At 68.6% G+C, this 56,709-nt stretch carries 54 protein-coding genes and 2 tRNA genes (1 of these 56 cut by a window edge); 22 read left to right on the forward strand and 34 right to left on the reverse strand.

Annotation, left to right across the window (positions count from 1 at the left end):
- The first annotated feature begins 104 nt into the window (after positions 1-104).
- Positions 105-1,439 carry a hypothetical protein gene (locus IEX69_RS18195; protein ID WP_085018893.1) on the forward strand — a complete coding sequence of 445 codons (1,335 nt, stop codon included), beginning with the start codon at positions 105-107 and terminating at the stop codon, positions 1,437-1,439.
- A 78-nt stretch (positions 1,440-1,517) separates the two neighbouring features.
- Here the strand turns inward: IEX69_RS18195 and IEX69_RS18200 are convergent, their stop codons facing one another.
- Positions 1,518-1,940 (reverse strand): VOC family protein, encoded by a 423-nt coding sequence (locus IEX69_RS18200; protein ID WP_085018892.1) that lies wholly within the window; start codon positions 1,938-1,940, stop codon positions 1,518-1,520.
- 106 nt (positions 1,941-2,046) lie between these two features.
- Between IEX69_RS18200 and IEX69_RS18205 the strand changes: the two genes are divergently transcribed.
- Both IEX69_RS18205 and IEX69_RS18210 read left to right on the forward strand, forming a co-directional pair.
- Complete coding sequence (locus tag IEX69_RS18205; protein WP_085018891.1) at positions 2,047-2,328, forward strand: hypothetical protein; 282 nt, start codon at positions 2,047-2,049, stop codon at positions 2,326-2,328.
- 14 nt (positions 2,329-2,342) lie between these two features.
- Entirely contained in the window at positions 2,343-2,546 is a 204-nt protein-coding gene (locus IEX69_RS18210; protein WP_085018890.1) for a hypothetical protein, read from the forward strand.
- Between the two features lie 18 nt (positions 2,547-2,564).
- Here the strand turns inward: IEX69_RS18210 and IEX69_RS18215 are convergent, their stop codons facing one another.
- A complete protein-coding gene (locus tag IEX69_RS18215; protein ID WP_085018889.1) occupies positions 2,565-3,245 on the reverse strand; it encodes an SDR family NAD(P)-dependent oxidoreductase in 681 nt (226 codons plus the stop codon).
- A gap of 101 nt (positions 3,246-3,346) precedes the next feature.
- On the opposite strand from IEX69_RS18215, the gene IEX69_RS18220 reads away from it, so the two are divergent.
- A complete protein-coding gene (locus tag IEX69_RS18220; protein ID WP_085018888.1) occupies positions 3,347-4,201 on the forward strand; it encodes a helix-turn-helix transcriptional regulator in 855 nt (284 codons plus the stop codon).
- A gap of 22 nt (positions 4,202-4,223) precedes the next feature.
- On the opposite strand, the gene IEX69_RS18225 is transcribed toward IEX69_RS18220, so the two are convergent.
- Positions 4,224-5,891, reverse strand: a complete 1,668-nt coding sequence (locus tag IEX69_RS18225) for a cation:proton antiporter (protein ID WP_085018887.1) — start codon at positions 5,889-5,891, stop codon at positions 4,224-4,226.
- Between the two features lie 62 nt (positions 5,892-5,953).
- Here IEX69_RS18225 and IEX69_RS18230 point away from each other — a divergent pair, with 62 nt between their 5' ends.
- Entirely contained in the window at positions 5,954-6,388 is a 435-nt protein-coding gene (locus IEX69_RS18230) for a MarR family winged helix-turn-helix transcriptional regulator (protein WP_217348673.1), read from the forward strand.
- Between the two features lie 211 nt (positions 6,389-6,599).
- On the forward strand, positions 6,600-8,069 hold the full coding sequence (locus IEX69_RS18235) for an MATE family efflux transporter (RefSeq protein ID WP_157127108.1): 1,470 nt from the start codon (positions 6,600-6,602) through the stop codon (positions 8,067-8,069).
- Between the two features lie 84 nt (positions 8,070-8,153).
- Here IEX69_RS18235 and IEX69_RS18240 read toward each other — a convergent pair whose 3' ends face one another.
- The 8 genes from IEX69_RS18240 to IEX69_RS18275 all read right to left on the reverse strand — a co-directional run bounded on the left by IEX69_RS18240 (position 8,154) and on the right by IEX69_RS18275 (position 18,962).
- Entirely contained in the window at positions 8,154-8,990 is an 837-nt protein-coding gene (locus IEX69_RS18240; protein ID WP_085021363.1) for an alpha/beta fold hydrolase, read from the reverse strand.
- Positions 8,991-9,192: 202 nt separating this feature from the next.
- A complete protein-coding gene (locus IEX69_RS18245) occupies positions 9,193-10,896 on the reverse strand; it encodes an amylo-alpha-1,6-glucosidase (protein WP_174604410.1) in 1,704 nt (567 codons plus the stop codon).
- Positions 10,897-10,972: 76 nt separating this feature from the next.
- On the reverse strand, positions 10,973-12,907 hold the full coding sequence (locus IEX69_RS18250) for a glycoside hydrolase family 127 protein (protein ID WP_229756454.1): 1,935 nt from the start codon (positions 12,905-12,907) through the stop codon (positions 10,973-10,975).
- 4 nt (positions 12,908-12,911) lie between these two features.
- Complete coding sequence (locus IEX69_RS18255) at positions 12,912-13,730, reverse strand: carbohydrate ABC transporter permease (protein WP_085018886.1); 819 nt, start codon at positions 13,728-13,730, stop codon at positions 12,912-12,914.
- Entirely contained in the window at positions 13,727-14,698 is a 972-nt protein-coding gene (locus IEX69_RS18260) for a carbohydrate ABC transporter permease (RefSeq protein ID WP_217348672.1), read from the reverse strand. The genes IEX69_RS18255 and IEX69_RS18260 overlap by 4 nt, the downstream gene beginning before the upstream one ends.
- Positions 14,699-14,793: 95 nt before the next feature.
- A complete protein-coding gene (locus IEX69_RS18265) occupies positions 14,794-16,059 on the reverse strand; it encodes a sugar ABC transporter substrate-binding protein (RefSeq protein ID WP_085018885.1) in 1,266 nt (421 codons plus the stop codon).
- A gap of 44 nt (positions 16,060-16,103) precedes the next feature.
- Positions 16,104-17,126 (reverse strand): LacI family DNA-binding transcriptional regulator, encoded by a 1,023-nt coding sequence (locus IEX69_RS18270; protein ID WP_085018884.1) that lies wholly within the window; start codon positions 17,124-17,126, stop codon positions 16,104-16,106.
- 264 nt (positions 17,127-17,390) lie between these two features.
- On the reverse strand, positions 17,391-18,962 hold the full coding sequence (locus IEX69_RS18275) for a fibronectin type III domain-containing protein (RefSeq protein ID WP_174604409.1): 1,572 nt from the start codon (positions 18,960-18,962) through the stop codon (positions 17,391-17,393).
- Between the two features lie 113 nt (positions 18,963-19,075).
- On the opposite strand from IEX69_RS18275, the gene IEX69_RS18280 reads away from it, so the two are divergent.
- Both IEX69_RS18280 and IEX69_RS18285 read left to right on the forward strand, forming a co-directional pair.
- Complete coding sequence (locus tag IEX69_RS18280; protein WP_085018882.1) at positions 19,076-19,771, forward strand: helix-turn-helix transcriptional regulator; 696 nt, start codon at positions 19,076-19,078, stop codon at positions 19,769-19,771.
- Between the two features lie 94 nt (positions 19,772-19,865).
- The gene (locus tag IEX69_RS18285) at positions 19,866-20,273 is read left to right on the forward strand and encodes a VOC family protein (protein WP_085018881.1); all 408 of its coding nucleotides are present in this window, start codon (positions 19,866-19,868) and stop codon (positions 20,271-20,273) included.
- 18 nt (positions 20,274-20,291) lie between these two features.
- On the opposite strand, the gene IEX69_RS18290 is transcribed toward IEX69_RS18285, so the two are convergent.
- The 7 genes from IEX69_RS18290 to IEX69_RS18320 all read right to left on the reverse strand — a co-directional run bounded on the left by IEX69_RS18290 (position 20,292) and on the right by IEX69_RS18320 (position 28,546).
- Positions 20,292-20,873: a hypothetical protein gene (locus IEX69_RS18290; RefSeq protein ID WP_085018880.1), complete on the reverse strand. Its 582-nt coding sequence runs from the start codon at positions 20,871-20,873 to the stop codon at positions 20,292-20,294.
- A 2-nt stretch (positions 20,874-20,875) separates the two neighbouring features.
- Entirely contained in the window at positions 20,876-21,451 is a 576-nt protein-coding gene (locus tag IEX69_RS18295) for a helix-turn-helix domain-containing protein (RefSeq protein WP_085018879.1), read from the reverse strand.
- Positions 21,452-21,826: 375 nt separating this feature from the next.
- Entirely contained in the window at positions 21,827-22,099 is a 273-nt protein-coding gene (locus tag IEX69_RS18300) for a hypothetical protein (protein ID WP_085018878.1), read from the reverse strand.
- 506 nt (positions 22,100-22,605) lie between these two features.
- Positions 22,606-23,070, reverse strand: coding sequence for a hypothetical protein (locus IEX69_RS18305; RefSeq protein ID WP_085018877.1), 465 nt, complete (start codon positions 23,068-23,070; stop codon positions 22,606-22,608).
- 145 nt (positions 23,071-23,215) lie between these two features.
- Positions 23,216-25,327, reverse strand: a complete 2,112-nt coding sequence (locus IEX69_RS18310) for an NB-ARC domain-containing protein (RefSeq protein WP_174604408.1) — start codon at positions 25,325-25,327, stop codon at positions 23,216-23,218.
- 833 nt (positions 25,328-26,160) lie between these two features.
- Positions 26,161-27,102, reverse strand: coding sequence for a hypothetical protein (locus IEX69_RS18315; protein WP_157127106.1), 942 nt, complete (start codon positions 27,100-27,102; stop codon positions 26,161-26,163).
- 28 nt (positions 27,103-27,130) lie between these two features.
- Positions 27,131-28,546: a DUF8370 family protein gene (locus tag IEX69_RS18320; protein ID WP_085018874.1), complete on the reverse strand. Its 1,416-nt coding sequence runs from the start codon at positions 28,544-28,546 to the stop codon at positions 27,131-27,133.
- Positions 28,547-29,057: 511 nt separating this feature from the next.
- Here IEX69_RS18320 and IEX69_RS18325 point away from each other — a divergent pair.
- Positions 29,058-29,513: an Arm DNA-binding domain-containing protein gene (locus IEX69_RS18325; RefSeq protein ID WP_157127105.1), complete on the forward strand. Its 456-nt coding sequence runs from the start codon at positions 29,058-29,060 to the stop codon at positions 29,511-29,513.
- Between the two features lie 58 nt (positions 29,514-29,571).
- Here the strand turns inward: IEX69_RS18325 and IEX69_RS18330 are convergent.
- The 4 genes from IEX69_RS18330 to IEX69_RS18345 form a co-directional block, all read right to left on the reverse strand.
- Positions 29,572-29,643: transfer RNA gene (locus IEX69_RS18330), tRNA-Arg, on the reverse strand.
- A gap of 33 nt (positions 29,644-29,676) precedes the next feature.
- Positions 29,677-30,180: an HNH endonuclease gene (locus tag IEX69_RS18335; RefSeq protein ID WP_085018873.1), complete on the reverse strand. Its 504-nt coding sequence runs from the start codon at positions 30,178-30,180 to the stop codon at positions 29,677-29,679.
- Between the two features lie 369 nt (positions 30,181-30,549).
- A complete protein-coding gene (locus IEX69_RS18340; RefSeq protein WP_174604407.1) occupies positions 30,550-31,587 on the reverse strand; it encodes a C40 family peptidase in 1,038 nt (345 codons plus the stop codon).
- A 212-nt stretch (positions 31,588-31,799) separates the two neighbouring features.
- Positions 31,800-32,492 (reverse strand): iron-dependent transcriptional repressor DtxR, encoded by a 693-nt coding sequence (locus tag IEX69_RS18345; RefSeq protein WP_085018871.1) that lies wholly within the window; start codon positions 32,490-32,492, stop codon positions 31,800-31,802.
- Between the two features lie 90 nt (positions 32,493-32,582).
- Here IEX69_RS18345 and serC point away from each other — a divergent pair, with 90 nt between their 5' ends.
- The gene (gene serC / locus IEX69_RS18350) at positions 32,583-33,698 is read left to right on the forward strand and encodes a phosphoserine transaminase (RefSeq protein ID WP_085018870.1); all 1,116 of its coding nucleotides are present in this window, start codon (positions 32,583-32,585) and stop codon (positions 33,696-33,698) included.
- An 87-nt stretch (positions 33,699-33,785) separates the two neighbouring features.
- Here serC and IEX69_RS18355 read toward each other — a convergent pair whose 3' ends face one another.
- Entirely contained in the window at positions 33,786-34,685 is a 900-nt protein-coding gene (locus tag IEX69_RS18355; protein ID WP_085018869.1) for a DUF3027 domain-containing protein, read from the reverse strand.
- Positions 34,686-34,906: 221 nt separating this feature from the next.
- Complete coding sequence (locus tag IEX69_RS18360) at positions 34,907-35,287, reverse strand: cold-shock protein (protein WP_085018868.1); 381 nt, start codon at positions 35,285-35,287, stop codon at positions 34,907-34,909.
- 76 nt (positions 35,288-35,363) lie between these two features.
- Here IEX69_RS18360 and IEX69_RS18365 point away from each other — a divergent pair, with 76 nt between their 5' ends.
- The 5 genes from IEX69_RS18365 to IEX69_RS18385 all read left to right on the forward strand — a co-directional run bounded on the left by IEX69_RS18365 (position 35,364) and on the right by IEX69_RS18385 (position 41,974).
- A complete protein-coding gene (locus tag IEX69_RS18365) occupies positions 35,364-35,630 on the forward strand; it encodes a hypothetical protein (protein ID WP_085018867.1) in 267 nt (88 codons plus the stop codon).
- Entirely contained in the window at positions 35,627-37,519 is a 1,893-nt protein-coding gene (locus IEX69_RS18370; RefSeq protein ID WP_085018866.1) for a helicase-associated domain-containing protein, read from the forward strand. Before IEX69_RS18365 ends, IEX69_RS18370 begins: the two co-directional genes overlap by 4 nt.
- Before the next feature lie 129 nt (positions 37,520-37,648).
- Complete coding sequence (locus IEX69_RS18375; protein ID WP_085018865.1) at positions 37,649-39,289, forward strand: DNA repair helicase XPB; 1,641 nt, start codon at positions 37,649-37,651, stop codon at positions 39,287-39,289.
- Positions 39,290-39,372: 83 nt separating this feature from the next.
- Positions 39,373-40,065, forward strand: a complete 693-nt coding sequence (locus IEX69_RS18380) for a response regulator transcription factor (RefSeq protein WP_085018864.1) — start codon at positions 39,373-39,375, stop codon at positions 40,063-40,065.
- A 10-nt stretch (positions 40,066-40,075) separates the two neighbouring features.
- Positions 40,076-41,974 (forward strand): sensor histidine kinase, encoded by a 1,899-nt coding sequence (locus tag IEX69_RS18385; protein ID WP_085018863.1) that lies wholly within the window; start codon positions 40,076-40,078, stop codon positions 41,972-41,974.
- 572 nt (positions 41,975-42,546) lie between these two features.
- Here IEX69_RS18385 and groL read toward each other — a convergent pair.
- The 5 genes from groL to IEX69_RS18410 all read right to left on the reverse strand — a co-directional run bounded on the left by groL (position 42,547) and on the right by IEX69_RS18410 (position 46,265).
- Complete coding sequence (gene groL, locus IEX69_RS18390; RefSeq protein WP_085018862.1) at positions 42,547-44,166, reverse strand: chaperonin GroEL; 1,620 nt, start codon at positions 44,164-44,166, stop codon at positions 42,547-42,549.
- A gap of 189 nt (positions 44,167-44,355) precedes the next feature.
- Positions 44,356-44,559, reverse strand: a complete 204-nt coding sequence (locus IEX69_RS18395; protein ID WP_085018861.1) for a cold-shock protein — start codon at positions 44,557-44,559, stop codon at positions 44,356-44,358.
- A 181-nt stretch (positions 44,560-44,740) separates the two neighbouring features.
- Positions 44,741-45,340, reverse strand: a complete 600-nt coding sequence (locus tag IEX69_RS18400) for a LytR C-terminal domain-containing protein (protein WP_085018860.1) — start codon at positions 45,338-45,340, stop codon at positions 44,741-44,743.
- A gap of 7 nt (positions 45,341-45,347) precedes the next feature.
- Positions 45,348-45,632, reverse strand: a complete 285-nt coding sequence (locus IEX69_RS18405; protein ID WP_085021359.1) for a DUF3263 domain-containing protein — start codon at positions 45,630-45,632, stop codon at positions 45,348-45,350.
- Positions 45,633-45,803: 171 nt separating this feature from the next.
- A complete protein-coding gene (locus IEX69_RS18410; protein WP_229756455.1) occupies positions 45,804-46,265 on the reverse strand; it encodes a GNAT family N-acetyltransferase in 462 nt (153 codons plus the stop codon).
- A 76-nt stretch (positions 46,266-46,341) separates the two neighbouring features.
- Here IEX69_RS18410 and msrB point away from each other — a divergent pair, with 76 nt between their 5' ends.
- From msrB to IEX69_RS18435, 5 genes are all read left to right on the forward strand, one after another.
- On the forward strand, positions 46,342-46,743 hold the full coding sequence (gene msrB, locus IEX69_RS18415; protein WP_115364510.1) for a peptide-methionine (R)-S-oxide reductase MsrB: 402 nt from the start codon (positions 46,342-46,344) through the stop codon (positions 46,741-46,743).
- A 21-nt stretch (positions 46,744-46,764) separates the two neighbouring features.
- Entirely contained in the window at positions 46,765-47,292 is a 528-nt protein-coding gene (locus IEX69_RS18420; protein WP_174604406.1) for a nitroreductase family protein, read from the forward strand.
- A gap of 47 nt (positions 47,293-47,339) precedes the next feature.
- Entirely contained in the window at positions 47,340-48,617 is a 1,278-nt protein-coding gene (locus tag IEX69_RS18425) for an MFS transporter (protein WP_308420516.1), read from the forward strand.
- A 69-nt stretch (positions 48,618-48,686) separates the two neighbouring features.
- On the forward strand, positions 48,687-49,199 hold the full coding sequence (msrA, locus tag IEX69_RS18430; RefSeq protein WP_085018858.1) for a peptide-methionine (S)-S-oxide reductase MsrA: 513 nt from the start codon (positions 48,687-48,689) through the stop codon (positions 49,197-49,199).
- A 53-nt stretch (positions 49,200-49,252) separates the two neighbouring features.
- Positions 49,253-49,328 (forward strand) — tRNA-Thr (locus tag IEX69_RS18435).
- 95 nt (positions 49,329-49,423) lie between these two features.
- Here the strand turns inward: IEX69_RS18435 and IEX69_RS18440 are convergent.
- On the reverse strand, positions 49,424-50,296 hold the full coding sequence (locus tag IEX69_RS18440; RefSeq protein ID WP_229756456.1) for a DsbA family protein: 873 nt from the start codon (positions 50,294-50,296) through the stop codon (positions 49,424-49,426).
- A gap of 271 nt (positions 50,297-50,567) precedes the next feature.
- Between IEX69_RS18440 and IEX69_RS18445 the strand changes: the two genes are divergently transcribed.
- Complete coding sequence (locus IEX69_RS18445) at positions 50,568-51,668, forward strand: ABC transporter ATP-binding protein (protein WP_085018856.1); 1,101 nt, start codon at positions 50,568-50,570, stop codon at positions 51,666-51,668.
- Positions 51,665-52,954, forward strand: coding sequence for a DUF4032 domain-containing protein (locus IEX69_RS18450; RefSeq protein ID WP_085018855.1), 1,290 nt, complete (start codon positions 51,665-51,667; stop codon positions 52,952-52,954). The genes IEX69_RS18445 and IEX69_RS18450 overlap by 4 nt, the downstream gene beginning before the upstream one ends.
- A gap of 24 nt (positions 52,955-52,978) precedes the next feature.
- Here IEX69_RS18450 and rlmB read toward each other — a convergent pair whose 3' ends face one another.
- The 4 genes in view from rlmB to IEX69_RS18470 are tightly spaced (at most 9 nt apart) and all read right to left on the reverse strand, a layout consistent with a single transcriptional unit that may run on beyond the window.
- Complete coding sequence (rlmB, locus tag IEX69_RS18455; protein ID WP_085018854.1) at positions 52,979-54,010, reverse strand: 23S rRNA (guanosine(2251)-2'-O)-methyltransferase RlmB; 1,032 nt, start codon at positions 54,008-54,010, stop codon at positions 52,979-52,981.
- Complete coding sequence (gene cysS, locus IEX69_RS18460) at positions 54,003-55,421, reverse strand: cysteine--tRNA ligase (RefSeq protein WP_085018853.1); 1,419 nt, start codon at positions 55,419-55,421, stop codon at positions 54,003-54,005. Before cysS ends, rlmB begins: the two co-directional genes overlap by 8 nt.
- 9 nt (positions 55,422-55,430) lie before the next feature.
- Positions 55,431-56,639 carry a 2-C-methyl-D-erythritol 4-phosphate cytidylyltransferase gene (ispD, locus tag IEX69_RS18465; protein ID WP_373284505.1) on the reverse strand — a complete coding sequence of 403 codons (1,209 nt, stop codon included), beginning with the start codon at positions 56,637-56,639 and terminating at the stop codon, positions 55,431-55,433.
- Positions 56,636-56,709, reverse strand: the end of a protein-coding gene (locus tag IEX69_RS18470; RefSeq protein WP_085018851.1) for a CarD family transcriptional regulator. Its footprint extends 409 nt past the window's final position; only the last 74 of its 483 coding nucleotides appear in the window; the start codon falls outside the window, past its right edge — the gene reads right to left on this strand; it ends in the stop codon at positions 56,636-56,638. Before IEX69_RS18470 ends, ispD begins: the two co-directional genes overlap by 4 nt.

Below are 56,709 nucleotides of genomic sequence, written 5' to 3' on the forward strand. Positions count from 1 at the left end.
AGTACCGCGGATGGCGCGCGTCGCGGGCGCGAAGACCGGCGGCCGGATGTTAGACAGGGTCGGTGCCAGGCGCGAGCGCGCCCCCTCCCGACAGGACAGGTCCCATGCCCCCATCCCGACGTCGTGCGCGTGCGCGCGGAGGTGCCGGCCGATTCGCGGCCGCGATCCTCGCCACGCTCACGCTGACCATCGGCGCCACCGTCGTCGGCGCTCCCGCCTATGCCGCCGACTACCCGACGTGGGACGACGTGCAGAACGCCAAGGCCAGCGAGAGCGCCAAGCAGGCGGAGATCGACCAGATCACCGCCCTGATCGCCGACCTGCAGGCCAAGGCGACCGCCGCGCAGGCCCTCGTCGAGCAGCGCACGGCCGAGGCCGATGCCGCTCAGACGGCGCTCACGGCTGGGCAGGCCAAGGCCGATGCGCTCTCGGCGTCGGCGGCGCAGTGGCAGGCGAAGTCGGATGCGGCCAGCAGGCAGGCGGCCCTCTTCGCCGCCGACTTCGCGAAGACGGGCGGTCCGAGCGTGACCTCGGTGCTCATCGGCAGCGACGCCGCACAGGCCGACCAGGTGCTCGCCAAGCTCAGCTCGATGGGCAAGCTGACCGAGACCATCAACGGCATCTACGCCGAGGCCAAGCAGGACAGCAACACGGCTCAGTCGCTCTCGGCTCAGGCCGACGTGGCCAAGCAGGAGCTGACGCAGCTCCAGCAGGCCGCACAGGACGCCCTCGAGCAGGCCGCCGAGGCGCAGCAGGCGATGGTCGCCGCCCTCACCGAGCAGAACGCGCACGAGGCGGAGCTGCAGGCCCAGCTCACCACCCTCCAGCAGAACCTGGCCACCACCGAGCAGCAGTACCAGGCGGGTGTGGCCGCCGCCGCGGCCGCCGCCGCCGCTGCTGCCGCAGCCGCCGCCGCAGCGGCGCACGGAGGGGGTCAGTCCGTCGGGCCGGTCTCCTCCGACGACCAGGCGCTGGCGCAGGAGCTCATGGGCTACGTCGCCGCCGGCCAGTTCCACGGCTCCTACCCCGACCACATCTTCGAGATCGAGTGGATCGCCGAGGGCAAGACCGTGCCGAACTGCACGATCGACACCTCGATCCTCCAGGCGATGGTGGCGGCCGTCCGGGCCTTCGGCAGCGCCGGCGTCAGCGACATCAGCCGACGCTGCACGGGGCAGATCGAGGGCGCAGGGACCGCATCCGCCCACTACCGCGACGGCGGCGGCCACGCCGTCGACTTCACCTCGGTGGGCGGGATGGCGACGACCGGCGCCAACTCCGCCTCGCTGCAGCTCATCGACGTGCTGAACGGCGTGATGCCGAGCGGATCGCGCGTGGGCCAGGCGAACTGCCGCCGCAGCGCCGGGACGAGCGACAGCTGGAGCAACTTCACCCAGTTCGACGACACCTGCAACCACCTCCACGTCGACGACTTCTAGCGTCGCCGCCGCCGTGGCCCGACTCGGAGTGGCCCGAGTCGGAGTGGCCCGCGCCGGAACCCGTCGACGCGGCGGGGCTCAGTCGCGCGACGCCGGGGAGATGTTCACGAGCCAGTCGACGCCGAACCGGTCGGTGAACGACCCGAAGCTGTCGCCCCACGGGGCCTTGGCGAGCGGCTCGCCGATCGTGCCGCCCTCGGAGAGCCCTTCGTAGAGCCGCGTCAGCTCCTCCTCGTCGTCGCCGAACAGCGCGACCGAGGCGTCGTTGACCCCGCGCGCGTGCTCCATGCGGTTCGGGACGTCGGCCGCCATGAGGATCAGGCCGGACGGGAGGATCAGCTGGGCGTGCATGATCTTGTCGCCCTCGGCGGGATCATCGCTCACGCCGAACTCGGAGTAGCGGGACATCGTGAGGTCGCCGCCCGTCACCGAGTGGTAGAAGGTCACGGCCGCCTCGGCCTGGTCGCGGAAGTTGAGGTACGGGCTCAGCGTGATGGCCATGTCGGTCTCCTCGTCGTCGATGGTGCAGCCAGAGTAGCGAGGCCGTCCGACACAGGGGAAGGTGAGCACCTGGCGGGGATGCCGGTTCGGTGCCAGCCTGGGCAGCATGACCCAGACCCCGACGACGGACCCCGACCGCGACGACGGCAAGGGCCCCGGCGGCCGCATCACTCTGCTCGTGGTCGTGGCGGGCGCAGTGGGCCTGTTCGTGCTGCGGCGCCGATCCGCCGCGAAGCGCAAGCGGAAGGAACGCGACCGCGAGGCTCGGCTGCGTGCCCGCGGCTTCGACGTCGAGCGCGGCAAGAGGCTCCGCAAGGGCCTGGGTCGCGCATCCACCCAGGCCGCGCTCGCCCAGCGTCGCCTCAAGCACTCCCTCACCGGCGACTGAGCCGGTCGGAACGCATGGCCTCTCATCCGTCCCGCCCGCTGCGCCCGGTGGAGCTGCTCGCCCTGGCCGGCGCGATGGCGGTGTTCACCGGTCTCGCGGTCGGCCTCGTCACCCGCGAGCCCCTTCTCGCCCTGCTGTTCGCCCTCGGGGTGGCGGTGGTGGGGGTGCTCGTGCTCGGCGTGCTCGCCCTCGTCATCGGCGAGCACCGCCGGAGCTGACCCGCCACCGCCGTCCCCTCAGTACGCGATCCGCCCGGTGCGGTCGTGGAACTCGCCCGTCGGACCATCCGGCGCGACCATCGCGAGCGCGACCGTCGCATCCGTGCCCTCCGTGACCGTCTGATGACCGCTGTGCCCGTTGAAATCGGTGGCGGTGTAGCCGGGATCGCTCGCGTTCACGCGGAAGGTCGGCAGGTTCTTCGCGTACTGCACGGTGAGCGCGACCACCGCCGCCTTGGACGCGGCGTAGGGCACCGAGAGCACCGGGCGCTCGTCGCGGCCCTCGCCCAGGAGGAAGCGGGGCCAGCCGACACCCGAGGCGACGTTGACGACCACCGGATGCGTCGACTCCCGCAGCAGAGAAAGCGCGGCCTGGGTGACCCTGACGATCCCGACCACGTTCGTGTCGAGGACGGTCTGCATGGCCGTCGCGTCCAGGTCGTCGACGGTGAAGGAGTGGCCGAGGACGCCCGCGTTGTTGATCAGCACGTCCAGTGCGGGGATGTCCCTCATCGCCGCGTCGACGCTGTCCTGATCGGTCACGTCGAGCTGCAGCACGCGAGCGCCGAGCTCTCGGACGGCCTCTCCCGCGGCCGGATCGCGCATCCCGGCATAGACGGTGTGGCCGGCCTCGATGAGGCGGCGGGCGGTCTCGAGCCCCAGGCTCCGGTTGGCTCCGGTGATGAGTGTGTTCGTCATGCTCCGATGCTGCGCCGCGGCGGCTCCCGCACCCAGGCCCCGGTCGACGGTGGGACCACCGGTACCAGGATGATGACGGAGGCGCGGGGCAGGATGGGGGCATGGAGGAGTTCGCGAGCGTGCTGCGGGCCTGGCGCGACCGCGTCGACCCGGTCGAGGTGGGGCTTCCCGCGGGCGGCGTCCGACGCGCGCCGGGACTGCGGCGGGAGGAGCTGGCCGCGCTGGCCGGCGTGAGCGTCGACTACGTGGTGCGGCTCGAGCAGGGGCGATCCACGCATCCGTCACCGCAGCTGCTCGGCGCGCTCGCGAACGCCCTGCGGTTGAGCGACGAGGAACGCGACCATCTCCATCGGGTCGCCGGCGTCGCCCCTCCCCCGGCCACGGTCGTCCCGCGGCACGTCGCGCCGGGCGTCCAGCGCCTGATCGACCGGCTCGGCGACGTCCCGCTCGCCGTCTTCACCGCGACCTGGGACATCCTGCTCTGGAACGGTCTCTGGGCGGCTCTCACCGGCGACCCGAGCGGCCGCCACGGCCTCGACGCGAACCTGGTCTGGCGTCACTTCACGGCCGGGCATCCGGGCACCGAGTTCGACGACCGCCACGAGGAGGAGTTCTCCGCCGACCTCGTCGCCGACCTGCGCGCGGCGCTGGGCAGGTATCCGGCCGACGCCGCGCTCGCCGACCTCGTCGCCAGGCTGCGGGCGGCCTCCCCCGACTTCGCCGAGCGCTGGTCGACCGCCCGCATCGCCGAGCACCGGTCGAGTCGGAAGACGATGACCGACACCCCGGTCGGCCGGATCACGCTCGACTGCGACGTCCTCACCGTCCCGGGCAGCGACCTCAGGATCGTGGTCTACACGGCCGTTCCCGGCTCGGAGGACGCGTCACGGCTCGACCTCCTGCGGGTCACCGGCCTCCAGCGGCTGCACGCGACCGCAGTGGAGCAGGCGGGCTGACGATCGCTCCGCCGACCGTCGCTCACTCGGCCATGGAGGCGCGCATCTCGAGCGCGATCTGCGACGCGTCGAGGTTGGCCAGGGCGTTCTCCAGCACGTCCGCGTCGAAGGTGCCGTTGTCGCGGGCGTCGAGGAGTGCGGCGCGCTGGGCGGCGATCACCGCGAGCTGATACTGCTTCGCCCGCTCGAACGACTCGGGTGTGCGCTGCCCGTCGACGGTCGGCGCCTGGATCGTCTCGCCGCTCGTGCGCATCAGCTCGAACAGGCGCGAGCGCTCCTCGTCCGCCTGCTCGGCGACCGCGTCGGCATCCACCGGGGGCGAGATCCGCTTCAGCAGCGGCCCGATCGTCCCACCCTGCACGAGCAGCGACAGCACGGCTACCGCGAACGCGACGAGGATCAGCACGGGCCGCTGCGGGGTGCCCTCGGGAAGGGTCTGCGCCGCCGCCACGGTGACCGCGCCGCGCATGCCCGCCCAGACCACCGCGGTCCCCTCACGCCAGCCCAACGGCGCCCGGAGGAAGTACTCGACGTCCGCGACCACCTGGGTCACGCGCGAGACGAAGCGCTGGATGTCGCGATCGGAACGGGGCCGGCGGCGGCGGTTCACCTCCGCGAACGTCTCCTCCGCCCCCTCCGGCGAGGAGATGCGCTCCTGCATGCCCTGCACGCGGTCCTTCACCCGTGCCAGTCGCCTCGATCGCCACGCCAGGACGGCGAGGAGCGGCCCGACGTAGGCGGCCCGCACCAGCAGCGTGATCACCAGGGCGCCGGCGGCGATGAGGACCGCGAGGCCGATGCCCGCGTGCTCGCGCTCGACGTCGGCGAGGATCGACGTGATCTGGATGCCCATCGTGAGGAAGACCGCGCCCTCCAGCACGAGCTCGACCGTGCGCCAGTTCTGCGAGTCCGAGAGCCGGGTCTGCGGGGTGAGGTCGCGCGGGGCACGGATGCCGGTGACGATGCCCGCCACGACCGCCGCCACCAGACCGGAGGCGCCGAGCACCTCCGCGGGGATCGACGCGACGAAGGGGAGGGTGAACGACAGCACGGTGTTGACCGTGGGGTTCGAGATCCGCCTCCGGAGAAGGAGGCCGAGCAGCGCCGCGAGCCAGCCGATGACGACCGCGACGACCACCGAGTACGCGAAGGTGCCGACCGTTCCCCAGAAGGAGAAGGCGGCCGCCGTGGCGACGATCGCGGTGCGCAGGAGCACCAGAGCGGTCGCGTCGTTGAGCAGGCTCTCCCCGTCGAGGATCGCCACGACGCGCTTGGAGACCGACGTGCGCTTGATGATGGAGGTGGCGACCGCATCCGTCGGGCTGATGATCGCCCCCAGCGCGACGCCCCAGGCGAACCCCAGATCGGGGATGACGACCATGAAGAACAGCCCCAGCGCGAGCGAGGTGACGACCACGAGCACCACCGACAGCCCGCCGATGGCGCCGAACTCCCGCCGGAAGTTCATCGCGGGCATGGAGACCGCCGACGAGTAGAGCAGGGGTGGCAGCACTCCCGCGAGGATCCACTCCGGCTCGATCTCGACCGAGGCGAACACCGGGAGGAAGCTGGCGCCGACACCCGCGAGGACGAGGACGAGGGGTGCGGCGACACCCAGCTTCGGCCCCACGAGGGTCGCGAACGCGATCACCACGAGGGCGAGCACCAGGATGACGAGCGTCTCGGTCATGCGCCCAGCCTAATCCACTTCGAGGGTTGACAGTTTGATATCTAACTGTCATAGTTCTGATCATGGAGTTCATCGAGAGCACGCTCGGCCTCATGCGCTGGGTGGGCTTCGCCCAGTTCAAGGCCGCCGAGGAGTGGAACCGCGAGCGCGGCCTCACCCCGGAGCAGGGCCGGACGCTCGGGTGGCTCGCCGAGAACCCCGGTGCGATGCAGCGAGACATCGCACGCATGAGCCGCACGAGCGCGGCCAGCGTCTCGAGCCTTCTGCAGGGACTCGAGAAGCGCGGTCTCGTCGAGCGGCGCAGCGAGAACGGCGACGATCGGGCCAAGCGCGTCTACGCGACGCCCGAGGCCGTCGCCCTCGTCGCGGGCGCCCGTGAGGCGATGCTCGGCATGGAGGACGACATCCTGTCGCCCCTCGACCCCGCCGAGCGGGCCACCCTGCACGGCCTGCTCAGGAAGGTGACGGACGAGCTTCCGCCACTGCCGGAGCGCTGACCCTCCCCCTCACTCCCTACTCCCCCGGGTGACGGACCTCGTCACCCTCTCCTCGCTCGCTCGCTCCGCGATGCGTCGCGTCCGCACTCGTGCGCGCCGACTCTCCGCGGCGCGCTCTCCCGCCGCGCCCCGGCTCCTCGCCGCCGCGCGCTCCCCCCACGCTTCGGCGACCCGCCGTCGCGCGATCCGTCACGCCCGAAAGGAGCACCTCATGACGATCCAGCATGAACCCCTCACCCCGAACGCCTCGCCCGCCTCGAACGACTCCCCCGCCCGCGGCACCGACCGCTGGTACCTCTCCTCCGCTCCCGTCTGGCGTGCTCTCGTCCACCTCGCGGTGCCGATGGCGGCCGGTGTGAGCGTCGGGGCCGTCTACAACATCATCAACGCGGGCTTCGTCGGCTCGCTCCACGACAGCGCCCTCCTCGCGGCGATCACCTTCGGCCTCCCCCTCCTCGGGCTGGTGATGGCGGTCGGCGGCGTCTTCGGCGTGGGCGGCGGCGCCTTGGTGTCGCGCCTGCTCGGCGCGGCCGAGCACGACCCCGCGAAGACGGCGGACATCAAGCGCGTGTCCTCGTTCGCTCTCTGGGGCTCCGTGGTCACGGGCGTCGTGGTGGGAGGCCTGGGCCTTCTGCTCCTCGACCCGCTCGTCCGCCTCCTCGGCGCGGATGCCGCCTCGGCTCCGGCGACGAGCGCGTATGTGGCGGTCATGCTCGCCTTCGTCCCCGTGCTCGCCGCGATGTTCTGCCTCGAGCAGCTCGTCCGCGCCCAGGGTGCGGCGAAGCAGTCGATGATCGGCCTGATCGCCTCGACCGTGGGCAACCTGGTGTTCGACGTGCTGTTCATCCTCGTGCTCGGCTGGGGCGTCGCCGGAGCGGCGCTGGCCGTCGGGCTCGCGAACCTCCTCGCCGTGGGCTACTACGCGTGGTTCCTCCAGCGCCGCAGCGAGCACATGAGCCTCGCCCCGCGGTGGTTCACGCTCTCACCCGCCATCCTCAAGCCGGTGTTCGGCGTGGGTGTGGGTGAGCTGCTGCAGTCGTCGTTCCTCATCGTCACCGCGCTCGTGATGAACAACCTCGCGATCGCCTACGGCGACGGCACCCTGGCCGCGATGGGCGTGGGGCTCCGCATCGCCCAGCTCCCGGAGTTTCTCGTGATGGGTGTCACCATCGGCATCCTGCCCCTGCTGGCCTACTCGTTCGGCAAGGGCGATCGGATGCGCCTGAACGCCTCTCTGCGTGCCGCCGCACTCGCGATCGGGGCGATCGTGCTGGTGTTCTCCGGCACGGTGTTCCTCTTCCGGGAGCAGGTGTTCGGGCTGTTCTCCTCCGATTCCTCCGTGATCGCGGTGGGCGTCCTCATCCTCACCGCCCAGCTCGTGGCGACGGTCGTCAACGGGTTCACCGGCCTGTTCACGACCCTCTTCCAGGCGGCGGGACGCTCGGTGGCCGCGATCACGATGTCGATGGCCCAGGGTGTGCTGTTCATCCCGATCGTCGTCGTCGCGAACCTCTGGTTCGGCCTGCCGGGGCTCATCTGGGCGATGACGATCACCGAGGTCGTCGTCTTCGCCACCGGCGTCGTGCTCTACCTGGCCACCCGTCGCGGTCTCGCTCGCGACCTCGCTGCGGGGACCCCCGCCCGCGCCGAGGCCGCACTCGAGGCCGCGCCCGCCGCCTGAGCGCCCGAAGTGTGAGCACCGAACGCCGGAGCGGCGCATCCCTCGCCAGGGGATGCGCCGCTCCGGTTCGTGGGTGGTCCGGTCCTAGGCCTGGATGAAGGCGAGGAGGTCGGGGTTCAGGACATCGGCGTGGGTGGTGAGCATGCCGTGCGGGTAGCCCTCGTAGATCTTCAACGTCGAGTTCTGCAGCAGCTCATGCTGCTTCAGCGACGCGTCCTTGTACGGCACGATCTGGTCATCATCACCCTGCGTCACCAGCACCGGCACACTGATCGCCTTCAGATCCTCGGTCTGATCCGTCTCCGAGAACGCCTTGATGCCCTCGTAGTGCGCCAACGCACTCCCGGTCATGCCCTGACGCCACCAGTTGTCGATCACCGGCACCGACACCTCCGCACCCTCCCGGTTGAACCCGTAGAACGGACCCGCCGCGACATCACGGAAGAACTGCGCCCGGTTCGCCGCCAACGCGCTCCGGAACCCGTCGAACACCGAGATCGGGGTACCCTCCGGATTCGCATCGGTCTGCACCATCAGCGGCGGCACCGACGCCACCAGCACCGCCTTCGCCACCCGACCCTGCGGCTCCCCGTACTTCGCCACATACCGGGCGACCTGACCGCCACCGGTGGAGTGACCGATGTGGATCGCGTTCGTCAGGTCCAGATGCTGCACGACCGCGTCCGCGTCACTGGCGTAGTGGTCCATGTCATGCCCGGTGTCGATCTGCGACGACCGGCCATGCCCACGACGATCGCTGGCGACCACACGGTACCCGTGCTGCAGGAAGAACAGCATCTGCGCATCCCAGTCATCCGACGACAACGGCCAACCATGATGGAACATGATCGGCTGGGCATCCTTCGGACCCCAGTCCTTGTAGAAGATCTCAGCGCCGTCCTCGGTGGTGACGAAACCCATGTCGATCATCCCTTCGTCTCGCGCCCCGCCGCGCTCCCGGCGGCCGTCGGGCCCTGACCCCCGCGAACCCACGGAGAGTGAGACCACAGTAGCGCTCGCGTCAACCCCGGACGGGGGCCGTTCGCTGAACGTCACGCGACGGTTCGCTCTGGGTATCGTGAGACCGCGGTCACCCCTGCCCCGGTCGAGCCGGTCGAGCCGGTCAGCCCGCGGCGGCGCGCTCCTCGGCCTCCCGAGCCAGCAGCAGGTAGCAGCTCGCCGTCCAGGTGTAGGCGCGGTCGCGCAGGCCCGCGCCGGTGAGGGCGTCGAAGTTCTCCGCGAAGCCGGAGCGCTCGCACAGGCGCCGGAAGCGCTCGCTGATCCGGTCGGCCAGCGCGGTCTCCCCCGCCTGCCGGAGGCCGTCCTCGACGAGCACGGTCGACGGCGCCCAGACGGGTCCGCGCCAGTATCCGTCCGCCTCGTACTCCGGGCTGTCGACGAGCTCGGTGGCGGGCCCGAAGTCGGTCAGGTGCCGTTCGATCCGCGCGGCGAGGAGTCCGTTGATCTCGTCGGGGAGCTCGGGCGACGCCACGATGGGCAGGGTGTTCAGCAGCGAGGTGGTCGTGCTCGCGCGCCCGCTCTCGGGCGCGCGAGCGACGAAGGACTCCCCGTCCCACAGCTCCAGCAGGGCCGCGCGGATCGACCGCGCCTCAGCGCGCCAGCCCACGGCGTCCTGGTCGCGCGCCACCTCGACCGCCAGGCCGGCGAGCGCCTCCAGCTGCACCACGAGGAAGGCGGCGAGATCGGGCGCCTCGATGACGCGGTCGCGGTCGAAGGTGGTGGCGTTGTCCCATCCGCTGTCGTTGCCGTGCTGGTAGTGAGCGAGCGGATGCCCGGGAACTCGTCGGCGGTCGAGCCAGAACCGGGTCCAGGCTGCGAGCGCGTCGTAGATCTCGACGAGCTCGGAGGGCGTGAGCGGGGCGCCCAGGGAGGCGCGGAGCTTGCGGAGCGCCCATCCGTGGATCGGCGGCTTCACGAAGTTGTAGAGCACCTCGGAGTGCGTGACCGAGTCGGGCAGCGCTCCCGAGGGGTCCTGGAAGTCGAAGACGACCCGGAACTGCTCCACGGCCTCGCGCGGCAGGCCGGGTGCGAGGGCGAGCGCGTTGAAGCAGTGATCCCAGCTCCAGACCTTGTCCATCCAGTGCTTCGACATGACGATCGACTCGCGCTCGAGGAACCCCTTCGGCGACACGGTCGCCGACCAGAGCACGTAGCTCGCCGCCGCGGCGGCGGGTGAGCGCTCGCTCCGCCAGGGCGCCACCCGCTCCACGTACTCGTCGAACTCGGCCTCGACCTCGGCCACGAGGTCGTCGAACGACCGGCGAGCCGAGTACGGGGCTCGCGCGGTCTCGTACTCCTCGATCGCGATCTCCCACTCGGCCCCGCTCGCGAGGATCGAGCGGGCGCCCGCGCCCAGCAGCTCGGCCCCGGTGACGGCGATCTCCCCTGCCACGACGGTGACGCGGTACCGTCGTCCGGTCTCGTAGGAGGTGAGGACCGCGGCGCCGTCGACCGGGTCGCGGAAGAGGTACGACCCGGTGAAGGGCGTGAGCTCCGAGGTCGCGTCCGCGATCGTCATCGCCAGTCCGCGTCCGCGCATCCGGAGAGTGCTGTCGTCCTCGAAGACGGCCTCGACCGCTCCCTCGGGCGTGCGCCAGCGGAGGCACGCCGGCGAGGCCTCGAGCGTGGGCGCCTCGGCGTCCGGTTCGAAGCGGACGATCGGGTGCATCCCGGTCTGGTGCGACACGAGGTGCAGATGCTCGCGCATCGTGTGCAGGCCGACCACCGGAGAGACGTCGAACCACGCGCCGCGACGGCTGAACGGGATCTCGCGGATGTCGAACGACAGGCGGGACGGTGCTGTCACGGTGGACCTCTCCAGACGGTGTGCTGCGGGACGGATGGCGGGTGAGGCCAGGGACGCGAGGACCGGCTCGGGCGGGTCACTCCCCCACGGGGAGGAAGACTCGCATGGTCGCCGGCCCGCGCTCGGCCCAGCGGTGATACGGGACGAGCGCGAGGTCGAGGGGAGCCGTCCGGGTGGCGGAGGGGCGTCGCGAGCCGTACGGGAACGCTCCGTCGACGGTCTCCCGTGCGTCGACGGTGGCGGTGAGCCGCGCCCCGTCGCCGTGGGCCACCGGCGCCGAGGACGTGACCGCACGCACGTCGTCGAGCGAGATCCCGTCGGGCAGGTCGGTCGACTCGAGGCAGAGCACGAGCGGCCCGCGCTCGACCGCGACCGTGTCGCGCACTCCGTCGATGCGAGGATCGGGCCAGGTGAACCGCGGCGATGTCGGGAGCTCGAGGACGACCCGGTCGCCCGCGGCGAACCTCCGCGTCACGTCGGCCCAGCCGGGCTCGACCGGCATCGGGTCGCCGTCCCCGACCCGGAGCGACGCATCCGGCGCCCACGAGGGGATGCGGAGGCGCAGCCGACGCACCCCGTCCGGTGCCTCGACGACGTGGACGCGCACGATCCCCTCGGCGGGGTAGGCGGTGTCGATCCGCAGGACGAAGCCGCCGGCGCGCACCTCCCCCGCGGCGTACTGCAGCAGCGCGAGCCCCTCGGTGTCGACCGAGGCGACGTAGGAGCCGAGGGAGGCCAGCGTCCGGGCGACGTTGGTCGGGCAGCAGGAGACGTCGAACCAGGGGGCTCGGATGCCGCCTTCGGCGCGCCTGTTCACGCCGTCGCCCGCGGGAGCGCCGGGTTCCCGCTGCTGCAGTGGGTTGGCGTAGAAGAAGGTGGTGCCGTCGGCGCTCGGCGAGGTGGCGACCACGTTGAAGAGGGTGCGCTCGATGAGATCGGCGTATCGGACCTCTCCGGTGGCGAGGTAGAGGCGCCAGGCGAGCATGATCGATCCCACCCCGGCGCAGGTCTCACAGTAGGCGCGGTCGGCCGGGAGCTCCCAGTCGTCCCCGAACCCCTCGTCCTGATGCCGGGATCCCATGCCGCCTGTCAGGTAGGTGCGGCGCGCGACCGTGTGCTCCCACTGGCGCGTGACGGCGTCGAACAGCTCGTCGTCGTCGGTCTCCACCGCGACGTCGAGTGCGCCGGCGGTCAGGTACAGCGCGCGGACGGCATGACCGCGCAGGACGGCCGCCTCCCGCACGGGCACGTCGTCCTGGAAGTACTCCGCCGACAGCAGCGGCCGCACGGGCAGGGTGCCGCGGCCGCGGCGGTCGATGAACAGGCGCGCCTGTTCGAGGTAGCGACGCTCGCCGAGAGCGCGCCCGCTCTCGACGAGCGCCACCTCTATCTCGGGGTGGCCGCAGACCGCATCCAGCCCGCCCTCCCCGAACTCTTCGCAGATCTGATCCGCCGCACGACGGGCGATCTCGACGAGACGATCGTCGTGCCCCGTGCGGAAGCGCGCCACGCCCGCCTGGATCAGGTGGCCGGCGTTGTAGAGCTCGTGCCCCATCGCCAGATCGGACCAGCGCGGCGGGCGTCCCGGATGCCCGAACGCGGTGTTCAGGTAGCCGTCGTCGTCCTGCGCGGCGCCGATCCGGTCGACCAGGGCATCGAAGGTCGCCTCCAGCCCCGCGTCGGGCGTGCGCGCGAGGTCCCAGGCCATCGCCTCGAGCAGCTTGTAGACCTCGGAGTCGGAGAACTGCCACCCCGGACGCGAAGGCGCGGCCTCGCCGCGGGCGACGCGGTCGAAGTTCTCCAGCCAGCCCAGGCGCTCCATCCACTGCAGGCAGTGCTCGAGCGTGGCGGCGCTGTTGATCGCCTGGCGTCGGCCCCAGAAGCCGTCGGCGTCGAGCTGGACGTCGGTGACGGCGACGCCCTGGATCGCCGACCTCGTCGGCCGCACCGGCGCCGCACAGGCCGCCGCGGCGTCCGAGAGCGGATGCGCGATGCTGGTGGGCAGGGTCACGGCGTCAGTCCTTCACTGCGCCGGCGGTGACACCGGCGGCGACGTAGCGCTGGGCGACGATGAGAAGGATCGCCGCGGGGATGGAGGCCACGACGGCGGTCGCCATGATGGCGTTCCACTGCGTCGTGTTGTTGCCGATGTAGGCGTAGATGCCGAGGGTGACGGGCTTCAGGTCGGAGTTCCGCGCCAGGGTCGAGGCGAAGACGAAGTCCGACCAGGCCCAGAGGAAGGCGAACAGCGCGACGGTGAGGGCGGAGTTGCGGCTCAGCGGGAGCACCACGGAGACGAAGGTCCGCCAGGCACCGGCGCCGTCGACGCGGGCCGCCTGCAGGAGCTCGCGAGGCAGGCCGCTCATGAACGCGGTGAACAGCAGCACGCCGAACGGCACCGCGATCGTCGAGTCGGCCAGGATCAGCCCGCCGATGCTGTTGAGGAGGCCGAGCCGAACGTAGATGGCGTAGAACCCCATCGCCATCACGACGCCCGGGATCATCTGGGCGACCAGCAGCACGAAGTTGAGGGTGCGCCCGCCTCGGAGGTTCAGCAGGGAGATGGCGTAGCCGGCCGGTGCCGCGATCACGACGGTGAGCACCACGCAGCCGAGACCGATGAGGAGGCTCGTGCCGAGGTTCGGCAGCTGCTGACGCAGCACCTCGGTGTACCCGTCGAGGGTGGCGTCGAAGGGGAAGAGGTGCGGCGGATCGAGCCGGAGGTCCTGCGTCTTCGTGAACGAGACGTTGACCATCCAGTACACGGGGAAGAGCATCAGGGCGATGAAGACGATGCCGAGCACGGTCTTCCACCACGGGCGGCGGGCGGTCATGACGACTCCTGACGGCGCTGGGTGCGCAGATACACGAAGCCGAAGATCAGCGCGATGACGATGAGGATGTTGCCGACCGCGGCGGCCGGCGACAGGTCGGGCTGTCCGGTGCCGAACGCCTCCCGGTACGACCAGATCGCGAGGGTCGTCGTGGAGTCGGCGGGGCCGCCCTTGGTCATGATCCAGATGATGTCGACGACCTTCAGCGTGTAGACGAGCCCGAGCAGCAGGGTGATGGCGGAGACCGGGCGCAGCAGCGGGAAGGTCACGCTCCAGAACTGCCGCCACGGGCCGGCCCCGTCGAGCGAGGCCGCCTCGTACACCTCGGCGGGGATGTTCTGGAGACCCGAGTAGAGGATCACGAGGTTGAACGGGATCCCGAGCCAGATGTTCGCGATGATCACGGCGAGCATCGAGGTGTCCGGCGAGGTCAGCCAGTTGATCTGGCCGAGGCCGAACGCCTGCAGCACGGAGTTGACGACGCCGTTGTCGCTGTTGAGCATCCAGGCCCAGGTCGAGCCGGAGACGATGAGGGGAAGCAGCCAGGGGACGAGGAACAGCGCTCGCAGCACCCCGCTGAGCCGGAAGCTGTTGCGGAAGAACACCGCGAGCGCCAGGCCGATCGCGTACTGGAAGACGAGGGACGCCACGACGAAGACGGCGGTGTTCGCGAGCGCCTGCCCGAACAGCGGCGAGGTGAGGACGGTGACGTAGTTGTCGAGGCCGACGAACTCGGCGTTGCCCTGGACGAAGGCGCGCACCGTGTAGTCGTGGACGCTGAGGTCGATGCTCCGGATGAGCGGATACGCGTAGAACGCGAGCAGGTAGATCACCAGCGGGGCGGCGAACGCCACCGCGATCCACCGGGAGCCCTGGAGCCGGCCGGCGCGGCGACGCCGGGGCTCGGCGTCCGCCTTCGTCGGGGCGGGTCGCGTCGGCGGGGCCGCCGGCGCGGTGGAGATCGCCATCATCTCTCCTTCGCTTCTGTCGTCGATCGACGTCGTCGTGGGGTTGATCAGGTGCCGGGGCGGGAGGGAGGAGCCACCCACCCCGGCACCTGACGTCACTTGCCGTTCGTCGCGGAGGACGCGGCCTGCTGGGCAGCGGTCAGCGCATCCTGGGGCGAGGAGGCCCCGGAGAGCGCGCTCTGCACGGCGGTCCACAGCTGCTCGGAGATCAGCGGGTAGTCCGTCCCCAGGTTGTCGCTCGTCCGCCCCTTCGCGGCCTGCACCGCGGAGACCCAGGTCTCGAGCTCGGGGTGCTCCGCGAGCAGCTTGTCCTGGCCGTCCTTGGTCGGCGGGATGTAGTACGCGAAGGTGTTCGCCGTCTCGACGAAGCCCTCGGGCGTCGTCATGCAGTCGATGATCTTCTTCGTGGTCTCGTACCGGGAGGTGTCCTTCTGCACGGGCGCGGTGATGAACTCGCCGCCGGTCGGTGCGGGCGCGACGCCGGACGTCTCGGCGGGGAGCTCGATGACGCCGGTCTTGAACGGCTGGTCGGCGGCGCTGTTCACCTGCCACGTGCCGTTCTCCCCGAACGCGAAGTCGCCGGTGAGGAACTCCTCCCACGACGTGTTCTGGGAGTTGCTGATCACGGACTGCGGCGCGTACCCCTTCTTGACCCAGTCGGTCCAGAGGTCGAGGGCCTTGACCGCCTCGGGCGAGTCGAGCTTCGTCAGGTCGGCGCCGGCGCCCCAGAACCACGGGAGGAACTGGAACGAGCCCTCCTCGGTGTTGATCCCCGCGAAGGTGATGCCCTTGTGGCCCGCGGCGGTCACCTTGGCGAGCGCGTCGGTGAGCGAGGCCCAGCTGGTGATCGACGCCGGGTCGACGCCGGCGGCGGACAGGATGTCGGCGTTGTAGTAGAGCGCGAGGGTGTTCGCCCCGATGGGGATGCCGTAGTCCTTGCCGTCCAGCTCGCCCGCGGCGAGGAGGTTGGCGTCGATGTCGGACGTGTCGAGTCCGAGGTCGTCGGTGGTGGTCAGCATCCCGGTCTCGGCCAGGGTCGACACGGCGGGGTTGTCGAGAAGGATGATGTCGGGCGCCGTGCCCTCCTGTGCTGCCAGGAGCGCCTGGTTGGTCAGGGCGGTGGTGTCGTACGCGGTGCGCTGGATCGTCACCCCGGCTTCCGTGCCGCAGGCCTGGACCCGGTTGGCCCAGTCGGAGCCGTCCTCGTGCTGCGGGTACGGGTCCCACCAGGTGTAGGTGCCGCCGGCGGAGTCCGACGACGCGGTGCCGCCGGAGCCGGACGACGAGCAGCCGGCGAGAGCGCCGACGGCCAGCGCCGCGACTGCGACGACGAGCGGCCCTCGAATCGTCTTGATGATCATGATGTTCCTCCTTGAACACGTCCGGGGAACCGGACCTCGTGGTGTCAGTGACGGGATGGCGGTACGGCTGTACTGCCGCGATCGTCGATCCGGGGCGCGAGCAGATCGACGACGGTGGTGGCCGCGTCGACGGTGCCGTCGATGCGGGAGATCAGGCGCTCGACCGCGCGTCGGCCGAGGTCGTCGGCGGCGCTGTCGATGGCGGAGTACGGGAGAGAGAACGTGCGAGCGAAGTCGTCGGAGTAGCGGCCGATGACCGAGATGTCGGCCGGCGCCGTCAGCCCCCGCGAGTGCAGCACGTTGGGCAGGGCGGCGGCCGCCGCCTCGTTGTTGAGCAGCAGGCCGGTGGCCGACGGATGCTCGTCGAGCAGCTGCTCGAGCTCTCGCCCGATCTCCGGCTGGCTCGAGGATCCGAAGTGGTGGTGCAGCTCGATGCCGAGCTCGGCGGCACGCTGCTCGGCCGCGTTGGCCAGGCGCCAGACGTACGCTCCCCCGCGCTCGAGCACGTGCTCCGGCTGCGAGACGAGGATGAGCGAGCGGTGGCCGAGCTCGTGGAGCGTCTCCACCATGAGCCGCCCCGCCGCCACGAAGTCGAGGTCGAACGCATCGATGCCGGTGGGATCGCCGGGGAGGCCGACGAGGGATCCGGGCTGGGGTGCCTGACGGAGGATGTCGAGCCGGTCGTCGTTCTCGGCGACGTTGAGGAGGATGAAGCCGTCGACCATCCGCGAGTTGGAGATGCGCTTCAGAGCGGCGACGCCGTCCTCGTCGGTGAGGAGCAGGGTGTCGTAGCCGCGCTCGCGGGCCTGGTTCGTGACCCCGAGGATGTACTGCAGCATCGCAGGCGCGAACTCGTCCTCGAGGAAGCGTGCCAGGAGTCCGATGACCTTGGTCTGGGAGGTGGCGAGGGCCTTGGCGCCGGCGTTGGGCGTGTAGCCGAGGCTGCGGACGGCCTCCTCGACCTTCTCACGGACCTCCGGCGAGATGGAGCGCTTGCCCGAGAGCGCGTACGACGCCGTGCTCCGAGACACTCCCGCGACGCGGGCCACGTCTCCGATCGTCACCATGAGGTCTCCATCGTCCTAGCGTCGAACCGGTTCGATTCGAACCGGTTCGACGATAACGCCCCGAGTTCCGGAGCGCAAGACCCGCGTGGGGAGGCGGTCGTCGAGGGACCGCGGTCGCCGAACGGCGAGAAGGCGCCCCTCGATTCACCCGGGAGGGGCGGTTGCGCGCCGCTCGGCGTAGTGGTCAGCGCCGTGCCGTGGTCTGGGTTCGCGCACTGCGCCCGCGAACGCAGACCCGGGCGACGCGGCGCGGACGGCGCGGGCTCAGGACGTGCGGCGGCGACCGCGACGGAGGACGAGCAGACCCACGCCCGCGGCGGCCAGCACGAACGCGACAGCGGCGATCCCGGAGGCCGTCTCGTCGCCCGTGTTCGCCAGCGCGGGCGACGCCGCGGCCGTCGCCGGCGGCGTGGTCGCACCCGACGGGACGACCTGCCCGTCGGCCCGGACGCGCGGACCCGCGCCGACGTCGTTCACGGCCGCGACCGACACCCAGTACGCCTGTCCGCCCGTGAGGCCGTCGACCCTCAGGTGGTCGGCCTGCGCGTCGGCGTTCACGAGGACCGGGGCGCCGCCTCCCACCGGCGTGACGCGGACCGCATACCCCGTGATCGCGGAGCCGCCCGCATCCTCGGGCGCCTTCCAGTGGGCGACGACGGACTGGTCCCCCGCCTCGGCCCGCACGTCGCGCGGGCCCGTGGGGGTGCCCGCGGTGGCGCTGATGACGACCTCGCCCGTGTCGTTGTCGAAGCCGATGGTGTGCTTCAGGTAGAAGCCGTTGCCGGAGTTGAAGGTGTCCTCGGCATCGGCGGAGAAGAGGCCGTACTTGAACGGCGCGACCCCGGGCTCCACCATCTCGGCGTACGGCTCGGCGTCGGTCGAGCTCGACCAGACCACGGTCGCGCCCGTCTTCAGCAGACCGACGAGGAGTGCCCCCGATCCCGGTTCGGGCGTGGAGTGCACCGGATCCACGAGCGGCAGGAACTGATCGCCGCGGATCATCCCGCCGCTCTGCCCTGTGTCGAAGACGGTGTCGTTGCAGGCACTGGCGGAATCGGAGCCGTAGACGATGGTCCAGCAGACCTCGGGCTCGAAGTACACCGGCTGACCGTTCGGGTAGAAGAGGTCGCCGTCCTGCTCGCGGTAGAGCACGGTGTCGGTCTCACCGGCGTCGGCGGGAGCGCCGAGGCGGATCACCGGGTCCGCGCTCATGAAGTCGACCGTGAATCCCGCACTCAGCTCGGGCGTCAGCTGCGCCAAGGGTGAATAGAGCGCGTTCGCAGGATCGCCCCCGTCGTGCTTGTCGGACAGCCTCTGACCGATCCCGATGACTCCCCCGATGCCATCCTGGTAGCCGAGGCAGTGCGGGGTGCAGGAGGTGGCGTCGAGGAACGCGACGTCTCCGGGCGTCGTGACGACTCCCCCGACCTCGACCTGCGCGCGGGCGATGGTCCCGGATGCGGCCGAGCCGTCGTAGTTGATCCCCTGCGCGATGCCGGTGTCGATCACGGGGGTGGTCGGGTCCACGATCGAGCCGGGGAAGACGACCATGAAGTTCGTCCCGGTGTCGATCATCATCGGGATGGGGGCGCTCCCGTTGATGCTCACCTCGACGCGGGGCAGGTAGCTGCCCGTCTCCGAGGTGAGGAGCGTGACGGGGATGTCCGGATGCGCCTGCGGATCAGCTACGACGGCCTGCACCTCGGCGGCCTGCATCTCGGCAGCCTGCACCGGAGCACCCACCGCTCCGAAGAGCAGCGCGGAGACCGCGAGCGCCGTCACCCCACCCGCACCGACGAGCCGGCGCATCGCCGATGCCCTGAGACGTTCGCTCACCACGACCCCCTCACTCCCCATCTCCCGGTGATGCGGATTCGACGACAGCATAGGGGTCAGGACCCCTCCTCCACGAGGGCACACATCCACCCGACGTCCCCTACGGTCGAAGGATGAACAGGACCGACCGGCTCTACGCCCTCGTGGAGGAGCTCCGCGCGGTCGCGCCGCGTCCGCGGAGCGCGCGGTGGCTGGCCGAGCGGTTCGAGGTCAGCGTCCGGACGATCGAGCGCGACGTCAGCGCCCTCCAGCAGGCCGGCACTCCGATCTACGCCGAGCCGGGCAGGACCGGCGGATACTGCGTCTCGCGCGAGCACACGTTGCCGCCGCTCAACTTCACCCCGCAGGAGGCGGCCGCCATGGCGGTCGCACTGCAGTCGATGGGCGACTCCCCCTTCCGTCCCGCGGCGGAGACGGCGCTGCGCAAGCTCGTCTTCGCGATGCGCGGCGATGACGCGCAGGCCGCGCGCGACCTCGCGGCGCGGGTCCACTTCCTGCGCGACGACGTGGCCGAGGCCAGGGTCCCGCGCCTCATCTCGGACGCCGTCGCCCATCCACGCGTCCTGCGGATCGCGTACGGCGACCGCGCCGGCACCCGCACCAGCCGTGAGATCGAGCCGCTCGGCTATGTGGAGCGCAGCGGAGCCTGGTACCTCATCGCGTGGTGCAGGCTGCGCGACGGCCTCCGCGCCTTCCGGATCGACCGCATCCTCGACGTCGCGGTCACCACCGAGACGCCGCCCCCGCGAACGCTCACGGCGGAGGACATCGACATCGTGTACGGAACCCTCGAGCCGCTCACGCTCTGAGATCCCGCGGGAAACTCCGACAGGACGGTGTCGCGGGCCTCGGCGAGGCTGGTCGGGTCGAGACGGTCTCGACGTCTGAACCGAGGAACCACCCATGAACTTCGTGTCCATCCGCATCATCACCGACGACGTCGCCCGCCTCGCCGACTTCTACGAGCTGATCACCGACGGCACCGCCGTCCGCACCGCCGACGTCTTCGCCGAGCTGACGACCCCCTCCGTGACCCTCGCGATCGGCAGCACCCGCACCGTCCCGGCGTTCGCCCCGGGTGCCGCGGAGCCCGCGCAAAACCGCTCCGCGATCATCGAGTTCCTCTCCCCCGACGTCGACGCCGACTACGCCCGCCTCCGAGACGTGATCGACTCGTGGGTGAACGAGCCCACGCTGATGCCCTGGGGCAACCGCTCGCTCCTCCTCCGCGACCCGGACGGCAACCTCGTCAACCTCTTCACCCCCGCCACCCCGGAGGCGATCGCGAAGTTCGCACTCTTCACCGAATGAGCGCGGGGTGCGGCCGCTTCAGATCACGGGCCGTGGCGGGGCTTCGGGCGCTTTGATCGGTCCATCCGCAAGGATCGCGTTGACCATGTGGATGGCCCGATCGCTGAGGCTGTCACCGGGATAGAAGTCTTCATACAACTCCTCGGCCTCAGCAAGGGATGTCATGGCGCAGAGCCCGAGGAGAAGGCGGATATCGCGGGTATCCCGGCCAGGACGATTGGCCCGCAGCTTCATGGCCAGCAGCGCTTCCTTCGCCGCGACCTCGATGACGATCCCATGTTCGTCGTAGACGCTCTCCCACTCGACTACACGACCGAGTGTGGGCAGCGCATCTGCGCGGGTGACTTCGAAGTTCAGCCAAGCCGGGTCCCAGCCGCGGCGCTCGGCGACTCTTGCCGCGGCAGCCTCGACCGCAGCGTCGCTCCCGGGGTGGACGTGGAGCGAGTCGAGATCTTGAGTGACTCCACGGTCGAAGTAGCGGAGGGCCAAAGCGGCGCCGCCGACCAATCGGATCCCCGCGACCTCCCCGGCATCCCGTAGCTCGTCCACGAGGTCGCGAAGGCCGACGATGATGTCATCGCGTTCCAGTGCGGTGGCCACGATCAGACGCTCGCGAAGGTATCCCGCCAGACCAGCACTCCCCGCTTGGCGAACTCCTCGGGCACCTCGGAGTCGGGCGGAAGAGGATCGGCGGCATCCACCTCGAGACCGCGGGACTCGCGAACGAACCGGCTCGGAGCGTCCACCCAATCCGGTGTCGGAAGCCCTTCTTCGCGGAGACGCCACGCGACGACCGCCGCAAGAGCCGCGTCCCACACAGGATCCGCCGTCGTCTCCGGCTCAGCAAGGCCGAGAACGCCGCGAACAAGACCCCGTTCCGCGACGAGGTTGTCACTCAGCTGGATCAGCGCGCGCAGTGCACGATCCTTGTCTCCGTCACGGAGCCGCTGCCGGATCTCCGCAGCTACGGTCGCAGCGTCGTCGCGACGGGTCGGCGCGGAATAGAGCCGATGGCCTGTGCCTGCAAGCAGGCGATCAACGGTGCTGAACTCGGCATCACGGCCGCGCTCCGACCGAGAGACAGCCGCCTGGTCGATACGCGTACGCTCGGCGAGCTGGTCTTGGGTGAGCCGCCTGCTCTTGCGCGCAGCGCGCACGAGCGTCGATGCGTTGGCCATCAGCGCGTCACCTCCAATATGTCCCTGACATCATAATCTCAGGCGGCTCCGCCATGGGCAGGAGTTTCGGCACACGCAGAGAAAGAGCCCGGCCGACGGCCGGGCTCTTCATTCGTATCTCGTGAGATCGCGACTCAGTTGTTCTCTCTGGTGCGTCTCGTCACAGGGTGCCCCTGGAGGGACTCGAACTCGTTAGGCGGCTCCGCAACACCGCCGCAAACTCGCAACTTCCAGGTGTTTTCGCGGTTCTTGGATCACGTCAACGACCCTGAATCAGGCTGTTTGGAGACCAATTGTGGGCAAAATGTGGGCACGGGACGCAGCCTCGGACGCAGTGAAAATGTGATGTCTTTAAACATGGGTAACAGTTCTGCCTCAGGACATCGGTAACACTTCCTGTCTCAAAACATCGGTGACACTCACTGAGCTGCGCTGGGTCCGCGTGGCCCCGGCGGCCGCCCGTTGCCGACGTACCTGGTGCCGGGAGCCGGCCACGCGTGCTCGATGCTGGGCTCCTTGGTCGTCGAAGACGAGCAGGGCAGCGTCGGTCTCGACGAGCAACACAATGCTGCCGGTGAGGGTGCGGCCGGCATAGAACAGGGTCGCTCGTCGTCGGAAGACTGTCCAGGTGTCGCGGATCCGTGCCATCCGGATTTCGTCCGGCAACGCTTCCGCGGACCTGGGCTTCGGTATCGCCGTGGGCGATGGACTGGCGGAAGGGCTTCTGGGTGGCCGCGCTGAAACCCTGACCAGGTTCGATCTGGCGCTATACGGCGACCCGTTAAGTACACGGGCGATCGTGCGCGTTTGCCGGTCGCCGGCAGCCACGCTGCTAGTCGGGCTCTGCTCTCGGCTGCCGTCAGCCGCGAAGCCGCGTCCTGCTCCATCGGCAGACAAAGCCGGTCCATTCGCTTCTCGCCCGGCTTAGTTGCTGCTGCGAAACCGGGATCCCACTATCATTCATCACGCGCAGTCCGTGGATGGAGACGTTGGCCGGGGGCCATTGCAGTGGATGAGATGCGGTCGCTAATCGCGACGCGGGCGTCTCAACGCCGGTGGCCATGGAGACCGCACTTGTAGTAGTCGTGAGATTCGACCAATAACTGGCTGCCACATCAGTCCAACCCCAAATCATTCGCGGCGTGACGGTGTTCTCACCGTGCCGGTAAAACTGCAGCCGCCCCACCATCGCTAGGGGCGCGGTGATCCACCAGGTTTCGAAATCTGCGTAGCGCGTGCGTCGTGGCGAACATTCGGTCCAGCGAGGTAAGGTTCTCGACGAACTCGGGGTCCATTCGGGAGATCGTTTGAGCTCGGAGCCGGATGATCTTGTGCGAAAGCAGATCGATGCGCCCCCACGAGACGTGCGTCTCCTCGACGCTCTCGGACTTGCGCTGATCACGATTGTGCTCGCTGGTGAACCTTTTAAGCGATGCGAGGTCTCTGCCCGACAGCACATCCTTCGCCGCAGCGTGGAGGATCTCCAGAATCCGCCGTGACTCATCTTCAGCACTGGAGGTCTCGAACAAGAAGTCACCGAGCATGGCCACGAGACGCCGGTTTGCTAGGCCCATAGGCCGGAGTTGACGCCACCGGGCGTACTGGGCGTAAGCATCCACCTGACAATCCTCTCGTCGCCGACATGACCCATGTTCGTCGCAAACAACTGAAGCTTGACCCGGTGCACCACGTATGCATCGACCAAGCGCTGCTTACTAATGGGAGTAGACCGGGCTGCACCCAATCTCAGTCGTCGGATTCACCTCACAACAGTGCACGAACCTTGCGAGCTCGGGACCTGCCTTTGGAGGGGTCGAACTCCACCTCGAACGCAAGCAAATTGCCGAGCTGGAGCTGTCGCCAGTCTCGGCGATCAATCAGATCGTTGACATGGAAAAAGAGGGACTCGGACCGGAACCGGATGAAGCCATAGCTCTGATCGACCGGCAGCGTCTCGATCAGTCCCGTAACTCTCCCGCTTTCAGCAGCACGTGAGATCTTCGATTGGGCGATCACCGCTAGCCCTTCAGTTTGCTTCTGTAGGTAGCTACTCCCCACAGAAGCTGCTGAGAAGCGGGTGCACACGTCTGAAATGTGAATCAACCAGTCATCCGAGATTGATCCAAAGCGGTCCTGCGAGAAATCTTGGATCAGAGCAAGTCCGGTCTCGATAATCTCTAGTCCGGCGGCTATGTCGCCCTTCGTAAGCGCCACTTCCGAGCCGAATACTATCGATCGAAGGCACAGGAGGAAGGCCAGTTCAAGTTGCTCGCTCGTCGGACTCTTCTTGATCAATGCTGCGATCGAACCGAGTGTGAGCAGGTAATTTCCCAATACGAACTGGCATGCTGCAATGCGTAAGAAGATTGCACAACTGTCCGGATCAAGTCTCGCCGCGTCTGAAAACGCTGCAAGCGCGGCCCATGGCTCGACTCCCTCGACATCCAAGAACGAGCCCAGATGGTAGAGCGCAATCGCTTTCGCGGGCCCACTTGCCAGCTCAACTGCTAATTCGTAGGCGGTTCGCGCAGCTGCATAATCACGCCTGAGCGTTTGAATGTAGCCCTCGACCCGTCGGGTCTCGTAGTAACCAGGAGATAATGCATGCGCTTCAGCGCACGTCTGAACCGCCCGATCCAGATGAGATGCCTTCGTCTCGCGGATTGCCCTAACCAGGAGCCTTGCAGCCGGTGCGTCATGATGGTCGCGGATATCGACTGACAACGGGTCATACCGACGGATGGCTTGTGCGCTTGTGCGCTGCATTCGAAGGCTTAGCTCCATCAGACGCTCGTTCTTCGAGAGCACCCGGGAGCGAAAATCGTCCTGGACAGGTTGCTTTCCCGCGAGGTACTGATGCGCAAAGTCGCCAACTTCGTAGCCAGCGTCAGAGTCGTAGCCCGATGCATGCGTCATACTCACAAAGTTGCTTCGCATCAGGTCTAGCAAGTACTTCTGGATGTCGGTCGCGTTTAGATCGTTAACGAATGCGAGTTCGCCTTGATAACGCACACCCCGAAGAACTTGCATCGACTGGAGAACCCGGCGAGCGCCCTTGCCCAGTCCGTCGTAGACGTTCGACATGCAGAAGTCGAGTAAGAGTTGATTCGACGCGATCATGTCTGTCGGGCGCCTGCCAGCTTGAACTCCCGAAACCACCCACTTGATGTACAGCGGGTGACCCTTGAGTTTCTCAATCAACGAGTTCCTACCTGCTTCGTCAAGGTCCTGAAGCAGCTTCACATTGCGCCCTTGGGCCAGGTTAAGCAGTAACGCTCGCGACTCATCGAAGGTCAAGGGATCGAGCTTGACGTCGTTCTCTTTGTGTACACCAATTCTGCTCGTCATCAACACTTTCGAGCCACGAGGAATTTCCCTGAGGAACTCGCGTAGCCGAGCGTCTGTCGCAGTCTCCAGGTTGTCGAGAACCAGCAGAACGCGAAACTCGGTCATGTAGGACAGCAGCTCATCAATGGGGTCAGTGTTACTAGTTGCACCCAACTCTCGAGCTGCTTCGGAGAACATACCGAGGCTGTTCTGAATACTCGTCGAGATTCTTTCAATCTCGTTGACTGTGAGCGCTTGGTTTTTGGCCGTAACCCACACAATCGCTTCAAAGTCCGATTTCGGATCATCGAGTAGATCGTATGCCGCCTTTAGCGCGATCGCGGTCTTGCCGATGCCGCCATCACCGAGGATAGAAATGGCCGGCCACGAACCCAGGATGTATCGCTTGATCTTACGTAGAACGGCAGCGCGCCCGAGGAAGCCAGTCTCATCAAAATCGGGCACTGGAAGGTTATGGAATGGTTCATCAATCGGGTCTGTAGGGAGCTTGATCGTGAGACCCAGGACAGAGGACGGGTCGTTCGACACCTTCTGGAGAGTCTGCTGAGTAGTGGCCCAAGAATCGGGCGCACGTCTCACAAGCGTCTGTGACACATCATGCAGAAGAGGGAGGTCGTCAATCTCGAGTGGCCTGGTGTGCGCGACCCGATTTCGTGTCCTCGAAATTGCACCTAGACGGCCTGCCACCTCGGACAGCGAGTCCAATAGCTGCGGGCCGAGCAGATTCTTATTGGCGAGTAGGAGCTCGTGCGCATCCGCGAAATCCAGGTAATCGACGAGCGACTCGTCAGCTACTCGAGCCCCCAACCCGCGATCGTGCGCGAGCCGGTCGGCTGCCTTCGATTTCTTGTTCTCTGGTAGCTGTAGCGAGTGTCCGGCCTGGACCTCGATCCACGCCGCTCTCGCGTCCGTCTCTATGGCTGAGATAAGTGCAAAGCAGGTAAGTCTCGTGGCATTGAACGTCATTGCTACCCCCGCTGAATGTCTACCAGATGCCACCGGCCACAAGGAAGTCGACCGACATCGTGTTCAGTCGCGCAGGATCAAAATCGCACTTTTGTCGTTGCGCGAACAGACATGGTCTAGGTGGGTTCTCAGATCGGTATGGAAGGGAAAGTTGGCCTCGCCGCTGGGCCCGCTGAGCGGGGTATCGAGGCATTAGGAGTTGCGTGAACCGCCGGTCCGGTGAGACTGCGGCTTTCGGGCGAGTCTGCTAGATCTTAACGGCCATTCAGCAAGATCCTCTGCCAGCCCTACCACTGGTCGCCCCCCCTATCGTCAGGCCAGTGATACGCCTTTCGGATCGGGCCCGCGAGTTCCCTGCTGACGATGCCGAGCGCCGTCCCAACGACATTCACTTCTCAGCCATGCCGGTAGTTGTAAACAGCCACCCGGAGTCGCTCAAACCAGCGCGACGTGTGGATAATGCGATCGAACTCACCTTGGCGCGATGACAGCAGCTCCGATCGCGACAGCTGGCTCAGGCTTTCCCAATCGCCATATAGCAGGTATAGCGCGTTCCCGACTCGTGGGTTCTCGAACGCGACGAAGTTGTCGCCGAACAAGTATCCGATATAGCGCTGTAGACCCGAGGTACCAACAAGGCGCTTCTCTGGCCCAAGTGACTGGACCTTCTGTAGCCGGTCGATGATGATCTCTATTTCCTGTGGGAGTGCCGATCCGCCGAACTTCCTTTCGACCGCCTCTCGAATGTCCTCGACCGTGCCATCAGGAAGAAAGTCCCAGCTGACGTGGCGGTCTGGAACTAGCGGAATGCCTGTCTCGTCGATGCTGTACGCCGTAGCCGACCCAAACCATGTGCGGGCGAGTGACGCGGCATAGAGGTATGCCTGCTCGGCTTCATCGTCATACGGCGCAGGGAGGGTCAACAGAACAGTTCCAACTAGCGAATCTCGAGGCTCGCTACGACGTGTGACTGCTGCCTCAATCTGCTGACCGAATAGACGTTGCTTCTGAAACACGTCTCGGGAATGCGTGATCGGATGCGTGCCGCTTCCGCTGAAGTCAGGCGCTTCGATGGTCCATGAGCGAAATACCTTCGGCAAATCACGTCGAACGATTTCGCGACCAGTGATGTTCCATCTAGACCAGCGCCCCGTCGACGCGGGAGGTAGAGCTATCCAGGCTTCGTCATCCACTTCCTCGAGCTCAAGTCGACGAGTCCAGTCAGCCAGTAGTTGCTCAGAGAAGTTCTTGACAGCGCCGAATACAAACTGCGCCTCCCCGAGGCTGTCGATCTCAGCCTTGATCTCATCGGGCAGGGACCTGAATCCAGAACTCATGCTTCAACCTCGACTTATTGTGAGTGGACTATCTCAGCTTTGACGCTGAGTCCTTGTTGGTAATCCGCGCATCGACGTAGATGACTTCGAGTGACCAGCCCGAGTCTTCTCGCAACTTCCGGAGCGTGTCTTCGATCGGCTGGAGCCGCTCGGGCGAGAAGTCCCTGTCGGTGTACCCCACACAGAGGTAAACCCCAACTGAGGCGCCTTCGGTGGTCATGTACTGGGGCAGCTGCTTCGAAATGCCCGTGAAAAAATGAGTGCTCGGAATGAGCTTGACTTCTAGCAGCGCTCGCTTTCTCCAGCCTTGCGAAAACTTGAAATCGACGGGGCCACGACCAAGGTTGCTCTCCCTGGTGAGATCGACGTCTGCATTCCTGCAATGCGCTGCGAACAACATCCCCGCGATGGCCTGAACGATCTTCTCCGGACGATACTTGCGCAGGTCTTCGTCCCAGAGCGCCTTCCACAGGTCCGTCTCTTCTACGGCATGCTGGAATTCTTTGGCAAGTCCAACCACCCAACTCGCAAACTCAGACTCATCGCTGAGCTTTGCGATCGGAACTTGCTTAGCTGCTGCCTCCCGCCCAACTTCCGCCCACTCGACGAGCAGCTTAGGGTCGGCTTCTATGTCGTACGGCTCGTTATCGGTCTCAGACACGACCTGGAGATAGTCCATTACAAGGTCTGGGCGCATTCGAGCTGCCCTATAGGCTGCCTCTTTTCGCTCGTTTTTCGTCAGTTCTAAATTCAGTTCGTAGTTGAGTTCCTGGCGAAGCACATCACCCACCCCTGCATCAGCCCAAGTCCAAAACGATTCGGGTGTGACGACGGGAATGTCTTTGAGAAAGCGCACGGGGACCAGGAGCACGCCCTCACGCGTGACCGGGCTCCTCGGCAAGCGAGCGCGCATGTGGTCCCAGCGCCCAGTCGTCCGATTCCATCGCGCGGCCCGGACAGGCACCTCCTCAAGAATGAGTTCGTGGCGAGCCGCAACTGCCTGGGTGTACTCGATGAACTTTGCCTTCACGATGTCGCAGAAGATGTCGCTGATGCGATCAACGCCAAGTCCTTCACAGAACAAGGCGAAGGCCTGAATGTGCTGCACCTGAGCAACTCCGCGGTGAGAGAGCAGGTCCAAGGCAGCCGCCATCTTGCCTGCGTAGGTGAAACCGGCGCCAGATCCTTTCGGATGCCCCATCGAAAGACCGAGAGCGAACTCGCTTGGCTCAGGGAACTTGAGCATCCGCACCGCTTTGAGGTAGTGCGGTGAGGTCACGTCGCCATCGGCTGCGTCCACGAAGCTGAGTGCGAGACTGAAAAAGTCGATGACGGTCTGCCTCGTCTCTGCCCAGTAAGAGTCGGCGTCTTCAAATACCAGAAAAGGATCGACGTACAAGGGCGTGTCTGTAGTCAGCTCGCAATCGAACCAGTCATCGTCCACGTTTGGCTCGACGGCGAAGTAGCTTGTAAACCTCACACTTCACCCCCCTGCTGCACAATCTATCGGTAGAGCCTCACCTACGAACGTCACATTGTTGCCCTCCTCGCATGTCCAGCCACTCCTTCGGCCTTCTTCTCGCCTGCGCTACCGCCACTCCTTTACTTCCCAACCTCCGTCAGACAGCAACGATGTTCGGGGGAGGTTGGGAAGCGCGCCCAGCGCGGGGGTGGCGGTAGCGCAGGCGAGAAGAGGGACAAACCGTTCCATTACCTATTCCCGCCCGAGGAATAGGTAATGGAACACCCACGAACATCGAGCCGAACGCGAAACTGGATCCGGAGTCACACGCGGAATCTGCTTCTATGCTCAGGGGACCAATACATGCCCCCCCCTACTGGCGCCACTCGAATGTCTCTCGTACCTAACAGAATTGACCGAAGGGATAAGCGTCGAACCACGGCCGCAATTACGCTTGGCGCCGTGGCCAGCGGAGAAGTTGAGGTGGCTAGAGATGGCGGGAACCGTAACCCCTTACAGCACCGCGCAGGGCAAGCGATATCGCGTGCGATACCGGAAACCGGATCACACCCAGACGGACAAGCGGGGTTTCAAGACCAAGCGCGAGGCCGAGCTGTTCCTCGCCTCGGTGACCGTGTCGAAGGCGACCGGCGATTACATCGATCCGGCGCTGGCGCGCGTCTCGGTCGGCGACCTCGCTCCGTTGTGGCTGCGCTCGAAGTTGGTGCTGAAGCCCTCGTCATCGAAGCTGCTTGAGACCGCGTGGGGCGTGCATGTGTCAGAGCGATGGGGGCACCGCGAGATCTCCACCATTGTGCCTTCCGAGGTGCAGGTCTGGGTGAGCGAGCTTGCGGGCCGTCGATCGCCCTCAGTGGTGATTCGGGCGCACGTGCAAGAGGCTGCAAGAGCCGCAAGTGTGGGCAAAATGTGGGCAAACGCCGTCTTCTAGAGAAGGCGAAAGGCCCCAGATCCGCGTGATTACAGGGACCTGAGGCCTCGCAAAACGGTGCCCCTGGAGGGACTCGAACCCCCAACCCTTTCCTTAGGACGGAACTGCTCTTCCATTGAGCTACAGAGGCTGACCCCGCCACTCTACCGGGTTCGGCCCGGGGTCAGGCGGCGGCGGGCAGCGACAGGTAGTCCGCCCAGGCGGGCTCGGCCCGCTCGGCGCCCTTCACCGTCCAGCCCGCCTGGTAGGGCATGGCCGGCTCGAAGCGGAGCGACCATCCCATCTCTGCGGGGGTGCGGTTGCCCTTGATGTTGTTGCAGCGCAGGCAGCAGGCGACGAGGTTCTCCCAGCTGTCCTTGCCGCCACGGGAGCGCGGCTGCACGTGGTCGATCGTCGACGCGTAGGCGCCGCAGTAGCCGCAGCGCTGCCCGTCGCGGCGGAGGACACCGCGGCGGGTGACGGGCATCATCCGGTTGAGGGGCACCCGCACGTAGCGGGTGAGCAGGATGACCGCCGGACGATCGTAGTCGTCGTCGATGCCGTGCACGGGATGCTCGTCATCCCGCTCCAGCACCCTCGCCTTGTCGTTCATCACGAGGACGAGTGCTCGCTTGAACGACACCACACCGAGCGGTTCGTACCCTGCGTTGAGGACCAGTGTTCGCATGCTCTCCCTTTCGAAGACTCCCGCACGGCTTGCGGGTGCTCGACGATTCACACACCGTCTCTCGAGGCTCGAGGAGTGCGAGGGGGCAACAAAAAAGGCGCTGTCGACATGACAGCGCCTTACATGCAGAGCTCAGATATCTGGCTCTGACACAGTCCACTCGTGTGCCTGCGGATTCGCAGCGCGACGCATTCCGTGGTGCGGATGGTCGTGCGGCGTATCATCGGGCTCTCCTGATCCTCGAAAGATGATCAGGGACACCATAACCCACACGGATGCGGGCGAGGGCGCACACCGCGCGGATTCATGGGTGCGTAACGAAGTGTTTACACCCGACCTCGGAGGGGGTCGGACGACGAGCCGAGGGGATCAGCCGACGTAGCGGGCGTAGTAGGGCGAGCCCCAGATGCCGCGGTACTCGACGTAGCGACCCCAGTCGGGCGAGTCGATCATCATGCCGCCGCCGGCGTAGATGCCGATGTGCTGACCCGGGTAGACCAGGAAGTCGCCGGGCTGAGCGTCGGCGGGATCGATCTGCACCATGAGCGCCGCCTGAGCGGAGACGCCGCGCGGGAGGCTGATGCCGAACGCGCCCATGACGTACTGGGTGAGGCCGTCGCAGGAGAAGCTCGTGTCGGGCGAGTTGCCGGTGCCGTAGGGCACCACGCCGACGAACTGCTGGGCATACGCGACGACGGCGGCACCGCTGTACGCGCTGGACGGCGGGGTGACCGCGAAGGGCGACCGCGAGGCGCTGCTCCCGGACGTCGCCGGCGTTGCAGCGGCGGCCCGCTCGGCGTCGAGCGCAGCCTGCGCCGCAGCCTGGGCGGCCTGCTCCGCCGCCGCGAGCTCCTCGGGGGTCGGGGCGGTGTAGCCGTCGCGGCTCACGGTGAGGATCGCGGTGGCGTTGGGGATCTGAAGCGTCTGGTCCTCGCCGAACGCGGTCGACGTCGCCTCGGGGTCGAAGCTGCCGCCGCCGCCGTAGGCGTAGGCGGGGAGGGCGGTCGTCGCGAACATGCCCGCGGCGAGCGCCATGACGAAGCCGGCGGCGACGGTGCGCTTGCGCGGCAGTCGAAGACGGGCGCGCTGCTGGCGCGCGCTGAACGCGGCCGGGACCACGGCACTGCTCGCCGCGATGGGCTCCTTCGCCACCGGGACGGACGGCGTGGCCGTGGCGACCGGAGCGCGGTGTGCGGACGCAGCGGCGGTCGTCGCCGCAGCAGAACGGACGACGGCGGTCGCCTTAGACGAGAGGACGATCGCGTTGCCGCGATCCGTTCCTGCCGTCGTCCTCGCCTCGCGCTCGCGACGCTCGCGGCGGGTGAGGGGCTGGTCGGCCGCGCTGCCGTGGGCTGCGCGGGTGGTGTCGGTGCTCGTCGGGTCGAGCGCGTCTCCAGCAGATGCCAAGTTGTTTCCTCCGGCACTTCCTGGACCCCAGTCCATCCCCATCCGCACCGTAGTCGTGTGCTCAAAGTCGTCGAGGGACGGGGACATGGAAGTGCCTCGACGTCGTCATGGATCGGCCGGAAGACCGATCAGACTCGAAAGACCATACGCGACGAGATGGGACTTGTCATCTCAACACGCCAGTTTTTAACGTTTTGGTAACAGCCGATGTCTCAGACGCCCACGAAGATGTGGCTCGCGACCTCGTTCGGCAGCTCCAGGCCCTGCTCGAACCCGTCCACCTCGACCAGGACGTACGAGCCGGCGGACGAGAACGCGGCCGTGTTGCCCGGCACCACTCCCGACTGCTTGAGCTGCAGGAGCAGCTCGGGGTCGGTCTGCGCGGGCTCGCCCAGTCGGCGGATCGTCTTCCGCTGCGGACCCACGGCGCCGTGGACCAGCGTGACGATGTTGACGACGCCCTTGGTGAAGGGGGCGGTCGCCTCCTCGCCGAAGGCGTCGAGGCCCGGGATCGGGTTGCCGTAGGGCGACTCCCGCGGGTGGTCGAGCATGTCGAGGATGCGCAGCTCTACCTGCTCGCTCATCACATGCTCCCAGCGGCATGCCTCCTCGTGCACCAGCTCCCAGTCGAGGCCGATGACATCGCTGAGCAGCCGCTCGGCCAGCCGGTGCTTGCGCATCACGGACACGGCCTTGCGGCGGCCCGGCTCCGTGAGCTCGAGGTGGCGGTCGCCGGACACGACGACGAGGCCGTCGCGCTCCATGCGCCCCACGGTCTGCGACACCGTCGGGCCCGAGTGCCCCAGCCGCTCGGAGATGCGCGCGCGCAGCGGCACGATGTTCTCCTCCTCGAGCTCGAGGATCGTGCGGAGATACATCTCGGTGGTGTCGATGAGGTCTGTCAAGAAAAGCTCCTCGCCGTCAGACGCGTATCGCTGACAGCCTAGTGTTTCCGGCGCACAGGAAGCGGAAGCGCCGTCGATACTATTAACCGCATGGCGACCATCGAGATTCCGCGCGACCTCCTGCCCATCGACGGCCGATTCGGCTGCGGGCCCTCCAAGGTCCGGGGTGAGCAGCTCGAGGCTCTCGTCACGCGTGGCGCCTCCCTCCTCGGCACGAGCCACCGCCAGGCCCCCGTGAAGGATCTCGTCGGCTCGGTGCGCTCCGGGCTCGCCGACCTCTTCGCCCTGCCCGACGGCTACGAGGTCCTCCTCGCCAACGGCGGCTCGACCGCGTTCTGGGACTCGGCCGCCTTCGGACTGATCGAGAAGCGTGCCGAGAACCTGTCGTTCGGCGAGTTCGGGTCGAAGTTCGCCAAGGCCGCCGGCGCCCCCTGGCTCGAGAAGCCGCACGTGATCACCGCCGAGGGCGGGTCGCGCGCCGAGGTCGAGGTGGTGGACGGCGTCGACGTCTACGCCTGGCCGCACAACGAGACCTCCACCGGCGTGATGGCGCCCGTCCGCCGCGTGAACGGCGACGAGGGCGCCCTCACCGTCATCGACGCCACGAGCGCTGCGGGCGGCGCGTTCGTCGACCCCGCCGAGGCCGACGTCTACTACTTCGCCCCGCAGAAGAACTTCGCCAGCGACGGCGGACTCTGGCTCGCCTTCTTCTCCCCCGCGGCGATCGAGCGTGTCGAGCGGATCGCCGCGTCCGACCGCTACATCCCCGAGTTCCTCAGCCTGAAGAACGCGGTCGACAATTCCAGGCTCAACCAGACCCTCAACACCCCCGCGGTCTCGACCCTGGTGCTGCTCGACGAGCAGATCTCCTGGATCAACGCGAACGGCGGACTCAGCTGGGCCGCGGCCCGCACGAAGGAGTCGTCCGACGCGCTCTACGCCTGGGCGGAGGGCGTCGACTACGCTCGCCCGTTCGTCTCGGAGCCCGACCACCGCTCGCAGGTCGTCGTGACCATCGACTTCGACGACGCGATCGACGCTGCGGCCGTGGCGAAGACCCTGCGCGCCAACGGCATCGTCGACACGGAGCCCTACCGGAAGCTCGGCCGCAACCAGCTGCGGATCGCGACCTTCGTCGCCATCGAGCCGGCGGATGTGCGCAAGCTGATCTCCTGCATCGAGTACGTGGTGTCGCATCTCGGCTGAGGCGTCAGCGCCGTCGCTTCGTCACGGAATACAGGAAAGCCCCGCGATATCTGCGGGGCTTTCCTGTATTCCATGATGAAGAGCGGCCTACGGGCGGTCGTCGGCCTCGTCAGAGCTCGAGGCAGCGTCCTCCGGCGAGGACGCGGCGTCCGGGTCGAGGGCCTCGTCGTCGAGGTCGTCCAGGTCGTCGAGGACGTCGTCGACGAGGTCGTCCTCGTCCAGGTCATCGAGCGCGTCGTCGTCGAGAGAGTCCTCGTCGTCGTCCGAGTCGTCGGAGTCGTCATCGTCCGTCGAGTCGTCATCGTCGTCGTCGGAGTCGTCATCGTCGAGCGAATCCTCGTCGAGGGCGTCGTCGGACTCCTCCGACTCGTCGTCGGACTCCTCGGGCTCCTCCTCCGCCGCAGCCTCTGCCGCTGCGGCCTGGGCCGCTCGCCACTCGGCGAGCCGCTCCGACCACGGGACCCAGTCGGGCGCCAGCAGCGCGTCCTCGCCGGGGAGGAGCTCGGTCTCGAGCACGGTGGGCTCAGAGCCGTCGTCGACGCGGGCCAGGGTCGCGGTCCAGTGCCACCCTGGGTATCCCCGGAGCGTGGTCGCGAAGTGGATGCTCAGCACGTGCTCGCCCTGGGCCTGGAAGCCCACCACGTCGCCGATGGTGGAGTCGTCGGTGATCTCCCGCAGGCCCGCCCGGGCCAGCTCCACCGACTCGAGCAGCACCGGGTCGGGCTCGTACACGACGACCTCGACCTCGGTCTCCTCGACCTGCTCGTCGGAGTCGTCCTGGTCGGACTCCTGTGCGTCGGAATCGCCCTCGACGACCTCCGCCTCAGCGGGCTCGGCGGACTCGTCGGGGGCCTCGCCCTCCGGGGCGTCGGTCTTCGAGGACCCGGTCGGCTCCGACTCGGCGGGCTCATCACCCGAGGTCGGGGCCTCAGCCTCCGCCGCGTCGCCGAGCTCGGCGGCATCCGCCGTGTCAGCGGCCGCAGTCACCTCAGTACCCTCGGTCGTCAGAGGCGCATCCCCATCCGAAGGTGCAGCGGCGTTGGAAGGCGCATCCGCGCTCACAGGCGCATCCGCATCAGCACCCACAAGCGCATCCACACCCGCATCCGAAGGTGCATCCGGGCTCACGAGAGCATCCGCATCCGGACCGGAGGGCGCGTCCGCGCGCTCAGCGTCCGAGCCCAGGGCGTCCCCGGCGTCGGTCCCGCTCACGCGTCGAGCTCGTCGGCCACCCGGCGCAGCAGCGTCGCGACCTTGCGGCTGTGGGCGTTGTCGGGGTAGCGCCCGCGCTTGAGGTTCCCGCCCACCGCGTCGAGCACCTTCACGAGGTCCTCCACGATGACCGCCATGTCGTCGGCGGGCTTGCGCGACATCTTCACCATGCTGACGGGGGCCTCGAGCAGCCGCGCCGAGAGCGCCTGCGCACCGCGCTTGCCGTCGGCGATGCCGAACTCGAGCCGCGTGCCCGCCTTCACCTTCGCGCCGGCGGGCAGGGCCGACGCGTGCAGGAAGACCTCCTGGCCGTCGTCGGTGCTGACGAACCCGAAGCCCTTCTCCTCGTCGTAGAACTTCACCTTGCCGGTCGGCATCTGTCGAACTCCTCGTCGCTGTCGCCGCGGTTCTCGCGGCTCAGATGAGTTTACCGTTGCCCGTATCCTTGGAAGCGTGAGCGACGACCAACGGCAGCCTGCGAGCCGCCTTCAGCGCACCCTCGGGTTCATGATCATCTCGGTGATCGGCCTGTCGGTGCTGTGCTTCTTCGCGATCATCATCGCGACGGCCGTCGGAGTCCACGACTTCACCCCGGCCCCCTGGCCCGTGATCGGGCTGCTCCCGGTGATCGGTCTGCCGATCGGCTTCGTGCTGATCTTCGTGCTCCTCATCATCAGCATCCGCGCCCGCGGCCGCGAGAACCGCAACGGGGGTCGGTGAGCGCACCGCTCGACCTCGCGCGTGAGCTGTCGGCTCGCGACGCCGACGACCTGGCGACTCTCCTGACCGCCAGGGAGATCGGCGGACGATCCCTGCGCGATCTCTTCGATCTCGCCGACGCCCTGCTCGACGACGCCTCGATCCTCGCCGCGCTCGCCCCGCTGCCGCGAGGAGCGCTCGAGCGACTCGCCGCGGGTGAGCCGCTCGACGCGAGCGAGGCGAGCAGCGCGAGCGACGTGAGCAGCGCGAGCGACGTGAGCAGCGCGAGCGACACAGACGAGGCGGACGACGCCGATCCCAGCGAGAGCGCCCGCACGGCGCGGCGGCTCGCCCTCATCGACCAGCACGGCCGCCCGTTCGCTCCCGTCGTGGCGGTGGCGGCCCGCGTCCTCGCGGACGCACCGCGCGCCGAGCACCCCTCCGACGACGCGCTCCCCGCTCCGACCGACCCCGCCGTCGGCACCGACCCCTCCATCGGCACCACCCCCTCCGTCGAGGCGGACGCCGCGGAGCGCGCCACCGCCGCGGTGCTCGGCGTGCACGAGCTCCTCGACGTCCTCCGCGGCTCGCGGGTGCGCTGGCGCGCCCGCGGCGGCATCGCGGTGGCCGACGAGCGCCGCCTGAGCACGGACCTCGACCCGCAGCACGCCGACGTGTCGCAGCTCGCCCAGCTCGCGCTCGACGCGGGCCTCGCCGCCGTCGAGTCCGATCTCCTCCTGCCGACGGACGAGGCGGCCTCCTGGTCGACCCTTCCCGCGCCCGAGCGCTGGCATCGCCTCCTCGTGGGGTGGTTCAGGGCGCTGCCGCGTCCGCTCGCGTCGGTCGTGATCGACCGCCCGTCCCTGCTGGCGGACCCGTCCGCCCTCCTGACGGCGCTCAGAGCGGCCTTCCCCGCCGTCTCCGCGGAGGTCGTCGAGGCCGTGCCGACCGCGACGGCGATGGCGGATGCGCTCGGGCTGGTGGCCTCCGGCCACCCGTCCTCGCTCGGGAACGCGCTCTCGGGCTCCGCGGGTCCGGAGGCGTTCGCCGGGTCCTTCCCCACCCCGGTCGACCGGGTCTATCTGCTCGACGATCTGTCGATCGTGTCGCCCGGCCCGCTCGCTCCCGACCTCGACGCCCGCCTTCGCGAGCTCGCGACCGTCGAGTCGCGCGGACTCGCGACCACGTACCGGATCTCTCGCGGAAGCCTCGATCGCGCTCTCTCCGCCGGGGTGACGGAGGAGCGGATGCGCGACCTGCTCGTGCGCCTCTCTCTCACCGGCATCCCCCAGGCGCTCGACTACCTCCTCCGCGAGGCTGCGGCCGCCCATGGGCGACTGCGTGTCGAATCGGTCGACGGCGACACGCTGATCAAGGCGGACGAGGCGCGGCTCACCGAGGAGATCTCCGTCCACCAGTCGCTGTCCGCCCTCCGGCTCGAGCGGATCGACGCGGCGACCCTCCGCACGTCGCGAGCGCGCGACGCGGTCTACTGGATGCTCGTCGACGCCGGCTACGCCCCCAGCGCGTGGCAGGACGGACGGGAGGTCCCCCTGTCGAGGGCGAGGATCGCACACCCGCCCCAGACCGAGGGGACGCTCGACGGATCGCCGAGGACCGAGGCCCTGCAGGTGGCCACGCGCCTGCTCGCCGCCACGCCGCCGATGGTCGACGACACCTCCGCCTGGAACACCCGCGAGCTCGAGAGAGCCCTCCGCGCCCGCGAGAGGGTGCGTCTCGGCGTCCGGATGCCCGACGGCACCCTGCGCGTGATCGTCGCGCTGCCGCTCGGACTCTCCGGCGGGAGGTTGCGGTTCTCCGACACGGGGGCCGGCGTGGAGCGCACGGTCCCCCTCCGGAGCATCGACGACGTCGCGCCCGAGACCGACGCCGCGGGTGCATCCACGTAGAACCGCCCACCGCATCCGCGTAGAACCGCCGCGGGCGCATCCGGGTAGAACCGCCCACCGCATCCGTCGAGACCGCCGACGCGGCCCCGCGGGCCGCCACCCCCACCATCGCGGGTAGGATGGACGGTCATGCCCAACGGACCTCTCATCGTCCAGAGCGACCGCACCGTGCTCCTCGAGGTCGCCCATCCCGACGCCGAAGCCGCGCGCCACGAGCTCGCGGCCTTCGCCGAGCTGGAGCGCGCTCCCGAGCACGTGCACACCTACCGGGTGACGCGGCTCGGCCTGTGGAACGCGCGCGCCGCGGGCCACACCTCCGACGAGATCCTGGGCGTGCTCGAGCGCTGGTCGAAGTTCCCGGTGCCGCAGGCGGTGAGCGTCGACGTCGCCGAGACCGTCGCCCGCTACGGCAGGCTCGTGATCGACCGCCGCGACGACGGCGAGCTCGTCCTGCGCTCCACCGAGCCCGCGATCCTGTCGGAGATCGCCCGCGGCAAGCGCGTCGCACCCCTCCTCACCGGGCGGGTCGACGACACCTCGTACACGGTGCAGGCGTGGGCACGCGGGCAGCTCAAGCAGGAGCTCATCAAGCTCGGCTGGCCCGCCGACGACCTCGCCGGCTTCACGCCGGGCACGCCCCACGACATCGACCTCGACGAGACCGCGTGGCACCTGCGCGACTACCAGCAGCAGGCCGTCACGAGCTTCGTCGACCATGGCTCGGGAGTCGTCGTGCTCCCCTGCGGCGCGGGCAAGACGCTGGTGGGCGCGGGCGCGATGGCCGAGATCAAGGCGAACACGCTCATCCTCGTCACCAACACCGTCTCGGCGAGGCAGTGGCGCAGCGAGCTGCTCCGTCGCACGAGCCTCACCGAGGACGAGATCGGCGAGTACTCGGGCGCGGTGAAGGACGTCAAGCCGGTCACGATTGCGACCTACCAGATCCTCACCTCCAAGCGCGGCGGGGCGTACCGCCACCTCGAGCTGCTCGACGCGCTCGACTGGGGCCTCATCGTCTACGACGAGGTGCACCTCCTCCCCGCCCCCGTGTTCAAGCTCACCGCCGACCTCCAGGCTCGCCGTCGGCTCGGCCTCACGGCGACGCTCGTGCGGGAGGACGGTCGCGAGTCCGACGTCTTCAGCCTGATCGGGCCCAAGCGCTACGACGCGCCCTGGAAGGAGATCGAGGCGCAGGGCTACATCTCCCCCGCGGAGTGCTTCGAGGTGCGGGTCGACCTGTCGCACTCGGAGCGGCTCGAGTACGCCGCGGCGGCCGACGACGAGCGCTACCGCCTCGCGGCGAGCGCCCCCGAGAAGCTCGCCGCCACGCGCGAGCTGATCGACCGTCACCCGGGCGAGCAGGTGCTCGTCATCGGGCAGTACCTCGACCAGCTCGAGGCGCTGTCGGAGGCCCTCGACGTCCCGCAGATCACCGGCGCCACCCCGGTCGACGAGCGCGAGCGGCTGTTCCAGGCGTTCCGCGACGGGGAGGAGCGGATCCTCGTGGTCAGCAAGGTCGCCAACTTCTCGGTCGACCTCCCGGAGGCGTCGGTGGCCATCCAGGTGTCGGGCTCCTTCGGATCGCGGCAGGAGGAGGCGCAGCGGCTCGGCCGGCTGCTCCGACCCAAGGAGTCCGGCCACACCGCCTCGTTCTACACGCTCGTCACGCGCGACACGGTGGACGCCGAGTTCGCTCAGAACCGCCAGCGGTTCCTCGCCGAGCAGGGCTACTCGTACCGGATCCTCGACGCCGACACGATCGCAGCGTAGACCCACGCGGCACCCCGGCCGCGCACCGACCGCGCCCGACTGACGTTCAGGTTCGACACAGCTGACGCGCAGAGAATGGTGCCATGACCGGCCCCCGCATCCTCATCGTCGACGACGAACCCAACATCCGCGATCTGCTCACCACGAGCCTGCGCTTCGCAGGGTTCGCCGTGCGCGCCGTGAACAACGGTGCGCAGACGATCTCCGCGGTGCTGGAGGAGGAGCCCGATCTCATCATCCTCGACGTGATGCTCCCCGACATGAACGGCTTCGGCGTCACCAAGCGGCTCCGCGCGGCCGGGTACACCGCCCCCATCCTCTTCCTCACCGCGAAGGACGACACAGAGGACAAGATCACCGGCCTGACGGTCGGCGGCGACGACTACGTCACCAAGCCGTTCAGCCTCGACGAGATCGTCGCGCGCATCAAGGCCATCCTCCGCCGCACCATGCAGGCCGATGAGGACGCCATCATCCGCGCCGGCGACCTGACCATGGACCAGGACACGCACGAGGTGTTCGTCGGCGACGTCGCGATCGAGCTCTCCCCCACCGAGTTCAAGCTGCTGCGGTACCTCATGCTGAACCCCAACCGGGTGCTGTCGAAGGCGCAGATCCTCGACCACGTGTGGGAGTACGACTTCAACGGCGACGCCGGCATCGTCGAGTCCTACATCTCCTACCTCCGCCGCAAGCTGGATGCGCACACCGACGAGTCGCTCATCCAGACCAAGCGCGGGTTCGGCTACATGCTGAAGGTCAGCAAGGCCTCGTAGTCTTTCCGGGATGCACAACGCGCTCCTGAAGCAGTGGAACTCGATCTCACTGCGCACCAAGATCACCGGCGTCACGGTGCTGATGCTGACCTTCGGGCTGGTGGTCTCGGGCATCGGGACGATGCTGGTGCTGCGCTCCTACCTGCTCACGCAGGTCGACTCCCAGCTCGACAGCGCCGCGAAGGACCCCTCCCCCTTCCTCGGTCCGGGAGCCGAACCGGGTGAGTTCAAGCTGCAGGACATCCAGTCGGCCCCCGACGACTACTTCGTCGGGCTGTACGACGCGTCCGGCAACCTGCTGATCAGCAACTGGGGCGCGAACGACACCAACGCCATGCCATCCGCGGCCGTGTCGCTCGACTCGACGAACCTGCTCGAGGGCAAGGTGTTCACCACCGAGTCCCTCGACCAGCGCACCGAGTGGCACGCCGTCTCCACGATCGTGTACATCGGCACCGACGGGTCGCAGGGAAGCATCGTCATCGCGCAGGCGCTCACCGCGACGGAACGCACCACCGCCACCTACCTCTCGATCTTCCTGGCGTTCGGCATCGGTGTGGTCATCCTGGGCGCCATGCTGACGCGACTCCTCGTCACGTCCACGTTCGGGCCGCTCCGCGCGGTGGAGCGCACGGCGGCAGCGATCGCCGACGGCGACTTCAGCCAGCGGCTCTCCGACGACATCCCCAACACCGAGGTCGGACGACTCAACCGCTCCCTCAACACCATGCTCTCGCGCATCGACCGCGCGTTCGCCGATAGAGCCCGCACCATCGACCAGATGCGGCGCTTCGTGGGCGATGCGTCGCACGAGCTGCGCACCCCCCTCGTCTCGGTGCGCGGCTACGCCGAGCTGTACCGGATGGGGGCACTGCAGACCCCCGAGGACGTCGCGTCGGCCATGGAGCGCATCGAGAAGGAGGCGATCCGCATGTCGACGCTCGTGGAGGACCTCCTCGAGCTCGCTCGCCTCGACGAGACCCGTCCGCTCCAGCTCTCCCGCGTCGACCTGGTCCCGCTCGCGATGGATGCGGCGATGGATGCACGCGCATCCAGCCCCCAGCGGGTGATCTCGGTCATCACGCCGCTGGGGCCGTCGGAGGTGGCGATCACCCCCGTGCTGCCGGCGCTCGACGCCGCACCCGCACCCGCGCCGGCACCCGCCTCCTCGTCCGAGTCGTCGGCCGTCGCCCCGGAGTCCGCGCCCGCCCCCACCGGGGTCGCGCCGGCCAAGCCGCCGCGTGGGGTGTCGACGGCCACGCGCCCGATCGCCGCGCTCGGAGCCCGCCTGCGTCGCCGCGGTCGGACCGCGCCGGTGCCGATCCCCGGCATCGCGCAGTCGGCCGACGAGACCGCCCCCATCCCCACCGCCTCGCTGACCAGGCCGATCGTGCTGGCGGAGGAGAACAAGATCCGCCAGGTGATCGCGAACCTCGTGGGGAACGCGCTCCGCTACACCCCCGACGACAGTCCGATCGACATCGCGGTGAGCGCCGACGACACCCGCCGGGTGGCCGTGCTCGACGTCATCGACCACGGTGAGGGCATCCCCCCGCAGATCCGCGAGAAGATCTTCCAGCGGTTCTGGCGCGCCGACACCTCCCGTGCCCGCGAGACCGGCGGCAGCGGACTCGGGCTCGCGATCGTCGCGTCGATCGTCGCCACGCACCAGGGCACCGTCGAGGCTCTCGAGACCCCGGGCGGCGGCGCCACCTTCCGCGTCACCCTCCCCCTCGTGCCCGTCCCCGGATCCCCCGCCCCCACTCCCCGCGACGCCCGCGCCGCCGCGGCCGCGTCCGCCGCGACCCCGCCCGCATCCGCATCCGCATCCGCATCCGCTACGCCGACGGATGCGGACGGCGACGAGGGCGAGGGCCCCTCGTCCACGACCACCGCGTACCTCTCGTAGCCACGGGCGCCACCTCCCTGAACGGCGAGGTCCGAGCCGTCCGTTCTCAGGACGGAGCGCCGAGATCGTCCGTTCTCAGGACGAACCGTCCTGAGAACGCACGTAGTTCCTGAAAAGGGCCTGCCCTGCCTGTCCGCACGAGTGCGGCACCGCGGAAGGCAACTCCGGAGATTCGGCGCGCCACGCCGGCAGAAGTCCGGAGTTGGCCCGCACGGACTCGGATCTCCGGAGTTGGCCCCGCGGACGGCCGGCCGGACCGGCGCGGGACAGGAGCCTCCGCCGCTCGCGGCCAGGCTTCCACACACCCAGAAAGTGCGGGATGCACAGCTCCCCGGCCGCGCCTTCTGGGTGCACTCACGAGGCACGGCCCACACACCCAGAAGGCGCGGGACGCACCGCTCCCCAGCCGCGCCTGCTGGGTGCACTCGCGACACACGGCGCACACACCCAGAAGGCGCGGGACGCACCGCTGCCCAGCCGCGCCTCCTGGATGCACTCGCGACGCACGGCCCCAGACACGCAGAAGAGGGCGGCCCCGGTGGGGACCGCCCTCTTCTGTGGTGCGTGGTGGACTAGAAGTCCATGCCACCGGTCGGGTCGGCGGGAGCGGCCGCGGCCTTCTCCGGCTTGTCGGCGACGACGGCCTCCGTGGTGAGGAACAGGCCGGCGATCGACGCAGCGTTCTGCAGCGCCGAGCGGGTGACCTTGGCCGGGTCGATGATGCCCGCAGCGAGCAGGTCGACGTACTCGCCGGTCGCGGCGTTGAGGCCATGACCCGCGGGCAGCTCGCGCACCTTGGCAGCGACGACGCCGGGCTCGAGGCCGGCGTTGAACGCGATCTGCTTCAGCGGAGCCTCGATGGCGACCTTGACGATGTTCGCACCGGTCGCCTCGTCGCCCGAGAGCTCGAGCGTGTCGAACGCGGCGGTACCGGCCTGGATGAGGGCCACGCCACCACCGGCGACGATGCCCTCCTCGACGGCGGCCTTCGCGTTGCGGACGGCGTCCTCGATGCGGTGCTTGCGCTCCTTGAGCTCGACCTCGGTCGCGGCACCGGCCTTGATGACCGCCACACCGCCGGCGAGCTTCGCGAGGCGCTCCTGGAGCTTCTCGCGGTCGTAGTCGCTGTCGGTGTTCTCGATCTCGGCGCGGATCTGCGCGACGCGACCGGCGATGGCCTCGGGGTCGCCCGCGCCCTCGACGATGGTGGTCTCGTCCTTGGTGATGACGACCTTGCGAGCCTGGCCGAGCAGGTCGAGGGTGACGTTCTCGAGCTTGAGACCGACCTCCTCGGAGATGACCTGGCCGCCGGTGAGGATCGCGATGTCCTGCAGCTGAGCCTTGCGGCGGTCGCCGAAGCCGGGGGCCTTGACGGCGACCGACTTGAAGATGCCGCGGATCTTGTTCACGACGAGCGTGGCCAGAGCCTCGCCGTCGACGTCCTCAGCGATGATGAGCAGCTGCTTGCCCGCCTGGATCACCTTGTCGACGATCGGCAGGAGGTCCTTGATGTTCGAGACCTTGGAGTTGACGATCAGGATGTAGGGGTCCTCGAAGACCGCCTCCTGGCGCTCCGGGTCGGTGACGAAGTACTGCGACAGGTAGCCCTTGTCGAAGCGCATGCCCTCGGTCAGCTCGAGCTCGGTGCCGAAGGTGTTCGACTCCTCGACGGTGACGACACCCTCCTTGCCGACCTTGTCGATGGCCTCGGCGATGATCGCGCCGATCTCCGGGTCGGCGGCCGAGATGGATGCGGTGGCCGCGATCTCGTCCTTGGTCTCGATCTCCTTGGCGTTCGCCGCGAGCTGAGCGGAGACGGCCGCGACGGCCTTCTCGATGCCCTTCTTCAGGCTGATCGGGTCGGCGCCGGCGGCCACGTTGCGGAGGCCCTCCTTGACGAGCGCCTGCGCGAGCACGGTCGCGGTGGTGGTGCCGTCGCCCGCGACGTCGTCGGTCTTCTTGGCGACCTCCTTGACGAGCTCGGCGCCGATCTTCTCGTACGGGTCGTCGAGCTCGATCTCCTTGGCGATGGAGACGCCGTCGTTGGTGATCGTGGGGGCGCCCCACTTCTTCTCGAGGACGACGTTGCGACCGCGAGGCCCGAGGGTCACCTTCACCGCGTCGGCCAGCGTGTTCAGGCCACGCTCGAGGCCGCGGCGGGCCTCCTCATCGAAAGCAATGATCTTTGCCATGTGTGTTTCTCGTCCTCCCTGGACGTCAAAGATTCAGGGTTTAGCACTCGCTGAACGAGAGTGCCAGATCAATCTTGGCACTCGGCAGCATCGAGTGCAAGTGAAGGACGACTGTGAGACGTTAAACGCATCGACCCGGCCGAAGCCGGGTCGATGAGACGGTCCGCGCGACGCGGATCGGATGAGGGTTCAGGCGAGACGGACCGACTCCGCCTGCGGCCCCTTGGAGCCGGAGCCCACGTCGAAGACGACCTGCTGCCCCTCCTCGAGGACCTTGTACCCTGACATGTCGATCGCCGAGTAGTGGACGAACACGTCCTGCCCGCCGCCATCGACGGTGATGAAGCCGTAGCCCTTCTCAGCGTTGAACCACTTGACGGTCCCGTTCGCCATTCCTGCTCCCAAGTGCTGTGAATCCAAGACGAGGCGAGTTCGCCACGACTTGCCCAGATACTAACCAGCAGGTCAGGGGGCAGATGAGGCCGAACCGTCCGATTCAGCACATCGTTTCAGCGATTCAATCAGAATTAAACACAGGCGAAACAAAGCGCCCTCTGGGGCCCTTCGGACGGCGTCATCCGACGGTGTCGGACTCGCCCTCTCCCGAGGGGACGAGGCCCTCGGATCCGGGTCCGGCGTAGTCGGCGCCGATCACGACCGTGAGGGTGGCGCCGGGGAAGGCCGAGGAGAGCGAGACGGGGATCCCGAGCTGCTGCGACATCGCCAGAGCGGCCGCCTCGGCGGCAGGATCGGCGTAGTAGACGGTCGACGTGGCCACGTCGGTCTCGCTCGCGTTCGCCACGGTCGGCTCCGCCCAGCCGTTGGCCACCACGGCCTGCCCCACGGCGCCGGCCAGCCCGGCGACGTCGGTCCCGTTGAGCACGGTGACCGTCGCCTGCGGATCGACGGCGGGCGTCACGGTCGGGGTCGGGGTCGGGGTCTCGACAGGAGCGGCCGAGCTCGTCGAGTCGGCGCCGAGGATCCCGTCGAACTGGATGCTGTTGTTGACCACCGCGAGGTAGGTCACGCCGGCGCCGACGAGCAGAGCCGTCGCGAGCGCCGCCCAGGCGAACACGATCCATCCTCTCCCCCGAGGCTTCGGACCGCGATGCGCCCCCACCCGAGAGGTGGAGGCGGGGAGGTGGTCGAAGCTGTCGAGGGTGTGCTGGGCCATCCGGGTCCTAGTCGTCGTGCGGAAGCAGTCGCGCGCTCCGGGCAGCGAGGCGTTCGTCGCGCATCCGCTGCAGTCGCTTGATCAGCATCGGGTCGTGCGCGAGCGCCGCCGGCGAGTCGATCAACGCGCTGAGCACCTGATAGTAGCGCGCAGACGACAGGCCGAACTCCTTGCGGATGGCCGACTCCTTCTGTCCGGCGTGCCTCCACCAGCTGCGCTCGAACTTGAGGATGCGGACGTCTCGGCCGGAGAGCGAGCGTTCGTCCGCTCGGGCGGCGTGGTCTGCGGGCATGACCATCTCACCTCTGCTTCCTTGATCTGGCGCGGCTCCGGGTCAGCGCGCTGACGTCATAATAGGGGCGCGGGCGCGCCCGAGAGGGGAAGACGCACAGGAGCGAGGCCAGAGGACGCTATGCAGTCGCTGGGAAAAGCCCGAGTGCGTCCGGCCGGAGGGATCCGCGACTCAGGCCGACGGCGGTCGCAGCATCGAGATGTGGGGGATGCCCGCCTCGACGTACTCCTCGCCGAACGCCTCGAAGCCCGCGCGCACATAGAGGGGTGCGATGTAGCTCTGGGCGTGGAGGAGCATCGGCTCGTCGCCGAAGAGGTCCGTCGCCCTGCCGAGGAGGATCCTGGCCAGCCCCTCGCCGCGATGCGCCCGATCGACCACCACCCGGCCGATCACCCGATGGGCGCCGCCGTGCTCGGCGACCTCGTCGTGGAGGACCCGGAGGTAGGCGAGCACGTTCCGGCCGTCCTTGATGAACAGATGGACGGTGGTGGGCTCGACGTCGCGCCAGTCGAGCTCCTCCTCGTCGACCTTCTGCTCGACGAAGAAGACGTCGGTCCGCAGCTTCGCGATGCCGTAGACCTCGATCGGCTCCAGCTCGCTCCACGTCTTCTGGGTCAGGGAACGTTCGGTCACCGTCCGAAGTTTACTGAGATGATCGGACGAATCCGTGCCGGTCTCAGCCCCGTGCGGAGAACAAGGAGAACCCACCATGACGTATGAGGTGTCCAAGACCGACGCCGAGTGGCGCGACGAGCTCGACCGCGACGAGTACGCGGTGCTCCGCCAGGCGGCCACCGAGCGCCCGTGGACCGGCAAGCTGCTCGACGAGCACCGCGAGGGCGTCTACCGCTGTCGCGCCTGCGGCGCCGAGCTGTTCCGCAGCGAGACGAAGTTCGACTCCCACTGCGGATGGCCCAGCTTCTACGACCCGTCGGAGTCCGACGCGGTCGAGCTCATCCAGGACCGCTCGCTGGGCATGGTCCGCACCGAGGTGCGCTGCGCCTCCTGCGGCTCCCACCTGGGGCACGTCTTCGACGACGCGCCGCAGACCCCGACCGGCGACCGGTACTGCATGAACTCCATCTCCCTCACCTTCGAGCCGGCGGCCTGAGTGGGGGCGGTCAAGGAGGCGATGCTCGCCCGCCGCTCGATGTCGCGCGTCACCGACGCGGCACCGACTCGGGCGCAGCTGCGCGAGCTCGTGGAGGCCGCGGGCCAGGTCGCCGATCACAGCGGCCTGCGCCCCTGGCGCATCATCGAGCTGCGCGGAGACGACCGCGACGTCCTCGGCAGAGCGCTGGCGAAGGCCGACGGCAGGTCGAAGAAGGATGCGGTCAAGCACGTCGCCAAGGCCCGTCGAGCGCCGCTCGTGCTCGCGATCGTCGCCTCCTACCGCAGGAGCAAGGTGGCCCGGTGGGAGCAGGAGGCCGTGGCCTCCGGGGTCGCCCACGCCCTCAGCCTCGTGCTGCACGACGAGGGCTGGGGCGTGTTCTGGCGCACCGGATCGACCACGCGTCACAAGGCCGTGCGCAAGGCCCACCGCCTCGACAAGGACGAGGAGCTCCTCGGCTGGCTCTACGTGGGCGGGATCCCCGAGACAGGACGTCGCCCGCGACCGCGGAACCGCATCCGCGTGGAGCGGCATCTGTCAACCCTCTGACCCCGCGGGCCGGGGGCGGGAGAGCGCCGGAGTAGACTCGAGGCACTGTGACTGAACTGGACTCCAAGACTCCAGTCGACGAAGACTCCCCCTCCCAGGACACCCCTCGCGGGCCGGCCGCCGTCTCCCGCGTGTCGACGGCTCGGCGCTGGGCGGCTCTCCTCGCGCTCGCGCTCGGCGGCTTCGGCATCGGCGTGACCGAGTTCGCGACCCTGGGCCTCATCCCGGACCTCGCCTCCGACCTCCTGCCCGACGCGTATTCGGCGGATCCGGCCTCGGCCAACGCGACGGCGGGCATCCTGGTGTCGGTCTACGCCCTGGGGGTCGTCGTCGGCGCACCGACGATCACCGCCCTCGCGGCCCGCGTGTCGCGCAAGCGCCTGCTTCTGGTGCTCCTCGGCGTCTTCGTGGTCGGCAACCTGCTGAGCGCCGTCCTGCCCTCGTTCGGGCTCGTGATGGCGGCACGCTTCGTGAGCGGCATCCCGCACGGCGCCTACTTCGGTGTCGCGTCGCTGGTCGCCGCGTCCCTCATGGGGCCGGGCAAGCGCGCGATGGGCGTCTCGCTCGTGCTCTCGGGTCTCACCGTGGCGAACATCGTCGGCGTCCCGCTCGGCACGTTCGTCGGGCAGACGTTCGGATGGCGCACGACGTACCTGATGGTGACGCTGATCTTCGCGGTCACGCTGGTCTTCGTCCTGATCGCGGTGCCCTTCCGCAGGGGCGACCCGACGGCGACGGTGAAGAACGAGCTCTCGGCCTTCCGGCGCCCGCTGGTGTGGCTCACCCTCCTCATGGGATCCGTCGGGTTCGGCGGCATGTTCGCGGTCTACACCTACGTGACGCCGCTGACGACCGACGTGACAGGTCTCGACGCCTCCTTCGTCCCGATCGTCCTGGTGGTGTTCGGTGTCGGCATGACGGTGGGCAACCTGCTCGGCGGATGGTTCACCGACCACGGGGTCAAGCGGTCCCTCATCGTCGCGATGGGCGGCCTCGGACTCTCGGTCCTCGCCCTCGGTCTCACGTCCGCCTCCCCGGTGGGGCTGATCGCCTCGATCCTGTTCGTGGGCTTCTTCGTCGGCGGGGCCGGACCGGCCGTGCAGACCAGGCTGATGGACGTGTCGCGCGACGCGCAGTCCGTCGCCGCCGCGCTCAACCACTCGGCGCTCAACATCGGCAACTCTCTCGGCGCCTACCTGGGCGGACTCGTCATCGCCGCCGGTCTCGGCTACACGTCGCCGGCCTTCGTCGGCGTCGCACTGGCCACGGCCGGCATCCTGGTCGCCCTGATCTCGTTCGCCGTGGAGAGGCGCCGCGGACGCTGAGAGCGCCCCGAGAGGCCCGGAACTTTCCGGCTCGCTCCTGTGTTGTATCCAGTGACACAAGGAGGAACCATGACCGAGAAGGCCGTACTCGCCGGTGGCTGTTTCTGGGGTATGCAGGATCTCATCCGCAAGCGCCCCGGAGTCGTCTCCACCCGCGTGGGCTACACCGGCGGAGACGTCGAGAACGCCACCTACCGCAACCACGGCACGCACGCCGAGGCGATCGAGATCGAGTTCGATCCCACCGCGACGAGCTACCGGGAGCTGCTGGAGTTCTTCTTCCAGATCCACGACCCGTCGACGAAGAACCGTCAGGGCAACGACGTCGGGACGAGCTACCGCTCGGCGATCTACTACACCGACGACGAGCAGCGCAGCGTGGCGGAGGACACCATCGCCGACGTCGACGCCTCCGGCCTCTGGCCGGGCAAGGTCGTGACCGAGGTCGAGCCCGCCGGCGCGTTCTGGGAGGCCGAGCCGGAGCACCAGGACTACCTGGAGCGCATCCCGTGGGGTTACACCTGCCACTTCGCGCGTCCGGGCTGGGTGCTCCCCCGTCGCAGCGAGTCCGTCGCGTCGTAGCCCGAACCGCAGCGGGGCCGACCGGATCACGTCGACTAGACTGACGCGAGCCGGCCGGCTTGGCGCAATCGGTAGCGCAACGCTCTTGTAAAGCGTAGGTTGCGGGTTCGAGTCCCGCAGCCGGCTCCACCGGCGCATCGCCGAGAACGCAGAAGGCGCCCTTCCCCGGGAACGGGGAGGGCGCCTTCTCGCGTGTCGGGGCTCTGCCCGCGACGACCGGAGGATCAGCCGGCGGGGACCGGGGTGGGGGTCGGGGTCGACTCCGCCGAGCCGACGACCTGGACCACGAAGGCCGAGAACGCGTTGGCGTCGGTGAGCGAGCCGCTGTACTTCTGGCCGTTCACGAGCACGGTCGGGGTTCCCGTCACCTTCTCCTCGGACGTGCCGGGGAGCGGGCCCTGGAGGGCGCGGGACGTCGAATCCGCCACCCAGCTCTTGAACTCGCCGTCGTCGATGCAGCTGTCGATCTGGTCGAGGTTCTGCGCACCCGCCTGGGAGACGAGCCCCTTGATCGTGTCGTCGTCGAGCCCGGAGGTGTTCTCCTCCGGCTGGTTCTGGAACATCAGCGTGTTGAAGGCCCAGAACTGGTCGGGCGAGTAGTTGGCCACGCAGGCCGCGGCGTTCGCCGACCGCGTCGAGTACTTCGTGCCCTGACTGCCGCGGTCGAGGATCGAGATCGGGTGGATCTCGACCGTCGCGGCGCCCGAAGAGACCCACTGGCCGATCTGCTCGTTGTTGGTCGCCTCGAACTGACCGCAGTAGGGGCACATGTAGTCGAGGTAGACCCGGATGTCGGCGACGTTCGGGTCGCTCGTCGCGGCGGCGACCGGGGACTCGCCGGGCTGGAGACCCGGAGTGGTCTGCGCCACGAAGTTCTCACCGATCACGATGCCGTCGCTGGCCATGTTGGCCGGGCCGGGGCCGGCGGGCTTGAGCGTGGAGACGATCACCAGCGTGACGCCCACGATGATGGCGACCACGACGACGCTGAGCGAGCCGATCAGGATGGCGCGGTTGCGGATGTCCTTCTTCCGCTGCTGCTCACGGAGCTGCTTCGCCTTCTCGCGCGCCGCCTCCCGTCGTTCGTTCTTGCTCATGCGGGCGTCTTGAGGTCGACCGGAAGTCATACGTGATTGCTCCGTGGGGGATGGCGTGCGGGTGTCGGCGGCGCGTCGGGACGGGCTCGTGACTCGGGTCTGCACCGTGCTCGTGGGACGCCGACTTCACCCACCATAGTAAAGACCGGAGCCTGGGAGTTGCCCTGCGCATGCCATAATGTCCCTCAGGCTCGCCGACGACGTCGGGCCTGATCATCCATTCACTACGGATCGTCCGGCACGTACCTGCCGGTGAAGGAGAAATCGAACCATGGCATCCGTCACGTATGACAAGGCCTCCCGGATCTACCCGGGATCGACTCGCGCCTCCGTCGACAAGCTCGACCTGGAGATCGCCGACGGCGAGTTCCTCGTGCTCGTCGGCCCCTCGGGCTGCGGGAAGTCGACCTCGCTGCGCATGCTCGCCGGCCTCGAGGAGGTCAACGAGGGCCGCATCCTGATCGGCGACCGCGACGTCACCGACATCCCGCCGAAGGATCGCGACATCGCGATGGTCTTCCAGAACTACGCCCTGTACCCCCACATGACCGTGGCCGAGAACATGGGCTTCGCACTCAAGATCGCCGGCGTCGGCAAGGACGAGCGCGCCTCCCGCGTCCTCGAGGCGGCCAAGCTGCTCGACCTCGAGCCCTACCTGAGCCGCAAGCCGAAGGCGCTCTCCGGTGGTCAGCGTCAGCGCGTGGCGATGGGTCGCGCGATCGTGCGTCAGCCGCAGGTGTTCCTCATGGACGAGCCGCTGTCGAACCTCGACGCCAAGCTCCGTGTGCAGACCCGCACCCAGATCGCGTCGCTCCAGCGCCGCCTGGGCGTCACCACGGTCTACGTCACCCACGACCAGACCGAGGCGCTCACCATGGGCGACCGTATCGCCGTGCTGAAGGACGGCCTGCTGCAGCAGGTCGGCACCCCGCGCGACCTGTACGAGAAGCCGAACAACGTGTTCGTCGCCGGCTTCATCGGCAGCCCCGCGATGAACCTGTTCCAGGCCGACCTCGCCGACACCGGCGTCCACTTCGGCTCGGCCATCGTCCCCGTCGACAGGGACGTGCTCGCCGCGACGCCGTCGAAGGTCGCCACGATCGGCGTCCGTCCCGAGGACATCGTGGTCTCCACGACCGCGGGCGAGGGCCTCGAGGTCGTCGTCGACCTGATCGAGGAGCTCGGAGCCGACGGCTACCTCTACGGCCACAGCGACATCGAGGGCAAGCGCACCGACATCGTCGCCCGCGTCGACGGCCGCTCGCACCCGTTCGTCGGCGACAAGGTGTACCTCACCGCCGCGCCGAACCACGTGCACCTGTTCGACGTGGAGTCGGGCGAGCGCCTGGGCAACAAGGCAGTCGTCAGCTGACCTCCTCGTTCTCCATCACGTCGGCCATCGCCGATCCGGGACTCCTCGACCTTCCGTGGGACCTCCCGCTCGACGCCTGGCCCGACGAGTTCATCGCCGCGCTCCCCAAGGGCATCTCCCGCCACCTCGTGCGCTTCGCGCACCTGAGCGGACACGTCGTCGCCGCCAAGGAGACGACCTCGGAGATGGCCCACGGTGAGTACGAGATGCTGAAGACGCTCCAGAGGCTCGACGTCCCGTGCGTCGAGCCTCTGGCCGTCATCAGCAACCGGGTCGACGCCGAGGGCGACCCGCTGCCGGATGTGCTGGTCACCCGCCATCTGAAGTTCTCACTTCCCTACCGGGCCCTGTTCTCGCAGACCCTGCGACCCGACACCGCCACGCGGCTCGTCGACGCCCTCGCCGCCCTCCTCGTGCGCCTGCACATGATCGGGTTCTTCTGGGGCGACGTGTCGCTGTCGAACACGCTGTTCCGCCGCGACGCGGGCGCCTTCGCGGCGTACCTCGTCGACGCGGAGACCGGGAAGTACTACGACGGCGGCCTCTCGACCGGGCAGCGCGAGAACGATCTCGAGATCGCCCGCGTCAACATCGCCGGCGAGCTGATGGACCTCGAGGCCGGCGGCCGCGTCGACGAGGAGCTCGATCCGATCACCGTCTCGAACGGCATCGTGAAGGCCTACCGCTCGCTCTGGACCGAGCTCACCGGCCCCGAGTCGTTCAGCTCCTCCGAGCGCTGGCGCATCAACGAGCGGGTCAACCGCCTCAACGAGCTCGGCTTCGACATCGAGGAGCTCGCCATCCGCACCACCGAGGGCGGCACCACGGTGCGCATCCAGCCCAAGGTCGTGGATGCCGGCCACCACCAGCGTCGGCTGCTCCGCCTCACCGGGCTCGACGCCCAGGAGAATCAGGCCCGCCGCCTCCTCAACGATCTCGATGCGTACGCGGCGCGGTACGGCAAGAAGGACGCCGACGAGGAGATGATCGCCCACGAGTGGCTGGCGAAGGTGTTCGAGCCGGTGATCCGCGCCATCCCCCGCGACCTCCGCGGCAAGCTGGAACCCGCCGAGGTCTTCCACCAGCTGCTCGAGCACCGGTGGTTCATCAGCCAGAACGAGTCGCGCGACATCCCACTGGCCGAGGCGGTCTCGAGCTACGTCAACGAGGTCCTCCGCCACCGGCGCGACGAGGCGACGATGATCGAGCCCTCGACGGGCATGCTCACGCTCCCGCTGTCGATCGTCGACGACGCCGACGAGGACGACTGGCGCTCGAAGGTCTGACGCCGGCTCGCGCGAGCCCCTGCGTCAGCCCTCGGCGCGACGGCGGGCGATCTCGTAGAGGGTGACGCTCGCGGCGATGCCCGCGTTGAGCGACTCCGTGGCCGACGAGATCGGGATCGACACCACCGCGTCGCAGGTGTCGGTCACCAGGCGCGAGAGGCCCTTGCCCTCGCTGCCGACGACGATCACGATCGGCTGGTCGATGAGCTGCAGGTCGGGCAGCGACACCTCGCCGTCGCCCGCGAGCCCGATCACGAAGACGCCGCGCTGCTTGAGGGCGACGAGGGTCTGGGTGAGGTTCGACGCCATCGCGACGGGGATCCGCGCCGCCGCGCCCGCCGAGGTCTTCCACGCCGACGCGGTGACGCCCACGGAACGGCGCTGCGGCACGATCACGCCGTGACCGCCGAACGCGGCGGTGGAGCGGATGATGGCGCCCAGGTTGCGGGGATCGGTCACGCCGTCGAGCGCCACGAGGAGGGCGACCTCTCCGCGGTCCTCGATCTGGTCGAGCAGGGACTCGGGGTGCGCGTACTCGTAGGGCGGCACCTTGAGCGCGACGCCCTGGTGGACGGCGTCGGGTCCGGTGAGCCGGTCGAGCTCGGGTCGCATGACCTCCAGGACCGGGATCCCACGACGGGTGGCGATCGAGAGGGTCTCCTTGACCCTGTCGTCCATCTCGAGCCGCGCCGCGATGTAGAGCGTCGTGGCGGGGACCCGGGTGCGGAGGGCCTCGAGCACGGAGTTCCGGCCCGTCACCATCTCGCTGTCGTCGGTCTTCTTCACCCGTCGCGCGGGAGCCGCGGTGCCGCGCTGGGCGTCGCGCGCCTTCTCGGTGCTCGACCGGGCGCCGGGGCGCCCCTTGCCGCCCGCGGCGAGGTAGCGCTCGCGGGCCGCCTTCGCCTTGCCCGCGGGGTGGTACGGACGGTCCTCCGCCTTGGGGGTCGGCTTCTTGCCCTCGAGGGCCTGCCTCCCCTGACCGCCGGAGCCGACGGCGCGGCCCTTCGACGACTTGCGGACGGCTCCCGCGCGTCCGGGCTTCTGCGACTTAGCCATCGAGACTCCAATGCGACCCCGTGGGGGTGTCTTCGATCGTGATGCCCACCGCGGCGAGATCGTCGCGGATGCGGTCTGCCGCCGCCCAGTCGCGCGCGGCTCGCGCGGACTCGCGCTCGGCGACGAGACGCTGGACGAGGGCGTCGAGCGCCCGTGCCGTCGCGTCGTCTCCGTCGTCGCTCCACTCGGGAGCGAGGGGGTTGATGCCGAGGACGTCGGTCATCGCGATGACCTCGCCGGCGGCCCTGGCCACCTCGGCGAGGTCCTCGTCGTCGAGGGCTCCGTTGCCACGGCGCACGGTCTCGTGCACGACGGCGAGAGCCTGCGGCACCCCGAGGTCGTCGTCCATGGCCTCACGGAACTCCTCGGGGAGCACCGTCACCAGCGACTGCGCGAAGCGGGTGCCGGCCAGGCGGCGTTCGGCCCGCTCGAGGAAGCCCTCGATGCGCGAGACGGCGGCATCCGCCTCGGTGAGGGCGCCCTCGTAGTACTCGAGGGTCGACCGGTAGTGCGCCGATCCGAGGAAGTAGCGGAGCACGAGCGGCCGCGCGGACGCGATGAGCTCGGCGGCGAACACCGAGTTGCCGAGCGACTTCGACATCTTCTGGCCCGCGGTCGACACGAGCCCGTTGTGCATCCAGTACCGTGCGAAGCCGTCACCTGCCGCGTGCGACTGGGCGAGCTCGTTCTCGTGGTGCGGGAACCGCAGGTCGAGTCCTCCGCCGTGGATGTCGAACGTGGCGCCGAGGTACTTCGTCGACATCGCCGAGCACTCGATGTGCCAGCCCGGTCGCCCGCGTCCCCACGGGGAAGCCCAGGCCGCCGACTCGGGCTCGCCCTCCTTGTGCCCCTTCCACAGCGCGAAGTCGCGCACGTCCTTCTTGCCGCGCGACTCCGAGTCGGCGGCTGCGGACATGTCGTCGACGTTCTGGCGGGTGAGCTCGCCGTAGGACGGCCAGCTCGTCACGTCGAAGTAGACGTCGCCCGTCCCGTCGTCGGGCGCGTAGGCGTGGCCGCGCTCGATGAGCCGCTCGATGATCGCCTGCATCTCGGGGATGCTCGCGGTCGCGCGCGGCTCGTACGTGGGAGGCATGATGCCGAGCGCCGAGTACGCGGCCGTGAACTCGAGCTCGACCCGATAGGCCAGCGCCCACCACTGCTCGTCGGACTCCGCGGCGTTGACGAGGATCTTGTCGTCGATGTCGGTGACGTTGCGGACGAACGTCACCGTGTATCCGCTCGCCGAGAGCCAGCGCCGGAGCTGGTCGTAGACGAGGGCGGAACGGAGGTGCCCGATGTGGGGTGACGACTGCACCGTGGGCCCGCAGACGTAGATGCCCGCTTCACCGGGAACACGGGGCTCGAAGTCGCGCAGGGCGCGGTCCTTCGAGTCGTACAGTCGCAGTGTCACTCCGACAGTCTAGGGCGACACCTCCGCCGACCGCGGGCGTGTGACGACGAGCAGCGCGGTCGCCAGAGCGGCGAGGCCCTCGCCCCGACCGGCGAAGCCCAGCCCGTCGGTCGTGGTCGCGGCGATGCTCACGGGAGCGCCCAGCAGGGTGCCGAGCCGCTCCTCGGCCTCCTGTCGGCGCGGAGCGAACCGCGGCCGGTTGCCGATGATCTGCACGCTCGCGTTGCCCACGGCGAAGCCCGCCTCGGTCACGAGCCTCAGCGTCTCGGTGAGGAAGACCTCTCCGTGCGCACCGGCGAAGCGCGGATCGGCCGTGCCGAACGTGCTCCCGAGGTCTCCGAGACCGGCCGCGGAGAGCAGCGCGTCGCACAGCGCGTGCACGGCGACGTCGCCGTCGCTGTGCCCGGCGAGCCCGCGCTCGCCCGGCCACTCGAGGCCGGCCAGCCAGAGCGCGGTGTCGTCGCCTGCGAAGGCGTGCGTGTCGAAGCCCTGGCCGATCCTGGGCACCGCGATCGCGGGCCCGGAGACGTGCTCGACGGCACGGCGGAGGTCGTCGGGCGTCGTGATCTTGAACGACAAGGGATCCCCTTCGACGGTGAGGATGGGATGACCCGCGTCGAACACCACGCCGGCGTCGTCGGTGGCATCGACCTGCGCCGCGCGGTACGCGGCCACGAGGGTCTCGCGGGGGAAGCCCTGGGGCGTCTGCACCGCGCGCAGACGGGCACGATCGACCGTGCCGGTCACGAGCTCGCCGTCGTCGACGCTCTTCACGGTGTCGACGACGGGCATCACCGGGATCACTCCCCCGCCGCTCGCCCGCACCGCCTCGATGACGCTGTCGAACACCGCCGCCGGAGTGAAGGCTCGGGCCGCGTCGTGGACGAGGACGACATCGACCGTCTCGGACACGAGGTCGAGGCCGCGGACGACCGACTCGTGTCTCGTGGCCCCGCCGACGACGACGTGTCGGCCGGCGAGACGGTCGTGGCGCGCGAGGATCTCGGACGCTTCGCCCTCGTGCCCTGCCGGCACGACGGCGACGACCTCCGCCGGCTCACGGAGCCGGCCCACGGGGTCGAGCGCCCGATCGAGGACGGTGCGCCCGCCGACGTCGACGAAGGCCTTCGCGCGCGACTGGCCGAGCCTGGAGCCCGATCCTGCGGCGACGACGATGACGGCAACCCTCGCAGACACGCGAGAGCCCGCTGCCGTCAGGAGGCGAGCACCTCGTCGAGCACGAGCGACGCCTTCTCCTCGTCGGTCTTCTCGGCGAGGGCGAGCTCGG

The sequence above is a fragment of the Cnuibacter physcomitrellae genome (assembly GCF_014640535.1).
Taxonomy (GTDB): Bacteria; Actinomycetota; Actinomycetes; order Actinomycetales; family Microbacteriaceae; genus Cnuibacter; species Cnuibacter physcomitrellae.

Excerpts from the sequence above, each read along its gene's own strand:
- IEX69_RS18195 (WP_085018893.1), top strand. The coding sequence starts at position 105 with ATGCCCCCATCCCGACGTCGTGCGCGTGCGCGCGGAGGTGCCGGCCGA.
- IEX69_RS18200 (WP_085018892.1), bottom strand. The coding sequence starts at position 1,940 with ATGGCCATCACGCTGAGCCCGTACCTCAACTTCCGCGACCAGGCCGAG.
- IEX69_RS18205 (WP_085018891.1), top strand. The coding sequence starts at position 2,047 with ATGACCCAGACCCCGACGACGGACCCCGACCGCGACGACGGCAAGGGC.
- IEX69_RS18210 (WP_085018890.1), top strand. The coding sequence starts at position 2,343 with ATGGCCTCTCATCCGTCCCGCCCGCTGCGCCCGGTGGAGCTGCTCGCC.
- IEX69_RS18215 (WP_085018889.1), bottom strand. The coding sequence starts at position 3,245 with ATGACGAACACACTCATCACCGGAGCCAACCGGAGCCTGGGGCTCGAG.
- IEX69_RS18220 (WP_085018888.1), top strand. The coding sequence starts at position 3,347 with ATGGAGGAGTTCGCGAGCGTGCTGCGGGCCTGGCGCGACCGCGTCGAC.
- IEX69_RS18225 (WP_085018887.1), bottom strand. The coding sequence starts at position 5,891 with ATGACCGAGACGCTCGTCATCCTGGTGCTCGCCCTCGTGGTGATCGCG.
- IEX69_RS18230 (WP_217348673.1), top strand. The coding sequence starts at position 5,954 with ATGGAGTTCATCGAGAGCACGCTCGGCCTCATGCGCTGGGTGGGCTTC.
- IEX69_RS18235 (WP_157127108.1), top strand. The coding sequence starts at position 6,600 with ATGACGATCCAGCATGAACCCCTCACCCCGAACGCCTCGCCCGCCTCG.
- IEX69_RS18240 (WP_085021363.1), bottom strand. The coding sequence starts at position 8,990 with ATGGGTTTCGTCACCACCGAGGACGGCGCTGAGATCTTCTACAAGGAC.
- IEX69_RS18255 (WP_085018886.1), bottom strand. The coding sequence starts at position 13,730 with ATGACCGCCCGCCGCCCGTGGTGGAAGACCGTGCTCGGCATCGTCTTC.
- IEX69_RS18260 (WP_217348672.1), bottom strand. The coding sequence starts at position 14,698 with ATGGCGATCTCCACCGCGCCGGCGGCCCCGCCGACGCGACCCGCCCCG.
- IEX69_RS18265 (WP_085018885.1), bottom strand. The coding sequence starts at position 16,059 with ATGATCATCAAGACGATTCGAGGGCCGCTCGTCGTCGCAGTCGCGGCG.
- IEX69_RS18270 (WP_085018884.1), bottom strand. The coding sequence starts at position 17,126 with ATGGTGACGATCGGAGACGTGGCCCGCGTCGCGGGAGTGTCTCGGAGC.
- IEX69_RS18280 (WP_085018882.1), top strand. The coding sequence starts at position 19,076 with ATGAACAGGACCGACCGGCTCTACGCCCTCGTGGAGGAGCTCCGCGCG.
- IEX69_RS18285 (WP_085018881.1), top strand. The coding sequence starts at position 19,866 with ATGAACTTCGTGTCCATCCGCATCATCACCGACGACGTCGCCCGCCTC.
- IEX69_RS18295 (WP_085018879.1), bottom strand. The coding sequence starts at position 21,451 with ATGGCCAACGCATCGACGCTCGTGCGCGCTGCGCGCAAGAGCAGGCGG.
- IEX69_RS18300 (WP_085018878.1), bottom strand. The coding sequence starts at position 22,099 with ATGGCACGGATCCGCGACACCTGGACAGTCTTCCGACGACGAGCGACC.
- IEX69_RS18315 (WP_157127106.1), bottom strand. The coding sequence starts at position 27,102 with ATGAGTTCTGGATTCAGGTCCCTGCCCGATGAGATCAAGGCTGAGATC.
- IEX69_RS18325 (WP_157127105.1), top strand. The coding sequence starts at position 29,058 with ATGGCGGGAACCGTAACCCCTTACAGCACCGCGCAGGGCAAGCGATAT.
- IEX69_RS18335 (WP_085018873.1), bottom strand. The coding sequence starts at position 30,180 with ATGCGAACACTGGTCCTCAACGCAGGGTACGAACCGCTCGGTGTGGTG.
- serC (WP_085018870.1), top strand. The coding sequence starts at position 32,583 with ATGGCGACCATCGAGATTCCGCGCGACCTCCTGCCCATCGACGGCCGA.
- IEX69_RS18360 (WP_085018868.1), bottom strand. The coding sequence starts at position 35,287 with ATGCCGACCGGCAAGGTGAAGTTCTACGACGAGGAGAAGGGCTTCGGG.
- IEX69_RS18375 (WP_085018865.1), top strand. The coding sequence starts at position 37,649 with ATGCCCAACGGACCTCTCATCGTCCAGAGCGACCGCACCGTGCTCCTC.
- IEX69_RS18380 (WP_085018864.1), top strand. The coding sequence starts at position 39,373 with ATGACCGGCCCCCGCATCCTCATCGTCGACGACGAACCCAACATCCGC.
- IEX69_RS18385 (WP_085018863.1), top strand. The coding sequence starts at position 40,076 with ATGCACAACGCGCTCCTGAAGCAGTGGAACTCGATCTCACTGCGCACC.
- groL (WP_085018862.1), bottom strand. The coding sequence starts at position 44,166 with ATGGCAAAGATCATTGCTTTCGATGAGGAGGCCCGCCGCGGCCTCGAG.
- IEX69_RS18395 (WP_085018861.1), bottom strand. The coding sequence starts at position 44,559 with ATGGCGAACGGGACCGTCAAGTGGTTCAACGCTGAGAAGGGCTACGGC.
- IEX69_RS18400 (WP_085018860.1), bottom strand. The coding sequence starts at position 45,340 with ATGGCCCAGCACACCCTCGACAGCTTCGACCACCTCCCCGCCTCCACC.
- IEX69_RS18405 (WP_085021359.1), bottom strand. The coding sequence starts at position 45,632 with ATGCCCGCAGACCACGCCGCCCGAGCGGACGAACGCTCGCTCTCCGGC.
- msrB (WP_115364510.1), top strand. The coding sequence starts at position 46,342 with ATGACGTATGAGGTGTCCAAGACCGACGCCGAGTGGCGCGACGAGCTC.
- IEX69_RS18420 (WP_174604406.1), top strand. The coding sequence starts at position 46,765 with ATGCTCGCCCGCCGCTCGATGTCGCGCGTCACCGACGCGGCACCGACT.
- msrA (WP_085018858.1), top strand. The coding sequence starts at position 48,687 with ATGACCGAGAAGGCCGTACTCGCCGGTGGCTGTTTCTGGGGTATGCAG.
- IEX69_RS18440 (WP_229756456.1), bottom strand. The coding sequence starts at position 50,296 with ATGAGCAAGAACGAACGACGGGAGGCGGCGCGCGAGAAGGCGAAGCAG.
- IEX69_RS18445 (WP_085018856.1), top strand. The coding sequence starts at position 50,568 with ATGGCATCCGTCACGTATGACAAGGCCTCCCGGATCTACCCGGGATCG.
- rlmB (WP_085018854.1), bottom strand. The coding sequence starts at position 54,010 with ATGGCTAAGTCGCAGAAGCCCGGACGCGCGGGAGCCGTCCGCAAGTCG.